This is a genomic window from Mycobacterium intermedium, assembly GCF_002086275.1.
GTDB lineage: Bacteria > Actinomycetota > Actinomycetes > Mycobacteriales > Mycobacteriaceae > Mycobacterium > Mycobacterium intermedium.
The window spans coordinates 1-56,078 of the sequence record NZ_MVHT01000017.1 but is presented as its reverse complement, the minus strand read 5'-3'; the positions used below and the strand labels follow the sequence as shown (position 1 = coordinate 56,078).

The window sequence follows — 56,078 nt, the reverse complement described above, 5'->3', positions numbered from 1 at the left end:
AGTTCTACCTCGCCATGTACTGGGCCCAGGAGCTGGCCGCCCAGACCGATGACAAGGAACTGAGCGAACACTTCGCCAAGCTCGCCGACACGTTGGCCAAGAACGAAGAGAAGATCGTCGCCGAGCTCAACGAGGTCCAAGGCAAAGAGGTCAACATCGGCGGCTACTACTACCCGGACGAGGACAAGGCCGCCGCGGTCATGCGCCCGAGCGAGACTTTCAACGAGGCCTTGGCGAAATCGCGTGAATGAACCCGGGTCGGCGGCAGGGTTGATGGGGTGACATGGCGGCTGACGTCGACATCGAGGCGTCGGGCCTGCTTGACGGCCTTGAGGGCGACGCACGCCGCGACCGGGCCGAACTGATCGCCTGGTTGCTGGACCGGGGATTCAGCCTCGAGCACATTCGCTCGTCGACCGCACCCGTGATGCTGCCCGCCTACCGGGTTCTTGGTGACGACGGGACCCTCGTCTCGGCGCGTGAGATCTGCGAGTCCACCGGGATCGACCTGACTTTGTTGCAGCGCATGCATCGTGCGATCGGCCTGCCCAGGATCGACGATCCGGACGCGGCCGTGTTGCCGCGCGCCGACGCCGAGGCGGTCAAGCACGCGAAAGCCATACTCGACCTCGGCTACGACCCCGAAGAAACGGTGGCCGTCATGCGGGTGCTGGTCCTGAGCCTGGGTCAGGCCGCGGCGATGATGCGCGAGGCGGCGCTCAAAAACCTGCTGCGGCCGGGATATTCGGAGATCGACCTGGCCCGGGCCTCCGAGCAACTCTCGGAAGTGGCGGCGCCGTTGTTGGCACCGATGATGGACGACCTGGTGCGAATGGAGCTGCGGCACACGGTCGAGATGGAGGCCGTCAACGCGGCCGAACGCGCGGCCGGAACCTTGCCGGGGGCGCGGCCAGTCAGCGTGGCGTTCGCCGACATGGCCGGATTCACCGGACTGGGCGAGGCGCTGCCGGCGGAAGACCTCGAACGTGTGGCCAGTCGGTTCGCCGAGTTGGCCCACGACGCGGCGGCCCCACCGGTGAAGTTCGTGAAGTCGATTGGCGACGCGGTGATGTTTGTGTCTTCGGACGCTGCGCTGCTGGTGCAGACCGTCCTGGAGTTGGCGGATGCAGCGGCAAACGACCTGCCGCCCTTGCGGATTGGCGTTGCTTCTGGTCTAGCCGTGACGCGGGCGGGTGACTGGTACGGCAGCGCGGTCAACTTGGCCAGTCGGGTCACCGCGAGCGCACGCCCGGGCACGGTGCTGCTCACCGCGACCACGCGCGACGAAATAGGCAGCGCCGGGGACTTCGAATGGTTCCCCATGGGAGCACGACGGCTCAAAGGTATGAGCGCCGAGGTCAAACTCTATCGGGTCGAGCGGGCGACGCGGATAGATAGCGACTCGGAAGGATAGCCGAGCCAACATCAATGAATGATGACGCCGCGAATGGTCTTGCCGTCCCGCAGGTCTTGGTAGCCCCGGTTGATGTCTTCGAGGCGGTACCTCGTGGTGACGAGTTCGTCGAGCTTCAACTGTCCCGAGTCGTAGAGCCGCAACAGCCGCACGATGTCGTATTGCGGGTTGGCGGAGCCGAATAGCGAACCCCGAATTGTCTTTTCGGTGAGGGTCAGCATGGCACCGGAAATGTGCACGGTCGCCTTCTCCGGGTTGGCGAGACCGACGACCACAACCGAGCCGCCCTTTCCGACGATGTCGAACGCCGCCGAGATCACTTCTTCCGTGACGGTGCCGACGGTGACGATGGCCTGATCCGCCATTTGACCCCAGGACAGCTCGACAACCTTCTCGGCAGCTGCGGCGGCGTCCGCAAAGGCATGTGTCGCACCGAATTTGAGCGCGGCGTCGCGCTTGAATGCGACGGGGTCTACGACGATGACGTACTTGGCGCCCGCGTGCAACGCGCCTTGGACGGCATTGATCCCGACGCCTCCGATGCCATAGATGACGGTGATGTCCCCGGCGCGGACGTTCCCGGCATAGATGGCGCTGCCCCACCCGGTCGGCACTCCGCAACCGACCAGGACCGCGCTTTCCAACGGCAGCCACTCGTCGACTTTGACTACCGAGTGCTGAGAGATGGTGGCCTTCTGGGCGAACGTGCCGAGCATGCACATGGCGCCGTAATCCGTTCCGTCGCGGTGGAACTTGTAGGAGCCGTCCGGCATGCAGCCCTCCAGGATGGTCGCGCCCATGTCGCAAAGGCTCTGCCTGCCGGTCGAGCAGTAGCGACAGTGGCCGCAGCTGGGAATGAAGGCGCACACGACGTGGTCTCCCGGCTTCACCTTCGTCACCCCGGGACCCACGTCCTCGATGACGCCGGCGCCCTCGTGGCCGCCGACGATCGGAAATCGACAGGGCAGGTCGCCGTCGGTGAGATGCAGGTCCGAGTGGCACAGTCCAGCCGCGGTGTAGTTGATCAGGACTTCCCCCGGGCCGGGACCATCGAGGTCGAGTTCCATGATCTCGAATGGTTTGCCGACCTCGAACAGGACCGCGGCTGTCGTCTTCATGCTTCTTTTCATACGCCGACAGGATGTGCTTCGGAAGCCGCAAATGGGTCGGTGTAGGAAAGGAGCTAGGCCGTCTCAACGTCGTCGGCCGCCCTCACGAGATTCAGAGGTTCCGATGTCCTTGTTCGATGTGTCCGAGCGCGCTGCACAATACCGGTCAGATCTCCTGGCGTTCATGGATTCGCATGTCTACCCGGCCGAACCCGTCTACGACGAGCAGATGCGGGAGGCCGGTGACCCGCACTTCCATCCGCCGATCTTGGAGGAGCTCAAGACCGAAGCGCGAAAGCGGGGGCTGTGGAACCTCTTTCACCCGCATCCCGAATGGGGTCCGGGACTGACGAACCTCGAATACGCGCCATTGGCCGAGATCATGGGCCGCAGCCATCTGGCGTCTGAAGCGTGCAATTGCAGCGCCCCGGATACCGGGAACATGGAGGTGCTCACCCTGTTCGGCACCGACGAGCACAAAGAGAAATACCTCAAGCCATTGCTCAACGGCGAGATCAGGTCGGCCTTCGCGATGACCGAACCCCGAGTGGCCAGTTCCGACGCAACCAATGTCGAGATGTCGATGGTCCGGGACGGTGACGACTACATCCTCAATGGGCGGAAGTGGTTCGCCTCCAACGCGATGCACCGCAACTGCAAAGTGTTGATCGTGATGGGCAAGACGGATCCGACGGCTGCCCCGCATCGCCAGCAATCGATGATGGTGGTGCCGATCGACGCACCCGGCGTCACCGTCATGCGCAATTTGTCGGTCTTTGGCTATCAGGACCGCGAAGGCCATGCCGAAATCGACTTCCACGATGTGCGGGTGCCGGCCAAGGATGTGCTGAAGGGCGAGGGTGAGGGCTTCGCGATCAGCCAGGCCCGACTGGGACCCGGTCGCATCCATCACTGCATGCGCGCCATCGGCATGGCCGAACGGGCCCTGGAACTCATGTGTAAGCGAGCGCAAGCGCGGGTCACCTTCGGCAAGCCGATCAGCGAAAACGCCAACATCCGGGACTGGATCGCCGAAGCCCGCATCGAAATCGAGATGATCCGGCTGCTGACCCTCAAGGCCGCCTATCTGATGGACACGGTCGGCAACAAGGAAGCGCGGACGGAGATCGCGGCGATCAAAGTGGCCGCGCCCAACATCGCGCTCAAAATCGTCGACCGCGCCATCCAGGTCCACGGCGGCGGCGGGGTGACCGACGACTTCCCCCTGGCGATGGCGTGGGCCCACCTGCGCACCTTGCGACTGGCCGACGGGCCCGACGAGGTGCACAAACGCACCATCGCCAGCCAGGAGCTACGCAAGTACCGGGACGGCGCGGCCCATGGCTCCCATGCCTGACGCGAAGCACATCCCGGGCGTCGACGTCGAGGCGGTGTCGCGCTGGCTGGCCGCGCTGGAAATCGACGTCAAGCCACCGCTGCAGTTCCTGCGGGTGGGGCTCGGCCAATCCAACCTGACCTATCGCGTGACGGACGCGGACGGGCGCGCTTGGGTGCTGCGGCGACCACCCTTGGGCCACCTGCTGGCATCGGCACATGACGTGGTCCGTGAGGCCAGGATCATTGCCGCCTTGGCCGACACCGACGTACCGGTCCCGCAAATCCTCGGTGTCACAACGGATCCGGAGTTCTCCGACGTGCCGCTGGTGCTGATGGAGTTCGTCGATGGTCTGGTGATCGACACCATGGAGATCGCCGAATCGTTGACCCCGCAACGGCGTCGGCAGACCGCCTTGTCAATGCCGCACACCCTGGCCAAGATTCACGCCGTCGACCTCGCGGAGGTGGGTCTCGAAGACCTGTCCAGTCACAAGCCCTATGTGCAACGCCAACTCAAACGGTGGGCGGGCCAGTGGGAGCTGTCCAAGACCCGCGAGCTGCCGGAACTTGACGCCCTGACGCGTCGGCTCGTCGCCGCCGCTCCCGAGCAACGCGAACTCGCCTTGGTGCATGGGGATTTTCATCTCCGCAACCTGATCACCTCACGGGAGAACGGTGAAATCGTCGCGACCTTGGACTGGGAGTTGTCCACCCTTGGCGATCCACTGGCGGACATGGGCACCCTGCTCACCTTCTGGGTGGAACCGGGCGAGACGACCGGCGGTGACTTTGCGCCGTCGACGTTGGAGGGCTTTCCGAATCGCGCCGAGATGGCGCGGCTCTATCTGGAGGAGACCGGCCGAGATGCGGCCGCCCTGCAGTACTACCACGTGCTCGGGCTGTGGCGGCTGGCGATCATCGCCGAGGGCGTCATGCGCCGCGCGATGGACGAGCCGCTCAACAAGGCGGCGTCCGGGACGCCCACTGCCGAGCGGATCGATGCCCTGGTGCACAAGGGCATCGAAATCGCCGACGCCGCAGGGATTTAGTCGACCAACCCGCGGAGTTCCTCGATCAACTTCACCCGTTCAGCCAGTGAGCCCGCGATGGGCGCAACGGTCAACGTGGTAACGCCGGCCTCGCGGAACGCAGCCACCCGTTCTTTGACGAATCCCGGCGAACCGATCAAGTTGATGTCGCGGACGAGCTCGTCGGGCACCACCTTGGCGGCGCCTTCCTTGTCGCCCGACAGGTACAGCTCCTGGATGCGGTCGGCCTGCGGCCCGTATCCGTACTTGGTGGCCAAGGCGTGGTAGAAGTTCTTGCCTTTGGCGCCCATTCCGCCGATGTACAGTGCCAGGTGCGGCTTGACGAATTCGCGTAGTGGCTCGACGTTTTCGCCGATGGCCAGCGAGGGCCCGGCATACACCTCGAGGTCGCCGAGCGCGGGGTCGCGCTTGGCCCGCCCGGCGGCCAGTGCTTCGCCCCATACGTCCCCGGCCTTCTCGGGCAGGTAGAAAATCGGCTGCCAGCCCTCGGCGATCTCGGCGGCCAACTCCACGTTCTTCGGCCCGAGCGCCGCGATCAGTATCGGAATCCGTTCCCGCACAGGCTTGTTGATGAGCTTCAACGGCTTGCCCAAGCCGGTTCCCCGCTCGGGTGGCAGCGGGACGGTGTAGTACTTGCCCTGGTACTGGACACGCTCACGGCGCCACACCTGACGGCAGATCTCGATGGCTTCGCGGGTGCGGCCGATCGGCGCGTCGTAGGGCACCCCGTGGAAGCCCTCGATGACCTGCGGACCCGAAGCGCCCAGGCCCAAGATGAACCGGCCGTCGGAGACGTAGTCCAGACCGGCCGCCGTCATTGCGGTCAGCGTCGGCGTCCGCGTGTACAGCTGCAGGATGCCCGACGCCAGTTCGACCCGTTCGGTGCTGGCGGCCAGGTAGCCGAGCGCGCTCACAGCGTCGAACGAATACGCCTCCGGGACGAACACCACATCCAGGCCGGCGCGCTCCAGGTCGGCCACGTCGGCGGCGACGTCCTTGAAGCCGCCGGCGTAGTTGATCGAAAGGCCGATTCGCATGGTCAGACCCCCTGCGCGCCGGCGAACTCGACAGCCTCCTGCTGGATCCGGTCGAACTGCGCGCCCATCAACTCGGCCAGCGCCTTGGCGCCCGACAGGGGGCGCACCATGACCATCAACTGGTCGATCAAGCCGTCATCGTTGAAGTGCAGGAAGTCGCAGCCGGTGATCTTCATCCCCGGCACGCCGACGAGTCCGGTCTCGAACACCAGAGCGTGGTCGCGGCCCTTGTCGTCGCCGATTTCCCGGACGTAGCGGAAGTCCTCGAAGACCCGCAGCACGCCGCGCAGAATCGCGGCGGTGATCGGTTTGCCGGCGTAGGGCTTGAACGCAACCGGGCTGGTGAACACCACGTCATCGGCCAGCAAAGCAAGCATGGCGGACTCGTCGCGCTCCTCGACCGCCTTGCGGAACGGATTTTGAGAGCTCACGAAACCTCGCATAGTCAACTTGTTGAGTAGGTCTGCTTGACGTTAGAGCCTGTTGGCGCAGGTGTCTATGCGTTGTTAGTCACTTTGTTGACTATTGCTTGTTGTACGATCGCCCGATGTCGCTCCGCGATGCAGTGATGGCCGCGCTCCTGGAGGGCGAAGCGTCCGGATACGACCTGGCCAAGCGATTCAATGCCTCCGTTGCCGACTTCTGGACGGCTACCCCGCAGCAGTTGTACCGCGAGCTGGATCAACTCGCCCAGCGCGGCTTGATCCAGGCGCGTGTTGTTCATCAGGAGCGCCGGCCCAACAAACGGATGTACTCACTCACCGAGGCCGGCCGGCAAGCCATTCACGACTTCACCGCCCGGGCACCGAAACCTTCCGTGTTCCGCGATGAGCTGCTGGTCAAGGTCGCGGCCGTCGACGCCGGTAATGCCGTGGCCGTCCGAGACTTCGTCCTCGAGCGATTGCAGTGGGATAGAGCGAAATTGGATCGCTACGAACGATTCCGCACACGCTTGTTGGACGGCCGCACCGAACAGGAGTACTTCGCGCAGGCGGAACGAATCGGGCCCTACCTCACGCTGTTGCGTGGAATCGCGTTCGAACAAGAGAACATTCGTTGGGCCGAGCAGGCGCTGACCGTTATCGAAAGCCGGCTGCGCGTGCAAGCATGATCTCCTAGGGTCGATCAAAGGAGATATCTGTGGCGCAAAACTCAGACCACAATTGGGACCCGAATTGGGAGAAAGCCTTCACCGTGGTGCAGGAAGTCAAACCGCCATTTATCTCCCAGGACGCCCACGCCATGACGGTTGTTGTCGAATACGGGCCTGGCAGCCGCGGCGCTCCCCCGCATCGGCACCCGAGCGGTCCGGCCTTCGGCTACGTGCTCGAGGGCGAAATGCTGTTCGAGCTCGAGGGTGAGCCGCCGCGGGCGATCCGCGCCGGAGAGGCGTTCTGGGAACCGGGTGGTGACGTCATCCACTACCAGGACGGCAACAACCGAGACGACGTCAAGGTTCGTTTCGTCGTCACGATGCTTTGCGTACCGGGCCAACCCATGCTTGTTCTCGTCGACGATGACGAACTCGCGGCACGCCAGCACCTGCGGGCGTCTAATCCCTGACGCATGAGTCCGCGGATCGTCGTCATCGGCGCCGGATTGGCCGGCATCACCGCGCTCTACGTCTTTACCCGACGCGGATTCAGGGACGTGACCGTGCTCGAGAAAGGCTCCGACGTGGGCGGGGTGTGGCACTGGAATCGCTATCCTGGCCTCACCTGTGACGTGCCCTCTCAGCTCTACCAATTCGGATTTGCGCCCAAGGCCGATTGGTCGCACCTATTCGCCGAGGGTGCCGACATCCAGCGCTACCACCGCGATGTCGTGGAATCCCTGGGGTTGCGCGATCACATCCGGTTGAACACCGAAGTCGTTGCGGCACAATGGTTTGAAGAAACGGCGAGTTGGACGCTGTCCACCGCCACGGGCGAGGAACTAGAGGCCGACGTCGTCGTGTGTGCGACGGGAGTGCTCCATCATCCGGCCATTCCCGACATCCCCGGCCTGGACGAATTCAACGGCCCGGTTGTGCACACCGCACGCTGGGACGACGAACTCGACCTGACCGCAAAGGATGTCGCCGTCATCGGCACCGGATCCACCGGCGTGCAGGTCGTGTCCGCGCTGCAACCGCAAGCCGCGTCGATTGCGCACTATGTCCGTTCACCCCAATGGATCCTTTGGGCGCCAATGTCGTTGCGCCAGGGTGCGCGCGTCACCTCGCTGCTCAGGCGCTTTCCGGCCGCTCACGGTCAGTTGTATCGAACCCTGCTGCGAGTGTCCGGAATCCTGGCCGACGTCGCCACCCGGCCCTCGTGGCGACGGCGCGCGGTCCAGGACTACGCCCGGCTGTGTCTGCGTCTGCAGGTGCGCGATGACGCACTACGAAGGCGGCTGACACCCGACTACCAGCCGCTGTGCAAACGGCAGGTCGTCTCCGGAAACTATTACCGGGCAATTCAATCCGACAACGCCGAGTTGGTCACCGACCCTATCGTAGAAGTGACGCCCGCCGGGATTCGGACGGCAGACGGCAGGCACCGGCCAACCGACGTCATCGTCTTGGCCACCGGGTTCCAGTCACACAACTACATGCGGCCCATGGAGATCACCGGGCGTGACGGACTCAGCATCGACAAGGCCTGGGCCAGCGGGCCGCGGGCCTATCGAATGACCGCAATTCCCGGATTTCCCAACCTGTTTACCGTGCTGGGGCCCAACTCCCCGACCGGATCCATCTCGCTGCAATACTCGGCCGAACGAACGGCGAACTACATCGTCCACTTCCTGAACATGCTCCGCGACGGCAAAGCGTCCTCCATCGAGGTGACCGAGGAGGCGACCGACGAGTTCAACGCTGAAGTGGCCGAGGCCATGGGACCCACGGTGTGGAACACCGGATGCAATTCCTGGTACCTCACCGAGAACAACACCGTCGATCTATGGCCATATGACCGTGCGACGTTGACCTCGATGCTGGCCGCCCCAGACCTGAGTCACTTCGACATTCGCTTGGCGAGTTGGGGCGCGGGTCCTACCAGGTAGCGAGCCAGCACCGGTCGCAGCCATTCGATGAGCTCGGTGTCATCCATCTGCGCGAGCGCCGGGATGCACAGGATGTAGCGCGCCGTTGCGAGACCGAGCACCTGAGATCCCACCAAGGCGGCGCGCTCAGCGGCACGGTCGGGGACAACCGCGGCGAGGGCGGGTGCGACCCGTTCGACGAACACCCCAAGCAGTGCATCCGTAGCCGCCCGGTTGGTGGCGGCCGCACGCAGCAACGGCAGAAACGGCCCGTCCGGACCCCAGACCGCCACGAACAACGGCAGCAACACGTCGGCGATCCGGTCCGGTGGCACGGCAGACAGATCGGGGAAAGTGATATCCAACCGAGAAGCCGCGGCGAACAAATCCGCCTTGCTGCCGAAGTAGTGCATGACGAGCGCCGGATCGACACCCGCCGCCGATGCGACCGATCGGATGGTCGTCCGTTCAAAGCCTTGGTTGCCGAACTGCGACCGCGCGGCCGCCAGAATCGTCGCGCGGGTGGCTTCGCCGTCACGCACTTTCGCGGGCATACCCGGCAGTGTATTCAACAACTGTTGACACTATCAATGTCGGGGTCTAGCGTTGATTTCAACAGTTGTTGAACTCAACTTCTGCGGAGGCCGCAACCATGACCGTTACCGCCATCCAAATCGGGCTCGACCCCGACGTGATCGATTGCTCATCGCCCGACTTCGCTCAGTTCCCCGGCCTGACCAAGGAGAAGCTTCGCGCCGCCAATGACGACAACGTCGCGGCGTTGCGCGCGGCCGGCTATCTCGTCGACAACTGCCTCGTCGACTTCGGCAATGCGGGCGCCGACAAAGCCAGGCGATGGCTGGAGGCCAAGCGCTACGACGCGGTGCTCATCGGCGCGGGGTGCGCCTCGTCGCGAACAACACGTTGCTGTTCGAGTCGATCGTCAACGCCGCCCACGTCACTTCGCCCGAGTGCCGCTTCGTCTTCAACCGTGCGGCCGTCGCAACACCCGAGGACATCCGTCGTTGGTACCCACAACCGGAGGAGACGGCACGATGACCACTCACACTGTGGACGTTCTCGTCGTCGGCGCCGGGCCTACCGGACTGACCGCCGCGGGCGACCTTGCTCGCGCCGGCCGTTCGGTCACCGTCTTGGAGCGCCGGCCCGCCCCCCACCCCGCAAGTCGCGCCTTCGCCACCATGGCCCGCACGCTTGAGGTGCTCGATGCCCGCGGGCTCGCCGAGGATCTGTTGGCGCACTCGCACAGGGCACCGAAAGTCACGGTATTTTCCGGCGGCCGTATCGATCTCAGCCACCTCGACTCGCCGTACCAATTCGTGATGGTCACCCCGCAGTCCAATGTGGACCGAGCACTGGCGAATTACGCCGTCGAGCAAGGCGCCGACATCCAGCGCGGCGTCGAGGTCATCGGGCTCAGCCAAGACGCGGACGGCGTGACCGTGACGACACGGCACGACCGCTGGCGGGCCAAGTACGTCATCGGCGCCGACGGCGCGCACAGCACCGTGCGCGAGTTGGTCGGTGCTGATTTTCCCGGCAAGACGATCCTGTCGTCCATCGTGCTGGCCGACGTGAAGCTCGCCCATGGGCCCGCCGACGGCGGCCTGCGGGTCGGCAGCACGCGTGACGTGTTCGCGTTGCTGGCTCCGTACCACCGCCACGACGCGGACGGCTCGTGGTACCGGACGATGGTCTGGGACCGCCACCACCAAGTACCCGACAGCGAGCCGGTGGATCGGGACGAGGTCGTAGGAATCCTCGCCCGGGCCATGGGAACCGACCTGGGCGTGCTCGAGGTGGAGTGGAAGTCCCGATTCCATTGCGATGAAAGACAAGTCACGCGGTACCGGCATGATCGAGTATTTCTGGCCGGTGATGCCGCACACGTGCACTCGCCCATGGGCGGGCAGGGCATGAACACCGGTATCCAGGACGCGGCCAACCTCGCCTGGAAGATCGACGCGGTTCTCAGCGGCGCCGACGATGCCGTGCTCGACACCTACCACGACGAACGTCATCCGATCGGTGAGCGGGTCCTGTTGCAATCCGGCATGTTGGCGCGCGGCATCACCCTTCATCCGCGGTTGGCGCGTGGCGTTCGAAACCTGCTGGTGCCTCGGCTGCTTCGGATACCCCGGGCCCGCGACATGATCGCGGGCAGCCTGGCCGGGACGACGTTGCGGTATGGACGCCGCCGCGGCGATCATCGGTTGGTCGGTACCCGTGGAACGCAGATTCCACTGACCCACAACCGAATCAGCGTGCTGCAGCGGGTGGATCCTGGCTTTGTATTCGTGCGTGAGCACAGCGCCGACGAGATCGATGTCGCCGGGCTGCTGCAGGCGGAGCGCGCCGATGATGGCCCGGCGGTGCTGATTCGACCCGACGGCTACATCGCCTGGGCCGGCCACTCGGCCGACCGCTGCGGATGGCTGACGGCCCTTGCCCGATGGACGGGTCAGGCAGTGAGGCACCCGCGAACACAGTTCATGACGGCACCCGATGGACATCCGCCTCGGCCCGTCCGGGCGCGCCGCTGACGCGCCGGTATACCACGGCACGACCACCTTTGGCGGGCGCCGTCGCGACGCCACGCAGATGGGTACGCTCGCCGGGAGCATCGGTGGGGGCGAATTCGAACTCGCGCAACAAAGTTCGCAACGTCACGTTCATTTCCATGTTGGCGAACGCGGCTCCGATGCAGCGCCGGACACCACCGCCGAAAGGAATCCATGTGTTGTTGTCCGGTGGGCGGTCCAGGAAGCGATCGGGGTCGAATCTCGTCGCGTCGGTGAAGTTCGTCTCCGAGTCATGCACCAGCGTTGCGCTGGCGACAATCGCGTACCCCGGCGGAATCACCCACGGGCCCAGTCGTATCCGGGAATTTGTCATGCGGGAGGTGGCCTCGATCACCGGACGGGTGCGCTGGACCTCCCAGATGGTGGCCTGACGCAAACGCGAACCGCCGGCGTCGGCCTCCTCAGCCAACCGGGCCAGCAGCCGCGGGTGACGCCGAATGCGTTCCACCGTCCACGCCAGGGTCGTCGCCGTCGTCTCGTGGCCGGCGGCCAGCAGGGTCAACAGCTCGTCGCCGACATGCTCGTCGGCGATGGGCGAGCCGTCCTCGTAGCGGGCGGCAAGCAGCAGCGCCAGCACGTCACCGCGTTTTTCGGCGCCCTTTCGTGCTTGACGGATCAGCGACGCAACGATGTCGTCGTACCGTCGCCGGTATCGGACCGCCCGACCCCAGGGACTTCTGGGCCCGAAGTCTCGTCGTAGCGCGGGCGGCAGCGCGGCCATCCGCGAAGTCAACGTCACCCACCGCGGCAGGATTTCCCGGAGTTCATCGAACTCTGCTCCCTGCGCCCCAAACACGGTGCGCAAGATGGTATTCAGCGTGATGCGCATCATCGGCTGCAGAGTTTCAAACTCCTGGCCTTCGGGCCAGTTGGCCGTCTCGCGCAGCACTTCTTCCTCGACGATGGACTCGTAGCCGGTCATCCTGCGGCCATGAAAGGGCGGGACCAGAAGTTTGCGTCGCCGCAGGTGTTCCGCGCCGTCGAGGCTGAAGGTCGACCCCGGCCCCAGGATTTTGCCCAGGTTGCCGGGCCGCCTGAGTAGCTCACTGCCGCCGGTGAACAGGTCCTTGATCAACGCCGGATCGCTGATGACCACCGCCGGACCGATGATCGGCAGATGCAGGGTGAAGGCGTCGCCCCAACGCCGTTGCAGGGTTACGAGCCCTCGCTGCCGCGAAGCCACGAATCCGATTGCCTGCACGAATCTGGGCAGGGCCGGACCGGGCGGCAACCGGACCGGGTCCGTCGTTTGTTCAGGCATCGTCACCTCCGTCTCGAACGAGCCTGGTCGTGCCGATCCCGGAACTACTGGGGCGCGGGCTTACCCATCAGGTCGCGTTCCAGAAACTCCCGGAAGACTCGCGCAAGGTTTCTGGCGATGGCGTCGTGGCAATCACCGAGCCGATGGCCGAGTTGGAACGCCTCGTTGACGACCGCCCGCCGCGGCACCTCGGCACGGACCTCGTCGCCGAACTCCCGGTACACCTGCTCCCGGATCGACTGCTCGATGCCGATGCGGGTGTCAAAGGCAGACAATACGACCCCACACCATTTGAGCGGATGTGTCTGTTGGATGCGCTCCACCCTGTTGCGTGCCTCGATGGCTTTGCGGACCGCGTCACGAGTGGGGGTGATCGGCGCGTACGCCACGTCACCCAGATGCATTGCCAGAGCTTCCAGCGAACCGGTGCGCCCGCCGGTGTCGATCAGGACAAGTTCATAGCGATCGTAAATACCGCCGACGGTGAAGATCGCGCGCAACAGCCCGGTGTCAGACACCCCGATGTTGGCGACGCGGCCCAGCGAAGCGCCGGCCGGCAGCAAATCGACATTGGGCCACTTGGTGTCGATGATTTCCTCGTCGATTCGCTTTGCACCCTGTTCGGGTTTCCCCCAGAAGCTGATGCCGGCTTCCTCCAGCACCGAACCCAGGCCGGTCGAGTGCTGTGACACCCCGAAGTGGTTGGATAGATTCCGCTCCGGATCCGCGTCGACCAGGAGGGTGGAGATGCCGGCCCGCGAGGCCTCCCCTGCCAGCATCATCTGCCAGAGCGTTTTTGCTGTCCCGCCCTTACCCGAGAGCACCAGCACCGACACGGCTACCACTGCGTGTCTCCACCTGATGCCGGTCTCACTTGGGCAGCGTCCCTCCGTCACGTTCGCGGCGTGCCAGACACCGCAGCGGTGACAGCCTATAAGTTGCTCGGTGACCGTGTAAGAACCTGGCAAGCCCGCGTCGGGAATGAAGCCGGCGGGCTCAGGGTTCGTCTAGTTCGACAATTCCGTTTAGCCACCCGATTTGGCCCCCTATGAAGTTTCTGCTGATAACGCTGATCACCCATCTTCCGGACCCGGTCACGGGTTCGAAGAAGAGTCCGGCCGATCGGCTGCGCGACGTGCTCGAAAAGGCGGTCCTCGCCGAGGAATTGAATTTCGACGGCTTCGCCGTCGGCGAGCGTCACGAAGATCCTTTCATCTCGTCATCCCCGCCGGTGGTGCTGAGCAACATTGCGGCGCGCACCTCGCGGATCGGACTGTTCACCGCGGTAACCACGCTGAGCCTGCTCGACCCGGTCCGCGCCTTCGAGGACTACTCGACGCTGGACAACCTTTCCGGTGGACGGCTGGAGCTGATCATCGGCAAAGGCAACGGGACGGCGCAGGCCGAGCTGTTTCACGTGACCGCGGCAGACCAGTGGGACCGCAACCGCGAAGGTTACGAGCTGTTTCGCTTGCTCTGGGAAAACGAGGACGTGACGTGGTCCGGCCGATTCCGCCCGCCACTGGTCCACGCCAAGACACTGCCCCGGCCTTTACAGGACCGAATTCGCATCTGGCACGGCAGTGCGACCAGCAAGGATTCCGTCGACCTTGCCGCCCGCCACGGCGACCCGATCTTCTCCGCCAATGTCAGCTACCCCGTCGAGCCCTATGCCGAACTTGTTCGTCACTACCGGGACCGGTGGGAGTTCTACGGTCGACGGCCCGAGGACGCACTGGTCGGCGCCGGGACGGCGGGCTTCTACATCACCAAGAAGTCGCAAGACGCCGTGGCCGCGTACCGGCCCGCGTTCGAGGCTCGGTTGGCGGCGCAGCGCCGCGGCGGACTCCCCGCGGTCTTCCATACGATCGAGGACTTCATCGAACGCAGCTCTGCTTTGGTCGGGAGCCCCGAGCAGGTGATCGACAAAGTGGGTCGCTATCACGAGCAACTAGGTCACGAGGTGATGCACCTCAGCGCCGACAACGACGGGGTGACGCCCCAGCAACACCGTCGTAGCCTCGAACTGTTCCAATCCGACGTGGCACCCGTTCTGCGTCAGCGCATCAAAAGCCGTCCTCTCGTCGCACAGAAAGGTGTCGTCGACAATGACAACCACAGCAGACACGGCAACCGAGACGTTCGAAACAGCTTGGAACCGCTGGCACGCGGATCGTGAACGCTACTTCGCCGACCCGCTCGGTTGGGTGAGCCTGACCGGGTTGTATTGGCTCAGAGATGAATTCGAGGTGGTCGCGGATCTTCCCGGCCAATGGCGCGCGGATGCCGACGCTGTCTACGTGCGGGGGCTCGACGGAACCGAAAAGCTCGAACCCGTCGAGGGTGCACCCGGATTGCTCGTCGACATCGGTGAACGCAGGATCGAGGTGATCCGGCGAACCGGCTCGGCCGCGTTGCGGGTGCATGACCCGAACTCTCCCCATCTCCGGACGTACCAAGGCATCCCCAGCTACCCACCGAGCGAAAAATGGCGTGTCGCGGGCAAGTTCACCCGGTACGACGAACCGAGAACGGTCACGACCGGAGCCGTCGTGGAAGGACTCGAGCATCACCTCAACGCGGTCGGCGTCATCGATTTCGAACTAGCCGGTGCGGCGCAGCAGCTCATCGCGTTCGGCGGAGCCGACGGGCCGCTGCAGGTGCTGTTCACCGACGCCACCAGTGACGTGACGACCTATCCCGGTGCCCGCTCACTGTCGATCGGCGAGCCCGGCGACGACGGGTCCGTGATACTTGATTTCAACCGTGCGTCGAACTTGCCGTGCTCGTTCACCGACTATGCAACATGCCCGGTGGCGCCGGCCGAGAACAGGCTGTCGGTGGCGGTGGAAGCGGGTGAAAAGAACCCCCGTTGAATGATGGTCCCATGACCACGCAGATCCGGGTTCTCGACAGCACCGAAGACCTCGTCGCCGCGCTCAAGGTGTTTCGCACCGCGATGGTTGGATTGCCACCACTGACCAACCTGTCGCCCGACGTCATCACTTCGCTGCTCGAACCGGGCCGCACCATCGGGGCTTTCGTCGACGGGAAACTCGTGGGCACCGCCGATGCCCAGACCAGCCGATTGACACTTCCCGGCGGGGAGCTCGTGAACCATGCGGCCGTGACGCACATCGGGGTGTTGCCGTCCTTCACCCGGCGCGGTATCGCCACCGAACTGGTCCGTCATCAGCTGCGCGACATGAGCGCGCGGGGAGAGGTCGTCGCGACGCTGCGGGCATCGGAGGCGACGATCTATGGCCGCTACGGCTACGGGGTGGCCAGTTCGGCGCAGACCGTCGAGGTTCGGACGGCGCGCGCGGCGCTGCGCCCCGGCGTGGGGACCGGCGGGCCGGTGCGGCTCATCGAGCCCGACGAGGCATGGGAGCTGCTGCCTCGAATCTATGCCGAGCATCGGTCAGCGCGGCCGGGAACCATCGACCGCCCACGGGTTTGGTGGCAGAGCCTGCGGTTACGCACCGAATCTTCGCCTGGCCCTTCATATATCGCGGTACACGGTGAGCCGGGAGCCGAGTCGGGCTTCGCGCGTTACCGACCCGTCGACACCGAAACCTGGTTCGTGAGCGATCAGCGTACGATCGCGGTCGAGGACTTCTTCGCACCCACTACCAAGGCTTATCTCGGTCTGCTGCGCTTCCTGCTCGATCTCGACCTCATCGATCGCGTGACGTTCTGGATGCTGCCGGTCGACGATCCGCTGCCTTATCTGCTGGCCGACCGCCGAGCCGCGAAACTCGTAGCGGTGCATGACGAAACGTGGCTGCGGGTGATCGACGCCCCGGCGGCTCTGGCCGTCCGCAGCTACGCCGATGGCGGGTCCGTCACCATCGCGGTGAATGACCCTCTCCTGCCTCATAATTCGGCTACCTTCGCGGTCAGCGGTGGCGGAGCCGAGCCGACGGACCGGCCGGCGCAACTCGAGGTCGACATCGAAGGACTCGGCGCCGTGCTGCTCGGTGGCGCGACCTGGCGGAGTTTGGCCCTTTCCGGATTGGCCCGCGCCGCCGACCCCGGCGCGGTCGCCGTGGCCGATCGCCTGTTCACGGTCCCCGACGCGCCGTTCGCCGGCTTCTTCTTCTAGGGCTGCCGCGAGCCGGCGATTTGGTCGCCAACCTAGTGAGTGAGTACTCTCTCACCATGCAGACGTCGGGACGCGACCGGCTCCTGGCCGAAGCCTTGAAGCTGTTTGCCGCCAAGGGGTACGCAGCGACGTCGGTCGCCGACATCCAGCGGGCTTCCGGTCTGGCACCGGGTTCCGGCGCGCTGTACAAGCACTTCGCCTCCAAGCGAGAGCTGCTGGAAGCGGCGGTTGCCTACCGGATCGACAGCATCGTGTCCGCACGGGAGCAATTCGACGCGGGCCGACCCGGCAATGTGGAACAGGCGGTCCGCACCGCGGGTCAGCTGATCTGGAGCAACCTCAAGGAGAGCGAAGACCTGCTCAAGGTCATGCTGCGCGAGCCCGACGAACTCGGCGACCTCGACCAGAAGACCTGGCAGGTCATCACGGACAACGCCTATCAACGGTTCGCCGACGAGCTGAAAGCGTCGAACCAGCGGGGCCGCACCAACATCCCGGACCCCGAAGCCGCCGCGGCCGTCGCGATCGGGGCACTGTCCTATGCCGCCACGCTCCAAGCACTGACCGGCCGGCTGCCGGGAAACATCGACGAAAACCGCTATCTCGAAGCATGGGTGCACCAGACGGTCAGCCTGCTGACCAACCAATCAAATTCAGGAGAAGAGCAATGACGTTCTCGTTGCAGCTGAGCGACGACGTAATCGAGGTCCGGGACTGGGTTCACAAGTTCGCGGCCGAGGTGATCCGCCCTGCGGCGGCCGAATGGGATGAGCGCGAAGAAACGCCCTGGCCGATCATCCAGGAGGCGGCGAAGGTGGGCCTGTATTCGCCCGACTTCTTCGTGCAGCAGGCGGCCGAGGAGTCGGGGCTGGGCATGCTCGCGGCGTTCGAGGAGATGTTCTGGGGCGACGCCGGCATCGCGCTGTCCATCATGGGTACCGGTCTGGCCGCGGCGGCATTGGCCGGCAACGGGACACCCGAACAGCTCGGGCGCTGGCTGCCCGAGATGTTCGGCACCCCGGACGATCCCAAGCTCGGTGCCTTCTGCTCCTCCGAGCCCGACGCGGGTTCCGACGTCGGTGCCATCCGCACTCGCGCCCGCTACGACGAGGCCACGAAAGAGTGGGTTCTCAACGGCACCAAGACGTGGGCGACCAACGGCGGGATCGCCAACGTGCACATCGTGGTGGCATCGGTTTATCCCGAGCTCGGCACCCGCGGCCAGGCCACCTTCGTCATCCCCTCGGACGTGGAGGGTTTGTCCCAGGGGCAGAAGTTCAAAAAGCACGGCATTCGCGCTTCGCACACCGCCGAGGTGGTGCTCGACAACGTGCGGCTGTCGGAAGACATGATTCTGGGCGGGCGCGACAAGTTCGAGGCCCGCATCGCGCGGGTCAAGTCCGGCGCCTCGGCGCGTGGGCAGGCAGCGCTGAAGACCTTCGAACGCACCCGGCCCACCGTCGGCGCGATGGCCGTTGGGGTGGCGCGCGCCGCCTACGAGTACGCCCTCGAATATGCCTGCCAGCGTGAGCAATTCGGCCGCAAGATCGGCGAATTCCAGGCGGTGGCATTCAAGCTGGCCGACATGAAGTGCCGCATCGACGCGGCCCGGCTGCTGGTGTGGCGGGCCGGCTGGATGGCGCGCAACAACCAGAGCTTCGACGCGGCCGAAGGTTCGATGGCCAAGCTGGTGGCGAGTGAGACCGCGGTGTACGTCACCGACGAAGCGATCCAGATCTTGGGCGGCAACGGCTACACCCGCGACTACCCGGTGGAGCGGATGCACCGCGACGCGAAGATCTTCACGATCTTCGAAGGAACCAGCGAAATCCAACGTCTGGTGATCTCGCGAGCGCTGACCGGACTGCCAATTCGATAGCGGCCATGCCACGATGAGGCATGGCCGGTTCGGAGGGTGACGCGTCGAGTGCGAACAAGCTGACGCGACCGACGAATGCCGATGTGGCCCGCCTTGTGGGCGTGTCGACAGCCACGGTCAGTTACGTCCTGAACGAGGCAGAGGGCAAGAAGATCTCGCGGCGGACCCGGGAGGCGGTTTACCGCGCCGCCGAACAACTCGGCTACCGACCCAATCTCGCCGCCCGCAACCTGGCTCGGGGTAAGAGCGGGGTGGTGCTCTACATCGTTCCACGGGTGGCGGTGGGCGAAATGCCGATGCAGGCCGGAAGCCGGATGACGACCGAATTGGCGGGCCGTGGGTTGCTGCAGGTGCAGATCTTCGAGACCGAGGACGATCAGCACGTCATCGACGCGATCAAGAACATTGACCCCGTCGCGATCGCCAGCCTTTTTCCGCTCAGCGCCAAGGTTCTCGACATGGTGCGGTCGGCCGCCATACCGCACATCGAGATCGGGGCCTTGCCGGCACTCGGCGATCCGCATCTGTCGGTCGGCGAACTGCGGGTCGAGCACCTCGCGTCTCGTGGTCACCAGCGAATTGCATTCGCCTACACAGGAATTAAACGATGGCGCCCCTTGGGTGACTACTGGCTGCAAGGTGTCACCAGAGCGGCCGAGGCTCGCGGTCTCCCGCCGGTCCAGGTAGCCGACGTCACCCAAGACAACGCAGCTCAGGTGGTGACCGACTGGGTGCGCGACGGTGTCACCGCCGTGTGTGCGCAGAGCGACGAGATTGCTTGCCTGGTCCTGTACGGCATCCGCGAAGCGGGTTTGCGCTGTCCCGACGACCTTGCCGTGATGGGCGTCGACGCCACCCCGATGGCAGCCCTGAGCTCACCCCCGTTGACGACGGTGGAGTTCAACCCCGTCGCCGTGGCCGACGCGGCGATCGCTGCGTTGGTCAGCGAGCTGGGCTATCCCGCGCCACCGGCGCCGGAACCGGCGGACATCGCCCGACTGATCGTCCGCGCCTCGACCTGAGGGCAAGCCTGACGCAGGCGCAGCTACACCCAGTTGCGTTAAGCTGCAACATCTTTGCGCTTCGCATCGCCGACGACGCTCAAACCGGCGAGGCGGCGCCACGATCGGATGGCATTGCGGGTGACATCCACGATCTGGGCGGCGCCGCCCTCCAAGTGGGCCAGCCGGTGCGCGCGCAGCGCATTGCCGGTGACGGCGTCGAGGGTGCCCCAATCATCGGTGTGAATGAGCGAGGTCGACTGGTAGGCCGCCCGGACCGCATACCGCTGGGCGCACGGCTCCATCGCGGCGCTGATCTCTCGTGCGGCGCGAGCTGTGCTGTCCCATAAGGCGATCGGCGGCGTGGCGCCGGGGACGAACTTGCGGTGCAGCTCGGCGATGTCGGAAATGACCTGCGCGGCGGCGTTTTCAGCGTAGCGGATCACACCCCAAGGCGGACTGATGAGCAGCTTCGACACCCAGGCGTGAATCACGGTGTCGGCAACATCGGCAGTCGGTGAGGCGGTACCTATCGTCAGCCAAGCCAGGTCAAGCACGAGCAGGCTGTCTTCGGGCGATAGGTAACCGTCCGGTCCGGCCAACTGGTCGTTGCACAGCTGCACGAAGGAGGCCAACGGACGCGCCGTCGTCGCCGGGAAGTCGGTGATCTGCTCGTCGCCGTTGATGTAGGAGATGACGTTCATCGCGCACCCCTTGCCCGACCCTGGCTGATGAGATCCCCGGGCCAGTCGCAGCGGGTGGGTGATGCGGTCAAGGTCCATTGTCGTGGACACTACGCCTTGCGGCGGTGGGATGCTGAGAAGGACATTTCGTGTTGTCGCTTCCAGCGTATAACGGCGACCGGGGCTTGCGGCAAGGCCGGGGTCATACCGCACAATCGCTGGCCTAGGCGGAAACCGCGCCGCGAGGGGGACCAAGAGGGAGACGTGTCAACTCATAACTACGAGGACGAATTACGGTCCGAACAAAACTACGTGGCCGACCTTTACGCGCGCCTCGACGCCGAGCGCACACGGCTGAAGAACAGCTATCAGGAGGCATTGGGGAGCCCCATCGACAAGATGGATGGCGGGACCTTGGTGCAACGAGACAGCGAGGTCCGCGCCCTTGCCAGGTCCGTACGACGGCTTGATGTGGCAGACAACGGATTGTGCTTCGGCCGGCTGGACACTCAAACGTGTGAGCGGTTGTACATCGGCCGCATCGGCATTCTCGACGAGGACAACGACTACCAACCGTTGCTGCTGGATTGGCGGGCACCGGCGGCGCAAGCGTTCTACATCGCCACCGCCGCAAGCCCGGAAAACATGCGGCGGCGCCGCCAGTTCCACACGCGGGGGCGGCGCATACTCGACTTCACCGACGAGGTGTTCGGCCGCCCCGGGGACGGTGAACGAGGCGACGCGGCGCTCCTCGCCGCGGTCAATGCGCCACGTGGTGACGGCATGCGCGACATCGTGGCGACGATTCAGGCCGAACAGGACCGGATCATCCGGCTCGATCACGCTGGGGTGCTGGTCATCGAGGGTGGACCGGGCACCGGCAAGACGGTGGTGGCGCTGCACCGCGTCGCGTACCTGCTGTACACGCAGCGGGACCGGTTCGAGCGGCAAGGGGTGCTGGTGGTTGGCCCCAACCAGGCGTTCCTGAACTACATCGACCGGGTACTGCCGTCATTGGGCGAGTCCGAGGTGGTGTTCATGACCATTGGTGACCTGGTGCCCGGACTGCACATCACCGCCGAGGACAGCCCGGAAGTGGCGCGACTCAAGGGCTCGCTACAGATGTTGGACGTGCTCGCGGCGGCGATCGCCGACCGGCAGCGGCTACCCGAGGAACCGCTGCCGATCGAACTGTCGGACGTCACGGTGCACATCGATGCCGAGACCGCGGAGTGGGCTAGGCAGGAGGCGCGGGACAGCGGCCTGCCGCACAACGATGCGCGCTCGGTGTTTCGGGAGATCGTCACCTACGTGCTGACGGAACGGGCCATCGCCCGGATCGGACGTGGTTGGTTGAGCCGCAAGGACAAACAGGCTTGGGAACAATTGCGCGAGGACCTGATTGAGGAGCTCGCCGGCAACCGCCAGTTCAAAGCCGCGCTTGCCGAACTCTGGCCGATTCTGACGCCGGAGAACCTGCTGTCGACGTTGTACGAATCGCCCGAGCGACTGCGGGCGGCCGGCGCCGACCCCGCCCTCGAACGTGCCGATGGCCTGGCCTGGACGGTGTCGGACGTACCGCTACTCGACGAACTCGTCGATCTGTTGGGCGGCGATCGGGCGGCAGACGAAGCGGCCGAACAGGAGCGGCAGGCCCAAGCCGAGTACGCCGCCGGCGTGCTGGACCTCATGCTCAGCCGCGAGGACCTGATGGACGACGAAGACCGCCTGCTCGCCACCGACCTGATCTACGGTGCGGACCTGGCGGAACGCTTCGCCGAGCGGGATACCCGCGATCTTGTCGAACGTGCTGCGGCAGACCGGAATTGGACGTACGGGCACGTGGTGGTCGACGAGGCACAGGAATTGTCGGAGATGGACTGGCGGGTGTTGATGCGACGCTGCCCGGCTCGATCCTTCACTGTGGTAGGCGATCTTGCGCAACGCCGGTCGGAGGCCGGAGCGAGGTCCTGGGACGCCGTGCTGCAACCGTATGCGGCGGATCGGTGGGTCTACCGGTCGCTGTCGGTCAACTATCGCACCCCTGCGGAGATCATGGCCGTCGCCGCCGCGCTGCTCGCCGAGTTCGCGCCGGGAGTCCAGCCGCCCGAATCCGTACGCGCGGGTGGCGTCGCACCATGGTCCAAGCGGGTCACCGAGCGCGAACTACCCACTGCCATCGAGAAATTCGTCCGCGACGAAGCCGGCCGGGAAGGCACCAGCGTGGTGATCGGTCCGGCCGGGGTGCCCGGTGCGATACTCCCGTCGGAAACAAAGGGGCTGGAGTTCGACGCCGTCCTGGTGGTGGAACCGGAACGGATCCTGGCCGAAGGCCCGCGGGGTGCCGCCGAGCTCTATGTCGCGCTGACGCGCGCGACGCAACGCCTCGGCGTGCTGCATGTTGGGCCATTGCCCTCGGCCCTGTCGGGACTCGTCGACGTCACGCCTGCCGTGAGTCACTGAGCCGTCGGCGCCGACGACGCGAACGCCTCGACGGTAGCGAGGTCGTAGCGTCCGGCACCCGTGCCGATGCCCTGCGCGACGTGGGCCGCGACGGCGCAGCCGAGTTGCGCCGCGGCGCGCAGGTCGCGGCCCAGCGATCGACCCATGAGAAACCCGGCGGAGAAGGCGTCGCCGCAACCGGTGGTGTCGACGACGTGGATTGCGTATGCGGGGACTTCGACGACCTCGTCGGCGGTGACGACGATTGCCCCCTCGCCGCCGCAGGTGAGGGCGACGCAGCCGGCGCCCCGGTCGATGAGGGCGCGTGCGCCGTCGACGAGTGACTCGGCGCCGGTGAACCCGCGCACCTGCTCGTCATTGGGCAGCAGATAGTCCGTGTGGGGCAAGGCTTCCGCGATCCACTCGAGGGTGCCGGGGTCGCCGGCCGCCAGGATGTCGACCGACGTGGTGAGGCCATTTGAGCGTGCCGACGCGAGCAGTTTGCCGGCCGCCGCACCACCCAGGAACTCGGGTCCGCCGAGATGGAGGTGGGTGAATTGGTCCAGGGCGTCCGGCTTGAAGTCGTCCACGCTGTACTGGCCATTTGCGCCGACGCAGTGCCACGCGGGTCGGTCACCGTTGGGCCGCACGGGTATCACCGATGACGACGTTTGGGTGCCCGGCTTGACGACCAGACCACGGGTGTCGACATCCTCGGCGGCGAGCAGGTTTACCAGGCTCTGGCCGATGGCGTCGCCGCCAATGGCGCCGAAGGTGTGCACCTCGGCACCCAGCCGGCTCAGGACGACGGCGGTGCCACCGGCGGTGCCCGCCGCCGAGAAGGCGATGGTTTCCACCAGGGCACCCGTGGACCCGTCCGGTATGGACTCGATGCCGATCACGTGAACGTCGAGAACGTGGACGCCGACGGTCGCGATCTTCACCGCCAGATTGTCGCACCGCGGCCCGACAATGCGGCGGACCTTCTGGTAGTTATGACGATTTCGTCAGAAACTATTGACCCCTCAAGCCGAGTATGTGACGATTTCGTCAGAAACTTTCGCGTACCCGAGTTGGGAGTCCATATGGGCAGGGCCGCCCTCGACGGTATTGCGACCTATCGCCCGAACATCTACACCACCGATGCCCTGCTCGACCCCTATCCGCACTACCGGCGGCTACGCGAGCTCGGTCCGGTGGTGTGGCTGACCAGACACCGGGTATACGCACTGCCTCGCTATGCGGAATGCAAGGCCACGTTGCGCAACGACGACGTGTTCATCTCCGGCAGGGGCGTCGCCCTCAACCCTCTCAGCAACCGGCTCTCACGCGGCACCACCCTCAATAGTGATGGCGCAGAACATGATCGACGACGCAAACTTCTCGCGCACCGATTGTTACCCAGGGCGCTACGTGCGGTCGACGAAGCCATCGACCGGCAGGCCGGCGCCGTTGTGGATGCCGCCCTGCGACGCGGCACCGTCGACGGCGTCGCCGACCTGGCCACGGCGCTGCCACTGGCCATCGTTCCCGATCTCGTCGGTTGGCCGCGGGATGAACGTACAAATCTCATCGCCTGGGGCGGCGCCACTTTCGACATCCTTGGCCCAGCCAATTGGCAAGCTGTCAAGGCGATTCCACGCAGCCTGCAGATGCTGCGGTTCTCCCATCGCGTCGTGCGTAAACGCAATGTTCTGCACGGGAGTGTGGCGCACGAACTGCTCTGCGCCGCCGACGAGGGCAGGCTCGCCCACGCCGAGTGTTCCGCCTTGATGATCGACTACATCGCGCCCTCCCTGGACACGACGATCAGCGCGATCTCCAATGCGCTCTATCTGCTGGCCACACATCCCGATCAGTGGCTGTTGCTCAAGGCCGAGCCCGCGCTGATTCCGAACGCAATCAACGAAGTGATCCGCTACGAGTCGCCGATCCGCGCCTTCGCTCGTCAGGCTCGCGTCGACACCGAAATCACCGGCGCCACAATACCTGCCGGGTCGCGCCTGTTGGTCATCTACGCCTCGGCCAACCGCGACGAAGACGAATGGGACGCCCCCGATACCTTCGACATCCGCCGAGACGCCGGCCGTCAGATCGGATTCGGCAATGGGACCCACGCCTGCGCCGGCCAGGGGCTGGCACGCATGGAAACCGCCGCCATCCTGCGCGCCTTGATCGAGCGTGTGGACCGAATCGAAGTGACCGGTGAGCCGGTGTGGGCACTCAACAACATCATCCGCCGGCACGAATCCCTGCCGCTCAAGCTGATAGCGGCGTAGCGACCCTACTTCCAGGCGAAGGTTGGTTGCTCGAGGTGGTCGACGGGGTCATGACGACCTTCCAGGCCTAACCACCGCAGCTGCAGCAGCACGGCTCCCGTCGGCGCGTGAATCAGGTCGTTTCCCAACGGAATCTGTACCACCGGACGAGGGCTTTCCGGGATGCTGATGTACCTCGGCGAATCGTCGCGTTGCAGTTGATGCAACCCGACTCGATACACCGCTACGACCTCGTCGGGCGCGGGGTACAGATCGAGCCGACCGCCGCCCCAAATCACCACCGGGGTGATCACGTACCCAGAGCGGGTCGGGTAGTCGTCAAGGAGGCCGAGCACGGTCGAGTCGGGCAGCCTGACGCCGACCTCTTCGTCGAGTTCGCGCAGCGCGGCGTCGATCACCGTTTCCCCGGGATCGAGGCGGCCACCCGGCAGCGCCCACTGTGCCGGATGCGAGTTGAGGCGAGATGTTCTGCGACACAATAGGAATGCGGCGCCGCCTGACACGTCGACCATCCGACCGTCCAAGCCCCATGCCGGCAAGGGCCGTCCACCATTCCAGTCGTCCACGTTCGCCGGATCCACTCTGTCCTCGCCGAGTTCGGAATCGACGAGCACCACCGCGACCGCGGCATGCCGCTTGGTCGGGTCGCTCACTGCGCGCCGCTGGTGGCCTGCCAAATGGACCCGGATCCGTTCGCGCAGTGCCTCGTCATAGGCGATCGTCACCATTCGACTGTAAGTGCCCCCATTAGTTGCGCGCGCAAGGTGTGACGAGGCTGACATAGTTAGTGCACTAACTAATTGGATACGATGTAAGCATGGCTGCGGATCGCCCCAACCTCTGGCAATACATCGCTTACTCGTATGGAAAGTGCTTGCCCCCCTCGATGCGCGAGTGGGTGGCCAATGACCTCGCGGGTCACGGCGCCGTCCGCCGTCACATGATCCGGTGGGCAATACCTCCGCTCTTCATCCTCGCGCCGTTCTGGTTGTTGCCCGCGTCACTTTATGTACACACGGAGATGACAGCGCCGCTCTACATCTGGGCATTGTTGATGGCCATGGCCTTGAACAAGATCTGGCGGCGCCACCGGCTCCTGCAACACGGTCTGGACCCGAACCTCGTCGACGTGATCAAGCGGCAGAAAGAAGCCCACATTCACGAGGACTACGCCCGCCGCTACGGGCCGCGCCCCGAATCGGCCGAGTGGCAAGCGAACAGCAGTCCATTCTGATACCGGTACCCGACATGTCGAATTCTTCGACTAGTACCGACCTTGACCCGCTGTCGTTGGAGCGTCAGGTCTGCTTCGCGTTGGCCGTCACGAATCGCGCGGTGCTCGCGGTCTACCGGCCATTGCTGGAACCGTTGGGGTTGACCCATGCGCAGTACCTGGTGATGCTGGCGCTTTGGGACAACGCCAAGTCAGATGGAAATCCGTTGTCGGTCAAGGATATTGCAAAGGCGCTGCAGCTGGATTCGGCGACCTTGTCACCGATGCTGAAGCGCCTGCAGGCGCAAGGGTTGATCAAGCGCACGCGTAGCGCGGCCGACGAACGCACCACTCACGTGGAGCTGACATCGAAGGGTCGCGCTCTGCGTCGGCAGGCGGTCAAGGTTCCACCCGCGGTGGTCGAACGGCTCGGGGTGGACCTTGCCGAGCTGGACCACCTGCGCGAGGTGCTGACGAAGATCAACGCGGCCGCGCTGGCGGCCGGAGCGCTCGACTGACAGCGCCTGCACAGTTATAGGCTCGTCAGCGCTGCCGCAGCCCAACTCGGGCCGACCCCGACGGCGACCTCAAGCTCGCCCAGGTGCTCGCGAACCAGCGACTCCAATTCGTCGGGCTCGCCGTTGGCCACCTCAAAGAGCAACTCGTTTCCCGCCAACAGAACCAGGCGTGACGTCAATCCAGCCTCTGTGATCGATTGGTCGAGGTTGATGATCGCCATCTTGACGGCATCGACCGCAGCTTCGCCATAACGGGCCGTCATCAGTCCCGCAAAGCCGTCACCCGCCACGAACGCCTCACGGATCGGCCCGCTGGACAAATCGAATTGCGATGCGGCGTGGATGCGCCCGTCCGCGGCGATGGCATCGAGCAATTCGTCGACGTGGGCCCGTCCGCGCGCTGCAACCAACGCGGCGCGATTCACCGCAACACCCGTGATCTCCAAATCGGCGTGTACACGCTGCAGCGGCAACTCGACCCTGCTCAGCAGCGCGAACGCGCCGTTGCGCGCCAATTCCTCGTCCAATACGTCGGCCAGGTCGAGCACGGCACACGCCCGCAAAATGAGCGCCTGCACCGGGTTGTCTTGCGATGCCGGCAATGCGCAACGCATGTGACGTATCAGCAAGTCGTTCAAACCCGCACCCGGTTTCGTGGGTTGCAGCAGGTGAGCCGCCAACGCGGTATCAGAGGTGACACCACGCAGGGTCCAGCCACGGCCCGCGAGAGCGTGCATCGCGGGCTTTGCCTCGTGGATCGCTTTGGGCGGGCCCGGGTCGGCAAACCACGACGCCAATGCTGCCTCGTCGTCGGGTGTCAGACCATCGACGTCGATGTATCGGCCCTCTCCGTCGGCGGCAACGATCGCCAGGGCAACGGCTTTGGCGCCGTAGGTTGTGCCGGTTCCGACGACCGCCAGGCCGAACCGGTTACCCAAGCTGTGCTCGGCCAGCCAGGCCGCCAACTCCCCGTCCTGTATGGCTCGTCCGCGTACGTCGAGACCGTTCGTCATGTCCATAGGCGATGGCGGGTTCAGAACGTCCAGTTGCCGCCGGGCTGCAGGACGAATCCATGTACGCCGTACCGCGGCTCCGCGCCCGCGGCCTGGGACGGCACGACGACGGTCAAGGCCAGCGCCGCCATAGCCGGCCAGACTCGCGCGACACCCGCAGGACTCATACTTCGCAGTATTGCACTGCCGATCAGGGCTGTCCGGCAGCACCTTTGGCCGCATTGTGTCGCACCTGGTTGAACGGCACACCGCGGTCCGCGGCGTACTCCCGCGGCAAACCGAGGACACGTTCGCCGATCACGTTGCGCGCCATCTCGTCACTGCCGCCGCCGAGCGCGACCGTCTGCCGGGAAAGGTACCGTTGGCCGGCCTTCCGCAGCTGATCGACGTCGTCGACGACGCCGAGCGGGCCCGCGATCTCCATGGCGGTATCGACCTGCAGGAACGTCACATCGGAGTGGAACAGCCGGATGATCGAACCCGCGGCCGGCGGCAAGTTACCCGCACGCATCGCCTCGGAGACGTATTCGACCAGGGAGTCGCGCACCATCCGCCGGGCCAGGACCCGGCCTACTTTGTCCTGCGTCAACGGGTCGTCGGCCAGCCCGGCGGCGTCCGCCAGGGCGAAGAAGTCGGCGTAGGAATCCTCGGCGCGTTCGCGCCCGCGGCCACTGGCGAACTCCGAGCCCTGCCCTACGGCGCGGCGCTCGTGGAACAACAGTCGCCCGGCGACGTCCCAACCCTTGTTGACCTCGCCCACCACCGCTGCGTCATCGACGCGAAGACCGTCGAAGAACTCCTCGCAGAATTCGTTGGAACCGTCGACCTGCTCGATCCGCCGTAGCGTCACACCGGGTGCGTGCACGGGCACCAGAAACATGGTCAGCCCATCGTGTTTTGGCACGGTGGGGTCGGTACGCGCCAGTAGCAGTCCGTAATCGGCGGCGAAGGCGCTGGTGCTCCAGGTCTTGGCGCCGTTGATGACCCAATGCTGGCCGTCACGCTCGGCGCGGGTGATCAGTCCGGCGAGATCCGATCCGCCGCCGGGTTCGGAGAGCAACTGCACGAGCACTTCCTCGCCCCGCAGTGCCGCCGAAATGTGTTGGCGCTTCTGCGCTTCGGTGCCGGCGTCGAGCAGGGTCGCACAGCAGATGGTGAACGTGGGGACGTTGAGGATGAGGGGCATCTCGTAGTCGACGGCTTCGGCGTCGAACGCCTTCTGGTAGGCGACGTCCAGGCCCAGGCCCCCGTACTCACGCGGGAAACAGATTCCGGCGAATCCCCCGGCGTACAGGCGCTGCTGCAGTTCGCGGGCGCGCTGCCAGGCGCCTTCGTCGTCGCGGCCGGCTCTGGGCACGACATTTGGCTCGAGGCGAGGCATGTTGTCGTCCAGCCAGGCTCGTGCGCGGGCGGCGAATTCCTCTACCGATTCGGTCATGCGGCCGGACCGCCCGGTCTGGCCTGCCGATAGATCGCTTGATGGTGCTCGGATGGGGTACCGAACATGTTGCGATACAGGGTGATCCGTCTCAAGAACAGGTGCAGATCATGTTCCCAGGTGACGCCGATGCCGCCGTGCAACTGCACGCAGTCCTGGACGAGCGGACCGGCATGCTCCCCGAGGTAGGACTTCGCGGCGCTGACCCACACCCCGGCATCACTGGCTCGGGCGGCCACCCGGTCGACCGCGCCGGCGGTTACGGCCCTGCACGCGTGCAACCACATGGTCTTGTCGGCCAGGCGGTGCTTGATCGCCTGGTAGGACGCCAGCGGACGGCCGAAGCTGTAGCGATCACGCGCCCAGTCCAGGGTCATCGAGAGCACGGTGTCCAGGATGCCGACGGTCTCGGCGCACTGCAGAAGCATCGCCACATGGCTTTGCCGTTCGATCAGCGCGGGCGTCTGTGCGACGGAGCCTACGGCCGCGCTGTTGTCGACCGTGACGGCGTCGAATTCAACTCGGGCGTAACGCTTTACCAAGTCGATGTTGCCTCGCGGGTGCCGGGACAGACCGTACGCGTCGGCGGGAATCAGGAACTGGCGCAGGCCGTCGTCGGCTTGGGCCGTGACCAGCAGGAGATCGGCCTGCGCGCCGGCTTCCACTCGGTCTTTCACGCCGTCGAGGCGGTAACCGGTGGCGGTCGGTGTCGCGGTCAAGCTGGGCCGCTGCGGACTGAATTGCCGACCGGGTTCGTCGACCGCCCACGTCGCCACCGCCTGACCGGAAGTGAGTGCGTGGATGGTGTCGGCGTGCTCGCTGCGGTTGTCGGCGTCGACCAGCCCCGCCAGCACCGTGCTCACCGGGTGGAGTGGTCCGGGCGCCACGGTGTGACCGAGTTGTTCGGCCACTGCCGCCAGATCATGCAAGCCGCTGCCCGAGACGTTGCCGCCGCCGAGTTCCTCGGGCACCAGCAGTCCCGCCCAGCCGAGCTCGGCGGCTTGCCGCCACCACTGCGCGTCGACGCAGCGGTCTTCGGCATGCAACGCCCGTTGGTGTCCTATCGTCGCGTGGCGGTCGAGAAAGGCGCGCGTTGTCGAGATGAACAGCGCTACTTCGTCAGTCGGCTTCACGTCGGACTATTGGATCGGTTCGTCGCCGAGCACGGTGGTGCGCAACATTTCGCGCGGCGAGTCGGGGTCGTACGGTGCCGCCCGATGCAGCACCCCGCGGTTGTCCCAGATCACCGTGTCGCCGACCGACCAGGAATGGCTGTACACCTTGTCCCGCACCGTGGCTCGTTGCAGCAGCTCGTCGAGTAGGGCACGACCTTCGTCGAGGTCCATGCCGACGATGTAGTCGGCGGACGCGCCCAGCACCAGGGACTTGCGGCCGCTGCGATGTGTCCATACCAAGGGGTGTTCGTGGGTACGACGAGAGCGCCACCGTGCCAACAGTTCCGGGCTGGGATTCGGCGTGACTCGCCGTTGAGATGCTTCCAGGGAGTGGACGACGCGCAGCGTGGCGAATCGTTCCTTCTCTTCGTCGGTCAGTGCGTCGTAGGCGGCGTAGGAGTTGGCGAATTCGGTTTCGCCGCCCCTTTCGGCGACGTGAATCGCTGAAAGGACGGTGGCCTTTTGCGGGTAGTCGTCCCCAATGGGCGTACACCCATCGATGTGCCAGTCGAACGTCGCCTTCAGGTAGTCCGCCGAGGCGTTCTTCGACTTGTCCAGCGTGATCGGATAGATGCCGGCGACGGGGTGGTGGCCATCGGAGCTGTGATCGATTTCGCCGAGCCGACGGCAGAACACGACCTGGTCTTCGGGCGAGAGATTGAGCCCGCGAAAGACCAGGACTCCGTTGTCCTCCAACGCTTCCAGGATTGCGTCGCCGATCGCGTCGTTGTCGGCCAGGTGGGTGGCGTCCAGGCCGGTGACCTCAGCGCCGACGGACTCGCTGAGCTTGGTGATGGTCAGCAGACTCATCGTCTGTCCTTTCTGAGCGAATATCAGGGCACCGGCTCGTCGGTGCGGATCATGACCGCGTCCGCGGCGTCGGTGGGGAGCGGCTGGTGCATGATCTCCACCGCCATGGCGACCATGATCAGCGAATAGATCAGGTGCAGCAGGTTGAGCGCGTCGTCGGGCAGGTCGTCGAGGGGGAACTTGTCGCAGTACTCGATGGCTTCCTCGAGTCGCGGGAAGAACGCGTCGTAGAACTCACGCATGTCGGCCATGCTGCTGTTCACTCGCTTGTTCCACCGCTCGGTCTCGGTGGCCAGGCACCAGATTCGGGCGTAAGGCTCCAGCTCGGTAAAAGCACTGGGCAACAAGGTTTCTGACATGCTCAGACTCCTGCCGGGGCCGCGGCGGTTTCGCGCTGGTAGGCCTCGACCCAGTCGACGACGACCTTGTGCAGGTGCCGCACCAGGATCTCCTGGTCGTTGAGGGGGAAGTCCTCGACGATGCCGTACTCCAGCGCGGCTTGCGTGCCGCCGAGCATGCCGGCGTCCTGTAGTGCGAACTCCTTGAGCACCACCGACGCCACTTCGTGTTCGATTCGCTCGCGCACCGTGCGAGCGGGGTGGAAGTAGGTGTAGGCCTCGAACCGATGGGTGTTGTACGAGGTTGGCCAGTACCGGTAGAGCAGGTACCAACCGCCGTAGATGAGGATTTCGGTGTTGGGGAAGATCTGAAAGTTGCTGATACCCCATGGTTCTATGCCGCCCGGATTGAGCCCGGCCGGTAGCTCGCCGATGTCGGGGGTGCGCCACGGCCCGACCAGGCCGCTGCGGGTGGCCCGTTCGATGGGATACATGTATTCGGGCGGTAGCAACCAGCGTCGTCGCCCGGCAGTCGACACCAGCCGGTGCGGACCGTCGAGTTGGAAGTGGCCGCAGGTGAATCCGGCGTTCGGGACACGCACCTCCGGCGGCACCTGCTGTGGGTGCAGCGAGGGGACATGGTAGTACTCCTGGAACGCGTCGGCGAAAATCTTCCAGTTGCTGTTGTTATGAGCGACCCAGCCGTAGCGCTCGGTCAGCTTGTCGAATGGGTAGTCGTCCAGGCCCGTGATCATCGGACCGAGGAACTCGCGTAGGGTCTGCCGCGGCTTGGGGTCAAAGTTGATGAAAACAAAGCCATTCCACACATCGCAGTGCACCGGACTCAGGCCGTAGTCGGCGGGGTCGAGGTCGAAGAACTCCGACTGCTGTTGCAGGAAGGTGAGCGCACCGTCCAGGCTGTAGCGCCACCCGTGGTACTTGCAAGTGAACCGGCGGCACGTTCCGCGTGTCTCGCGATCGGGAAAGTCGTTCCACACCAGTTTGTTTCCGCGGTGGCGGCAGACGTTGTAGAACGCGCGGATGTTCTCGTCGCGGCCCTTGACGAGTAGGACCGAGACGCGGGCGACCTCGATTTCCTTGGTCACATAACTTCCGACGCGCGGAAGTTCCTCCACCCGGGCCACATTGAGCCAGGCTCGTTTGAACACGGCTTCGCGTTCCAGTCCGAAGAACTCCGGTGAGGTGGAGTCCTTGAATGAGACGGGACCGGTTCCCAGTTCGGGGTAATGCTCGGTCCAAGATCCCTCGGCGGGTCTACCCTCTCTGGCCACGCTGCACCTCCTGCCTCACATCACCGCGCCGCCGTTAACGCCGAGCACCTGACCGGTGATGAAGCCGGCCTCCTCCGAGCACAGAAACCCGACCGCGGCGGCAATGTCGGCGCCGGTGCCCAGGTGGCCCATCGGAATGTTGGCGGCGATCTCCTCATTGGATTTCAGGTATCCCGCCGCTTGCGCCGCGTGCTGCATCGGCGTCTCGATGCCCGAGGGCGGGATGTTGTTGACGGTGATTCCACGCGATGCGTATTCGCGGGCCAGCGACTTGGTCAGGGTGATGACGGCTCCTTTGGACGCCGCGTAGTGGGCGGCGAACGGTGATCCGCGCTGCGCGCTGGACGACGAGATCATCACGATGCGACCCCATTTCGCGGCCACCATGTCCGGCAATGCCACCTGGCAACAATGGAACGTCCCCGTCAGGTTGACGTCGATGATCCTGGCCCAGGATTCGGTGGTGATGTCGGCAAACGGGGAGTATCCGAATATCCCCGCGCTGGTCACCAGGATCGACACCGGGCCGAATTCGCTGCGCACCTTGTCGAAGGCCTGCTCGACGCCGGGGCGGTCGGTGACGTCGGCGCCGATGCCGACGGCTTGGACGCCGTCTGCCCGCAGGTCTTCGGCAACACGTTGTGCGGCTTGCTCATTGACGTCGAGCACCGCGACCTTGTGCCCGCGCCGGCCGAGCTCGTGGCAGGTGTCCTCACCCATGCCCGAGGCGCCCCCGGTCACGACGGCCACCCGGCTCACACTCTGCCTACTCATAGATCACCCGGACCGTGCGACTGGTCGGCAACGACTGGCAGGTCAGGATCCAGCCCTGAGCCACCTCGTCGTCCTCGAGCGCGTCGTTGTTCAGCATCTGGACGGAGCCATCGGTCAAGCGGGCCATACATGTTCCGCAGGAACCGATTTCGCATGACGAAGGCGGTTGCAGGCCGGCCATGCGGGCCGTCTGCAGCACGGTTTCGCCGTCGTTGTGAGCGACCGTGATCGAGCGTCGGTTCAACTCGATGGTTACCGCTTCTGTGACGGCACTGTCGGCAACTGCCGGCGCGGGATCATGCATCGTCATCCACAGTATCAAGTACTTGTGATTGGTATCAAGCCGCATCAACTCACGCACGGGCGCACCCAGGCACGCAGTTAGAGCGTTATTCGGACCGCTGCGCCAACTCAGCCTCGAGTTGGTCTTCGTAGGCACCCTCGTCGCGGGCGAGCGCAATTGTCGCGGCGGCCATCGCGAGGACCACGATCGGCAGCACCAGCATCCGGACGCCGGATAGCGTCAAATGTTCCCCGAAAACCAGCGAACTCAGCAGCACAGCGATCACGGGTTCCAGCACGAGCATGGTCGGGACCGATACCTTCAGCGCACCGGCGTGAAAGGCGGACTGCTGTAGCAACGTGGCCAGCAGACCCACCGCGACGAGCACGTAGAACCCCGGAAGGAGTGCGAGCGCGACCGGCCCGTTGGTATCCACCACGTGCATGACCATTTTGGTCAGCGTCGCCACCACCCCGAACAACACTCCGACCGCCACCGAGAGCAGCACTGCACGCCGCGGGCCGGCTGATCGGGCTCCTACGAGCACGCATCCGAAGATCAGCGGGGTCAGCACGGCCGCCACTACCCCCCACGCCACCCAGTTGCCGACGTAATCACCGTGCTTCGGCCGCGCCAACGCCACGAAAGCCGCCAATGCCGTCGTGAGCAGCAGCGCCCATAACCATTCGGCCCGCGTTACCCGTCGGCCCGCCAACCGGGCACTCAACGGCAACGCGAACAGCAAGGACGACACCATCAGCGGTTGCACCAGCAAGATGGAACCCTTGGTCAAGGCGAGAGCTTGAAAGCCGTAACCCGCCACCGCCACCCCGCTGCCCAACCACCAGAGTCGCTTGCGCAGCAGGGTCGTCAGCATATGAGCGCTGACACCGTACTCGTGCGGAACGTCGATGGTGGCGCGCTGTCGGACCACGATGCCGATCGCCATGCACACCGCGGCGAGCAACGCCAGCAACACCACCAGACCCTGGGTCATCGATTCCTCTCGCTCGTTGCGTGCGCGCAATCGCGTAACCGAGTAGCCGGGTTCCTACAGCACGCAAACATAACCCAAGTCGGCTCGGGCTCGGGCTGCGCCGCTGCTGGTCGATCCCCACAGTGATGGCGTCGTGGGATTTTGAGGAGTTGGCCGTAGACACCGATGACTCGCATGACCAGTGCCGGCGAGCTATCGGCACCCTCGACGACATGGCTTCACTCGTCCGTGCCCGCGCCGAGGTAGTTTCAGCAAACGTTGACACAACGATCTCACTGGCTGTTAGGCTGCTGGTCTGACGTTCGGTCTATGCCACAGATGCCTTGCCGAAGGACCAAGCAAGTGTCGATGCTGAATCTCGTCCCGGCCACCGTTTTGGCAGCGGTTGAGGATTTGCGAAACCTGGGCGCCGGACTGCGCGCTGCCACTGCGGCGGCAGCGGACCAAACGACAGCGATCGCAGCGCCCGGCGTCGACGAGGTGTCCCAGGCAATCAATGCACTTTTCGGCACGCAGGCGCAGGAGTTTCAAGCGGTTAGCGCCAAAGCCACGCTCTTCCATGATCAATTCGTCAAGCTCTTGCATGGGGGAGTTACGCAGTACGCCGTTACTGAAGTGGCGAACAGCAAGCAGGTACTAACCAATGCTGCGAATGCGGCAGCGCAAGGTCTACAGAGCCATCCTCTAATCGGAACAGGTCAAGCGTCGACTGGTGCCGCCGCGACTCCCTTGGAAACCGTCAGTTATCACCTTGGCCCACTTGAGGCATATAGCCAGAACAATGTTTTCGGCACTGAAATAGGCCTGAGGCTCAACACACCATTAGGATCCGCAACGTTGTTTGCAGCAGGTTTTCAGGCGACGGCTACTACGTCGATACCTGTTTCTTTCTTTATTCCCTCTTACCACGTAGATTCATTAAGTTACTTTGGGAACCCTCTTTTGTACTTTACCTCGTATCTTGCGGTCAATTATGGGTATAACATTTACCCGACCGGGTATGGCCTCAGCCTCAACGGTTTAACGTTCACCTGGCCAGGACCCGCGTCGTCGCTCGGCGGCGTTCTTCCTAGTGTTAGCTACACGCCGTGGCCGGGACCGCCTCTGTTTTTATGACGCAATTCGAACGACGTATCGTCAAGCAGCCTTCCGGACCGGGCATTTCTTCTCAAGAATTCCTGCGGTTGCTTTTGCAGCCCGAGGCGTGGCCGAAGTTCTCGACGCTCTGGCCCTGATGCATGGAGCACCGGCCTATGTGCGGTTCGACAAAAGGGGCCCGAGTTCATTGCTCATGCTGTGACGACTGCGCGACGAGCTACAAACGGGTCCCCTCAAAGGCCGGCTCTGGCACGTCGTCCGGCCGTCGCAATCCTCCGCGCGAACCCGATGAACGGTTCCACGGCGACGCGTGAACTTTTCGAACTCCGCCACCCTCGCGTCACTCGCCTACACGTGGTCCTTGAAGAGCTCATGCCCAGTACCCTTTTCGACCACTCTCCCCAACAAGTCACGCAGGGTCTGCTGTTCCTCGGCACTCAGCACGCCGAACACCTTCTCGTGTGCGGCCACGGCGTCACTGATCACCGTGGTGACCACGCTTCGGCCTTCGTCGGTCAGGTAGGTCCGCAGAATGCGCTTGTGCTGCGGGTCTTGCCTGCGTTCGACCAGACCGCGCCGCTCCAGCGCCGTAATGGCCAGTTGTACGCCTTGCGGCGAGATCAACAATCGACGCGCGAGTTCGGCGCCGGACAGCCCGGGATAATTCAAAAGCTGCCGCAGCACACCGATTTGGGCGGTGCTTACACCGTGCCCGCTGACAGCGTCGTTAACGGTGGTCAGTGAGAAATAGAACGCCTGCTTGAGCAACCACAGAAGGTTCTCGGTGAGTTCCATTGCCGGATCTAGTTCTTGGTCGCTCATGCCGGCACCTTGTAGATCTGTCCGTCCTTCATGACGAACGTGACGTTCTGGGTTGCGGTGATGTCCTGGGACGGATCACCGGGAACGGCAATGACATCGGCGAGGTACCCGGGCGCGAGGCGGCCCAACTCGTGGTCGGCTTCGACGAGCTCGGCGGCCACCACCGTGGCGGCACGGATCGCTTGCATGGGCGTCATGCCGCGGGCTACCAAGGCCTCGAGTTCCTTGGCGTTCTGGCCATGCGGAATCGCCGGCGCGTCGGAACCACACGCGATACGCACACCGGCGGCAATAGCCTTGGGCAGCATCGCCTTTGCCTTCGGGAAGACATCCTCGGCCTTCTTGCGGAGCTCGGGCGCGATGCGATCTATCGCCATCGCCTCAGTCAGGTAGGTGGTGGAGACCAAAAAGGTGCCGTGGTCGACCATCATCTGGATCGTCTCGTCGCTGGCCAGGAAACCGTGTTCGATGCAGTCGATTCCGGCCCTGATGCACGCCTGGATGGCGGCGTCGCCGACGGCGTGGGCGGCGACTCGCACCCCGGCCCGATGTGCCTCGTCGGCGATCGCGGCGAATTCGGCGTCGGAGTACTGCTGAGCACCCGGTGACGTGCTGTGCGACATCACCCCGCCCGACGCCGACACCTTGATCAGTTTGGCGCCGTGGCGGATTTGGTAACGAACACAGGCGATTACGTCCGGCACCCCGTTGGCGATGCCTTCGGCGACCGACAACGGCATGATCCCCGGCGCCAACCGCTGGAAGACCGTCGGATCCAGGTGCCCCCCATACGGGGTGACGGCGTGGCCCGCGGGATAGATGCGAGGACCGACGTGCCAGCCTTGGTCGATGGCGCGCTGCAGCGCGACGTCGAGCAGGTAACCGCCCGTTTTCACCATCAGTCCGAGGTTGCGCACGGTGGTGAACCCGGCTTCCAGCGTGGTGCGGGCATTGACCGCGCCACGCAGGGTGCGATACGCCGGATCGTCCTGAACGCCATGCATCGGCGCCGGTAGGCCTTCGGGACCGCCTGGGCCACCGATGAGCAGGTTGAGTTCCATGTCCATCAGGCCCGGCAACAATGTGGCATCGCCGAGATCAACAACCGCCGCCGAATCCGGCAGGGGCCCTTCCGGATTGATTGCGGCGATGCGCCGTCCCTCGACCAGGACGACCGCCGGGGACAGAACTTGTCCGGTGTCGACGTCGGCCCAGCGGGCGGCCCGCAGGACGGTCACATCCGTCATGGATACGGCTCTAAGACACAGTCGAGCGTCGAAGCCCCTGAATCGGGGACGCGCGGCTGCTTCCAGCACTCGACAGGAAAAGACACCATGATCATCGAGTACAGCAGGTGCATGAGGTTGAGGACGTCCTCTGGCAGGTCGTCCAGCGGAAACTTGTCGCAGTAGGACAGCGCTTCCTCGGCGCGTGGCGTGATGGCGTCGTAGAACGCCTTCATCTCCGTCATCGAGCTTGCGAGCCGCTTCGCGTAGCGCTGCGGTTCGGTCGGCAGACACCAGTCGGCGAAAGGTTCTAGGTCAGCGAATTCGGTTGGTAGCATGGGTGATTTCTGCGTCATCGTGTCCTCACACCCCAGCCGCCAGCTGCCGCTGGTACTCGTCGATCCATGCCGCGGTTTCCTTGTGCAGGTGGCGCAACAGGATCTCCTGGTCGTTGAGTAGGAACTTGTCGACCACGCGCGACTCAATCATGCTCTGAGTCGCCTCCAGGGTGTTGGCGTCTTGCAAGCCGTATTCCTTGAAGGTCACCGCGGCCAGTTCCTGGGCGACGCGCTCACGCGGAGTGCGCGGCTGAGGGAAGTACAAGTTGCCCTCGAAGATGTGCGAGTTGTACGAGATCGGCCAGTAGTGGTAGGTCAGATACCACCCCTGCCCCCAGAAAAGCATGACGAAATTGGGGAACAGCTGGAACGAATCCAGGCCCCACGGGTCACATTTCGCCGGATTCAGACCTTTGGGCATCTCGCCCAGGTCGGGCTTATCCCAGGGGCCGAACAGCCCGCTACGGCAGATGTCATCCACCGGCTTGCGCATCTCGTCCGGCATCTCCCACGCGCGCACACCCGACGTGCTGACCAGACGATGGGGACCGTCCAGCCGGTAGTGCGGAGCCTCAAAACCCGCTTCCGCCGCGGCTTTTGAATAGCTCGTCGGCGACTGGTTCGCGTGCAGTACCGGTGCGTGATAGAACTCCTGGAAGGCGTCCATGTACAGCTTCCAGTTCGCCTTCACCTCGGAGCGGTAGTACCAGCGAGAAGTCAACTTGCCGAACGGGTAACCCTCCAGGTCCGTCACCATCGGCCCCAGGAATTCGCGCAACGTCTGTTCGGGCTTCTTGGCGAAGTTGACGAAAATAAAGCCCTCCCAAACGTCGCAGTGCACGGGCACCAATCCGTAGCGACTCTTGTCGAGGTCGAAGAACTCCTCTTCCTGCTGCACGAACGTCAGGTTGCCGTCCAGGTCGTAACGCCACGCGTGGTACTTGCAGGTGAATTGGCGGCAGACACCGCTGGTCTCCTCCAGCGGCATGTCGTTCCATACCAGCTTGTTGCCGCGGTGGCGGCAGATGTTGTGGTAGGCCTTGATTTCGCCAGATGTGTTTCGCACCAAGATGATCGAGGTGTTGACGACCTTGAGCTCTTTGGTGAAGTAGCTGCCCTTGCGGGGAAGTTGTTCGACGCGGCCAATATTCAGCCAGGCGCGCTTGAAGATTGCGGCGCGTTCCAGTTCGTAGATCTCGGGGCTGATCGAGTCCTCGTACGACACCGGGCCGGTGCCCAGTTCGGGATAGTGCTGGGTCCAGCTACCTTCCGCCGGCTTGGGGAACCGAGCCATCGCCGCTCCTGTCCGTTTCGTTGCTCATACGGAGCTGATGCGGACCCGTCCAGCGGTCCGCAGGACTCCCTGCGGCCGACGGTATCGGTTCAAAAGTGCAATCGCAAGTAGTTGATACTTCTAACGGCCGAGGACGCTACGCAGCGCAAACGGAGACGCCTCGCGAATTGCTCGAGAGGCGTAACAAAACCGTAATGATGAACGACGGACCCGAAGCGCTGCGAATGCGGGTTGTGGTCAGCTGACGCCGCGGCGCTTGCGGTTCTCGAAGTATTCCGACCAGGAGGCCACGTCGGGGTGCTGCTTGTGCAGTGCCCGGCGCTGACGTTCGGTCAAACCGCCCCATACGCCGTACTCGACCTTGTTGTCCAATGCGTCGGCCGCGCACTCCTGCAGGACGGGGCATTGCCGGCAGATGGCGGTCGCCTTGCGCTGCGCCGCTCCGCGCACGAAAAGCAGGTCAGGATCGACATCCTTGCAAAGACCCTGCTGAACCCAGGCACGATCCTCCGCCGTGGCGACACTGGGCGCGGTGGTCAGCGAGACAAGCCGCACTCGCCGTCCGGCCGGTCGTGATTCTGACACGAACTGTTTCCCTTCATCCCGGTCGCGTATGCGACCGCCCTCCCGGTTATGAAGACGAACCGTGCCAAACCATGCCCACCGGTGTGACTCAGATCTCCCCTCGGAACAAAGTAGCGGTTCGGTCACGATCGCGCAATGGTTTTCTGGCACGCGCGTACCTTTTATCTTTCGCAGGTGACTACCACTGCCCGGACCGTACACCTGTGAGCTGCTGAAATCAGCTGATGACCCGGTCCAACGGGCGGGCGGGGAATGGCGCCTCCTGGCTCGGCCCGGCGAACGGGTTGTTGAGCCTGATGGTCCTTTCGGCGTTCGGGTACCAGCCCTGTGCGGCGTACTGGCTGGTATGCAGATAGCACTGGATGCGCACGTCGGGACTGCCCGGAGTGAACGTCAGCAGTCTGCTGACTGGGAGCGTCGTTATCGGCATGTGGTAGCGGCTCAGCGACGCGGCATTGAGAAACCACGTTCCCCAGCGTTGCTCGATATGCGTCTTGCCCCCGTAGCTGTCGTCGGGGTTTGTGTGGGTGTGGCCGGCGATCCATAGCGCCACCCGGCCGGGGTGTTCGGCCAGGAACCGTTCGAACGCGCCGGAATCGGGTTGGCTGTCGACCCAATAGAGATACGAGGCCCCTTGCGGTGTGCCGAGGTCGAAGGGGCGGTGATAGTGCTCCTGCCATCGCCCGTCCGGGCCCTTACGGACTCCTTCCCATTCGCCGGAGGCCACCGTCGTGTTCTTCAGGACGTAGTGGTGGACGGTGACGATGATGGCGTCGGGATTGCTCAAGACCATGTGTTTCCACCAGCGGAAGGTCTCGCCGGTGACAACGCCGCCCGGGTTGCCCCCGAGGGTCCCGCGTCCGACGGTTTGGGTTGGTTCGTTGCGGTCGCTGAGCATGAGGAACAGCAGGTTCCCCACCCGGAACGAGTAGTGCTGCCAAACGCCGCTGACCGGGTAGCGCCGTGCGGCGCTGTCGACACCGGAGAAGGCGGTGTGCTGCCCGAGCGGATCGACCCACTTCTGCCACCACCACGCCTCGGGTTCGTCGAGTCCGCTGCGGTCGTGATTGCCGCACACGCTGTAGATGTCCTCGCGGCGGTGGTCGCGCAAGCTGTCGAACTGACGCCGCAACTCTCGGCCCTCGTCGTCGTCGGGCAAGCCGTGGTGCGCCCCGGACATGTCGCCTACGTCAATCGCGATGTCCCATTCGAACGGCGGTCCGCCTTCGCTGCCGCCGCGTTCCGACTGCGCGATCGCTTCGGCGAGGCTTTCTCTGCCGTGCGCCTTGTCCGTACCTACGTGCGCGTCTCCAAACGCCCAGATGCGGAACGGGTCACTCACCGTCGACCTCGAGCAGGCCCCAGCGGCGGCGGACCTGCCGGTCGGCGGCGGCGAACGCGCCGTCCATGGCGATGCCGATCAACAAGATGACGATCATGATCGAGATGGCCGCGGGCATGTCACTCATGTTCTGCGCGTTTTCGAGCAGCACTCCGATCGATGCGGTGTTGCTGACAAGCACCACCAATTCGCCGGCCATGAGGCTGCGCCACGCGAAGGCCCAGCCTTGTCGCAGTCCGCTGACGAACATCGGCAGCGACGCGGGCAGAATCACGTGCCGGTACAACGCGACGCCTTGCAGGTTCATGGTCTTGGCCGCCCGCAACAGCAGGGGTGGGATGTGGTCGGCCCCCGCAATGACCCCGATCGCTACCGACGGCGCGGCGCCTATGACGACGACGAACAGGATCGCGGAGGTGTGCAAGCCGAAGAAGATGATGGCGAACGGGAACCATGCGATCGCGGGCATGGTCTGCAGACCGGTGATGATCGGCCCGAATGCTTTGCGCAGTAGGTTATTCCGCGAGATCACTGCGCCGGCAACGGTTCCGAGAAGCAGAGCGAGCCCGAACCCGACAAGGGCCCGGTTCATCGTTGTCCAGACGGCGTCCCAGAGCAAAGGTTCCCGCACCTGCTGCCATAGGTTCGCCGCCACGGTGCCGGGACTGGGCAGCACGTAGGACGGCTTCCAACCGCTGGCGTACACGGCCTGCCACACCGCGAGGATCACGGCGACGGCCAGGAATTTCGCCTGCAGCGAGGCCAGTCCATCCCGAATCCAGTTGCTACGCCGGGACGCTGCGGTCAACCGGTAGTTCTGCGTGGCGATACCGCCCCTATCTCCCATCACCGATCCCCTCGTCGTGCAGTCGCGCGGTGATGCGGGCGGCCAGCTCGGCCACCTCGGCGGTGTTGGCGTCGCGGGGTCGCGGCATCGGGACGTCGAACTCCTCGACGACGCGGGCGGGACGCGGGCTGAGCACTAGGATCCGGTCGGCCAGCCGCGCCGCCTCGCGCACGTTATGCGTCACGAACACGACCGTCAAACCCTGTTCCGCAACAATGCGTTCCAGTTCGGCATGCAGGCGATCGCGGGTCAACGCGTCCAGCGCGCCGAATGGTTCGTCCATCAACAACACGTCGGCGTCCTGAGCGAGCGCGCGCGCCAGCGCCACGCGTTGCCGCATGCCGCCGGACAGTTGGTGAGGGCGTTTTGCGGCGAAGTCACCTAGCCCCACCGTCGACAGCAATCGGGCCACCCGCTCCTTCCGTTGCGGACGCGGCGTACCGCGCGCACGCAGTGCCAGGTCGACATTGGCGGCTGCCGTGAGCCACGGAAACAGTGCCGGCTCCTGGAACATCAGCGCCACGCGCCGCCCCCGGGTATCGATCGCGCCGCTCGATGGCGTTTCCAAACCGGCGATCAACGACAACAGGGTGCTCTTGCCGCAGCCGGATGCGCCTACGACACAAACGAACTCACCGGTTGCGACGTGCAGGGAGACATTGTCGACGGCGCTGATCGCCGACGGGCCGTTCCCGAAGTGTTTGGAGACAGCGTCCAGTCGCACAGCGGACGGCACTTCCGCCTGAGGCACGAGGTCGGGGCAGGCGAAGCGAGTCACGTTGCGACCTGAGGTTTGCCTGACGCCGCGAGCACGGCGTTGAGCGGACCTTTGTCGACCAACCCGTTGACGTCGAGAGGCTTGAGCAGCCCAATTGCCACCGCCTTGTTCACCTCGTCACGCAGCGAGTCGATCCCCGGATCGTTGGTGAAGGTCGTCTCTTCGAACGACGCGGTCAGCACGTCGGGATCAAGGCTTTTACCGAGGGTCTTGGCCAATGCCGCGTTGGCAGACTGCGCGGCATGGGCCCGGTCGTGCGCGATGATGTCGTTCGCTTCGACCTGAGCGCGCAGCAACCCCGCGACCGCGTCCGGGTGCGCGGCAAGAAAGTCCTGCCGGACCACCAGCACGGTGATCGTGTTGGGATCCGACCACAACCGCACGCCTCCGGCCTTGATCATCTGCACATCGAAGGGCACCGAATTGACGGCACCGGCGATCTGGTTGGAGATGAACTGCTGCACGATGGCCGACTCGGGAGTGGTCGGCTTGATCGAAACATCGCCCCCACCTTGGGTATTGGTGTGCAAGCCATTCCTCGCCAACCAGTCGCGGAGGCTGACGTCGTGAGTGCCACCCAAGGCCGGGTCGGCTACTGTCTTGCCGCGCAGGTCCTGAGCGGACGTGATGCCGGGCTTGACCACCAAAGACGTTCCGCCACTGGCCGCCCCGGAGATGATCCTGATGGCCGTCCCGTTCGATTTCTGCCAGGCATTGAATGCCGGGTTGGGGCCAACGTAAGCGGCGTCCAGTTGGCCGGAAAGCAGCGCGGTCACTTCCTCGGTGCCCTGACTGAACGGCTGAGTCGTGAGATTGACGTTGGGCCCGAGCTGTTTGGTGAACAGGCCATCGGTGATTCCGACGAGGGCCGACGCGTGGGTGATGCGCGTCAGATAGCCCAGCCGCAGTGACACGGGCGCGGACGCGGTGGAGTTGGTCGAGTGCGAGCAGCCCACCAGGGCTGCCGCGGCCACGGCGGCAAGCGCCGCGGCGATAAATCGGTGACGCGACATGCGTTTCCTTAACGGGTGAGTCGAACAGGGATTCAGGCGGAAATGATCGACGCCGTACAGGACGCGCGCGTGACGCGGTGCAGATCGATGTGCAGTCGCCGAGTCAGGCTGCTGCGACGGCCGCACATCACCGCTGCCTCGTGTCGCGGCGCACGAACAACGGGCTGGTCCACACCTGGTGACCATCGAATTGCCTGGCGCGCAGGTACATTGCGCTGTCAGCAGGCGGCAGGTGCAATTTCAGGTCTCCCTTGACGGTGCTGGGTAGCGCCGCGGGTTCGGCGATACGTTCCAGGCGAATCCTCAAATTCAGGCCGCCGACTTCGACGTCGCGGTGACCGTCAGCGATCAGGTCCGCCCCGTTCACGGTGAAGCCGGTGGTCAAGTCGTCCTCCAGCACCCTAGCCTCGATTTCAAAACGGGTTCGGCCAAGGTCGGCGAGCCTGGCGACCAAACCGATGTCGGAACCGTAGGTGGTCGTTCGCCATTCGGCCTCAGCACCGTGCAGTTCCAGGCGCTGTTCGGGATGCGTTGCCGCCCAGGGTGTCATGTCTTCCACCGCGGTGCCGTCGATACTCATCCGCCCCACCCAGGTAGCCCAGCGGTAACGGTCGCGATGCCGTGCGCCACCCCAGCGAATCCGGACCAGCTGCCGTGAGAGCCCCGCCTCGGCGTGCAGGTCACGCCGCCACACCGGTCCCGTTGTGTCGTAGGCGAGGACCTCTTCCCAGCCCGCAGTGCCGTAGAGGGCGTAGCTTGCCGCCAAATCTGTTGTTTCACTGAAAATCTCGTCGCCCATCCAGTGGTCACCACTGCGCAACAGAGCGACCGCGCGCGCCCCGGTGGTGGCCCAGGTGCGGCGCGCGCGTAACCCGCGGCCAACCTCAGCGGATGTGAGCGCCGGTGCCAGGATCCCGGTGAGTCCGCCGTATCCGCCGAAGATGTTGGCCCCGGGGGACCCGCCGCCGGGTCTGCCGCGGTGCTCGTCGCTGGCCGCACTGGCACCGAACCGAAGGCCCCGCGCCAGCGCGTCCTCGAGAAACCACGGGCTACTACCCCACGCGGAATGCACCTCGATGAGCCGTTCCAAATCAGGGTGATGCCAATCCAGGATCGCGCGTCGGCCGCCGACATGTGGGATCAACAGATAGGACTCCGGATCCTTCTCGTAAGCGGCGTACAACTGAGTGATCGGCCAGTTTTGCGGCGTCGGCGACGTGCTCGCCATGCCTTGGCGCCATTCCAGCGAGCGAGCCAGGGTGGTGTCCTCACCGAGGAACACGACATTGTGGTCGCCGCCGACACCGGCGTTTCCGCACCATTCGACGCCGGGGAAGCATACGAAGGTCCCGTCTTGCGATATCTCCCGGCATGCCGTGACGACGTCGACCCACGCTTCGTCGGTGATCTGAAAGTCGTTGGCGGTGTAACCCAGAACGTCCAGTGCCCCGATGTCGCGGCCATAGCGCAGGTTCCAGTCGGTGTTCTGGGTGCCTACGGTGTCATTGGAATGCACATGCAGATCACCGAAATAAGCACGGGGACTCGGGAATTCGTCTAGAACATCGATAAGGGCCGACCCTCGGCCGAGGACCGTGGTGCCGGTCTTGGCGATCACGTCGACGCGACCCGAGGTAGCCGGCACCGTCAGTTCCCCCTGGGCCCAGCCGGCTGCCGGCATGGTCGTGCTGGCCACCGGTACGCCGTCAACGTGCGCGCTCACGGTGGCGGCAGTGCCGGTGCAGACGTTGCCCCACCGGTCTTGGAGGTGGGTCCGCAACCGAACGGTCGACACGTCACCGCGCACGACACGCGGGCCGTGGACGACGACATGTTCTGGTTGACCCGGAACGATCGCAATCTTGTTGACGGCCGCGTGCGCCATCCGCGAGGTTCCCAGCGGGTCGACGAACAGGTGGGCTTCAAACTCGTCTTCGACGAACGTCTGCACACGGGTGCCTGGACCGCCGAACCTGCGGTCGCCGAGCCGGATTTCGAGCACATCGCCGGGTCGCAGGTAACCGTCCACCACGTGAACCAGCAACGACTTCTGAAACGGCCGCTCACCGCCTTTGACGTCGTAACGGACGGCCAGTTTCTGTACGGTCGCGGCCGCGTCCGTCGAGGCGCCGCCCACGAGCGAACGCTGAAGCACCCGGGCCGTCGCGTAGTCGCGCCCGCCGGGTTCCGAGGTCTGCAAGTCCCAGTCGGAGTAGTAGCGGAAGCACAGCTTCAGCCAGCCGCTATCGGCGATGCCGGAGCTGCCGACGGTGTAGGTGAACACCACCTCGACGAGTGACCCGGCCACCAATTCCGCATGCGAGCATGCCAGGCTGCCGAGAAACGGCAGCGCGTCTAACTCCGCGGTGATTTTGTCACGCACTTCAGCCACCGAGCAGTCATTGCTGGCCGGGGGACGCGGCAAGCTCAGCGGGCGCAGCGTGACCTCAGCGGACATGGCCCCATCCTGGTGGCATAGCCACCTAGGAGTCCAACGAATAGATCTGATCAGATTCATCAGCAATAGTGATCAGTGTGAATTTGCAGCAACTCCGCTACGCGGTGGCTCTCGCGGAGACCAAGAGCTTTACCAAGGCAGCCGAGGGACAGTTCGTCGTCCAGTCGGCGCTGAGTCAGCAGGTGCGCCGCCTGGAAGAGGAACTCGGTGTGCGGCTGTTCGAACGAACCACCCGGACGGTGACACTGACCCCCGCCGGGGAGTCGCTGATGCCGTTGCTGCACCAGGTGGTGGCCGGGGTCGAGCGCATCAAGTTCGATGCGCAGGCCCTGAGCGGCAGCGTTACCGGCCGGCTCACGGTCGGGATGATGGAGATCCCATCGGAAAGCCTCGACGTCGCAGCGTTGATGGCGAACTTTCACCTCCGGTATCCCGATGTCAGCGTGACATTGCGCAGCGGCGGAAGCGATGTCCTGGTGAAGGCCGCGGCTGAGCGCAAACTCGACGCGGCGATCGTGGGTTCCAATGTGTCCCGAAGCCACAACAATCTGATCTTCACCCACTTGTTCAGCGAGCCGCTTGTCGCTGTCATGCCCGCCGAACACCCGCTGACCAGACATTCGTCGGTGTCAGTGACCGAATTGGCGGAGCTGTCGTTCATCGATTTCCCTCCTGGATACGGGTTGCGCCACGAGACGGACCGCGGGTTCGCGGACGTGCCCCGCCGGGTGGCGTTCGAAGTCACCCGCGTCGACGAGGTCGTCCACTTTGTCCGGAAAGACCTCGGCGTTGCCTTGCTGCCGGAATCTGTGGCACGCACCCGCGCGGATGCCGACCCGACCCTCGCGTTACGGCCGGTCCGCGGCGCTGACATGCACCGCCGGGTTCATCTCGTCACACCCCGGCCGGATCTGCGCTCGGCAGCGTGCCAGGCGTTCATCGGGTGCGTCGACGAGCACCTGGGAAGGGCACCGGCCTGACCTGACATCCTCGCTGTCGATGGACGAAACGGATTCGATACGCGAACTTTGGCGGTCACTGGGTCTGCCGGGCATCGTCGACGTGCACACGCATTTCATGCCCAAGCGGGTGATGGACAAGGTCTGGCGTTACTTCGACGACGCCGGCCCGCTGGTGGGACGTCCGTGGCCGGTCGCCTACCGCACCGACGAGCAGCATCGACTGGAGACGCTGCGCGGGTTCGGGGTCCGAGCCTTCACGTCGCTGGTCTACCCGCACAAACCGCAGATGGCGGCATGGCTGAACGAGTGGGCCGCCGCGTTCGCCGCGGCGACCCCCGATTGCCTGCACACGGCGACGCTCTACCCCGAACCCGGCGCCGAAGCCTACGTCCGGAAGGCCGTCGAGGCCGGTGCGCGCGTGGTCAAGGCCCACGTTCAGGTCGGCCGGTATGACCCCACCGACCCGTTGCTCGACGGCGCGTGGGGGGTGATCGAAGACGCGGCCGTCCCGGTGGTCATCCACTGCGGATCCGGCCCCGCACCCGGTGAACACACCGGACCCGACCCCGTCGCGGCGCTGCTGCGGCGCCACCCGCGACTGCGCCTCGTCATCGCGCACATGGGCATGCCCGAATACTCCGAGTTCCTCGACCTGGCCGACCGATACGACGAGGTACGACTCGACACGACGATGGCTTTCACTCCGTTCGTGGAGGAACTCATGCCTTTCCCACGCTCGCAATACCCTCGGCTGCGCGACCACGCCGACCGCATCTTGTTCGGCAGCGACTTTCCGAACATCCCGTACGGATTCCTCGACGCGTTGCGCGTCCTGACCCGGCTACCCGGCATCGATGACGACTGGCTGCGAAATGTGTTCCATCACAACGCCGCTCGTCTATTCAGCTTGCCGGACGGCTGAACAAGGCCGCGATCTCGGCGACCCGTGGGTCGTTACGTAACTCCTCCAACGTCTCCGGCAGCGGCAGTCGCCAATTCGGGTACTCGTCGATCGTGCCGGGCAGGTTCGGTTGCCGAGGCTCGGCGATCACGTCGTAGGGTGCGATCAACTTCAACCGGCTCGGGGTCGACGCCAAGAACCGGTGCATCGCAACGATGATCGACGCCTCGTCGGGCTCGGATCCGTCCTCAGGCAGCAGCCCTTCCGAGCGAAGCAGCGTCAGCCACTCGGCGCGCTCCTTGTCGGCCGTGGCCCACTCGGCCGGCACGTCATCGAGCAGGTCGAGATCGGCGCGTACCCGCACGTGTTCACCACGCAGAAAGCCCGCGGCAGTGGGCAGATCGTGCGTGGACAGGCTGGCGGCCGCCCGCGACGGCCATTTCGCCGACGGCAGTAGCGGCTCGTCCGGGACGGACTGGTCGCGAGTGAACCAGGAGACCGCGCAGCCCAGCATCCCGCGGTCGGCCAGCCCGTCGGTCACTTCCGGTTCGACCGTTCCAAGGTCCTCGCCCACGACCGTGGCCTTGGCGCGGTGTGCTTCCAGGGCCAGGACCGCGAGCAGGACCTCGGTGTCGTAGTAGACGTAGGTGCCGCGATCCGGACCCTCGCCGGGGGGAATCCACCACAGCCGCCACAGGCCCGCGACGTGGTCGATGCGCAGCCCGTCGGCGTGGGCGAGGACCGCGCGCAACATGTCCCGCAACGCGGCATACCCGGTGGCGGCAAGGCGGTCCGGCCGCCACGGCGGCAGTCCCCAATCCTGCCCGCGCGGGGTGAAGTTGTCCGGCGGCGCGCCCACGCTCACCCCGGTGGCGAGCACGTCGGCGAGTGCCCACGCGTCGGCTCCCTCTGGGTCGACTCCGACCGCGAGGTCGTGCACCACGCCGAGTGCCATCCCGGCCTCCCGGGCGGCGTCGCGTACCGCGGCCAACTGCTCGGCACACCGTTGCTGCACCCAGGCGTGGAAGGCCAACCGGGGTGCCAGTTCGCGGCGCACCGCGGCCACGGCGGGGCCGGCGACATCGCGCAGCGGTTCGGGCCATCGGGTCCAGCGACCGCCGTGCCGCTCGGCCAGCGCACAGTACGTCGCCCAGTCGCGCAGGCCGTCGGAGTGGTCCAACGGGGCGGGCCGGCCCTCGGCGCGCCAGAGCAGTTCCAACGCGGCTCGTTTGGCCGCCCACACCAGGTCGTGATCGATCCGCGGAGTGCAGGCCGACACGCGCAGGGCATCCACCTCCGCTCGGGTGACCGGGTCGGCTCGACGGTAGGCGCCGAGATCCTCGATACGCAGAGCGAGCGGGTTGGCGAAGCGCCGACTCGACGGGGTGTACGGCGACGGCTGCACCGGATGCGTCGGGCCGGGTGCATGCAACGGGTTGAGCAGCACGGCTCCGGCGCCGTGGTCCGCAGCCGTCCACTGCAAAAACTCCCGCAGGTCGCCCAAGTCGCCGATGCCCCACGAGCGCGCCGATCTCAGCGCATAGAGCTGCAGCATCCAGCCCCAGGTATCCGGTGGCGCCGGAACCTGCGGCGGAGCCGCCACCAGAGTGACCTCTTGGCCGTCGCGCGTGTACAAGCGGTACCAGCCGGGTGGCAGTCCTGCCGGGAACTCGTCAGGTACCTCGGTGCGGGCGCCTTCCTCGTGGACCAGCAGAGTCGCCCCTGGCAGCGGCTGCGGCCGTCCGTCGACTCGCACCGCTACGGTCGGCGGCAGCAGGCCGGCGCTGTCGCGTTCGGCCAGCCGGGCCAGCTCGCGGCGTCGATCCTGTTCGGTGCCCGCATCGACATCCAGCAGTCCGAGCACCCGGATCACCACATCGGCGTCGACCTCGACCGGCTCGCGTCGCTCGTTTCGGTAAGACGTTGCAACCCGGTGCGCCGCCGCCAGCCGGCGCAGGTCATCAGGTATCGGTTTGGGGTGCGCCATCTAGCTGGGCCGCTGCTCGGAAAACATCAGCCTCATATACCCGAGCGGCGAATTCTCACACCGAACGTTGAACGCCAAGCGAATTGGTCACGGCAGGCATACTGCAAGTCATGGCCACCGTAGTCGCGTTTCACGCTCACCCCGACGACGAGGCGATCCTCACCGGCGGCACGCTGGCGAAGGCGGCGGCCGCGGGGCATCGTGTGGTTTTGGTCACCGCGACCGACGGACGAATGCACAGTGCGCCCGACGACACGCGGTTGAATGAATTGCGCTCGAGTGCAACGATTCTCGGTGTACACCGACTTGAGTGCCTCGGTTATGCAGACAGTGGCCACGGGCCCGACTTCTACCCGGATCCGCCTGGGCGGGTCCGGTTCGCGCGGACCGATGTGGACGAGGCCGCCCAGCGGCTCGCCTCGATACTCCGCGAAGAAGATGCGCAGTTGCTGCTCAGCTATGAGCGCAACGGCGGGTACGGACACCGGGATCACATGCACGTGCATCGGGTCGGCAAACGCGCCGCCGAATTGGCTGGGACCCAACGGGTTCTGGAAGCCACGATGCCGCGCGAGACGCTCATCCGCGTCGGTGACGTCGCCCGCATGTTGCGGTTGCCACCACCGTACGACCCGGACGTGGCACGCACGGCATACGCACCGCGAGCGGCCATAACCCACCGCATCGACGTGCGTCAGTTCGTCCGCCAGAAGGGCCGCGCGCTTTCCGCCCATAAATCTCAAGTGGGAGATGGGCTGGGTGCTCGGACGCTGCGCCTGTCACTGCGCCTGCCACCTCGACTGCTCGGTGTGGTGTTCCGATACGAATGGTTCGTCGATCCTGCCGCGCCCTCCGGCACTGTGCGAAGCGACATCTTCGACTAGCGAGTGGCTATTGCCGTTGTCCTACCGGTTGGGGCGCCGTCGAATAGTCCAGACGCACGGTGGTGCCATCGGGACGAGCCTGGATGGCGCAATGATCGGCAAGGGCGCGCATCAACAGGATGCCGCGCGAAGCGTGCGGGTCTTCCGGCGGCCGCGGAGAAGGCCAGTGCCAGGTTCCGCGGTCGCTGACGCAGACGGTGAGCGACTCCGCCTCGGCGTCGTAGCGTGCCTGGAGCCGCATGGTGCCCACGCATTGCTGGCCGCGGTAGGCGTGTTCGACGCAGTTGGCCAGGGCTTCGTTGACGCCCAGGATGATGTCGTCGCGAAGTTCACCAACCCCCCGCACCTTTGCCTGCAGCCAGCGGTCCAGCGCGCGGCGGCATTCGGCCGCCGTGACGGCGTCGGCGGCACCGGCGCACGTCAGCTGCATCGGCTGATCGGAAAGTGCTGAACTCACAATAAAACGCATACCCAGGTCTGGCCCGGACCCTAACCTTGTCTTCGTTTCGATTCGGCCACAGGCCGGTTGATGCTCAAAATCCGAAATCCATTGGCTGTGCGCCACCGTGCGCGAGGTGTCGCGCGGCCACGGCCGTCGCCGTCGCGGTGCCCCTCTGCATGGTTCCGACGATTGTCACCTCGTCATTGACCGTGAAATACGAAGCAGCGGTAGCCGGTTGGTTATCTCCGGCCGCAATCACGGTGGTGTCTGGCGTCAGCAGATAGGTTTGCGTGTATCCATCGGCGCTGCGTGCGGTGATTGAGTCCGCCGACACCGCTATCAGCGTGCCCTCTTGACTCACCGGCCGGGCATGCGACGGTGCGTCGACCGTCACCGCGGCAGCCTCCGTCGCCCGGTTAGCCTGTTGCGCATCGAGGATCAGCCCGGCCAAGCTCGCGGCGCACAGCAGCGACGCGGACCCGATTCCGAGCGCCCAGCCAGCGCGCTGCTGCCTCGGCTGTGTTCGCTGCATCGACGGGGTCATGCGGTGCTTGGCGGTCATGGCGATCCCTCTTGCTGCGGTTACACGCCAGAGGTCATCGACGCTCACCGGATCAGGTAGTTGCCGGCAGTGTTCCCGAACCACCGCGTCGATAAACGATGGGCTGTGGGCGGCGCCTGGTCAGCTGGGCATCGCGGCGGGGATGTCCGTGCTCCCGGCCAACCCCGCTCGTTCGTACAGCTCGATGAACGCGGCGACGAACGCGTCGGTCACCTCGTGGGTGTCGTTCAGCGTCGCGTCGTCGGAGAGCACCGAGATGCTCAGCTGGTCGACGTAGCTCCACACGGTGATGTTCAGCGCAGACCCCGCGGCCAGGGGTCCCACGGAGTAGAACTCGGTCACCACGGCTCCGGCGATATTGCCGCGTTGCCGCGGCCCGGGCACGTTGGAAATGATCACGTTGAACAGCTGGTTGGGCGCCTCTCGCCGCGACATCCAGCGGAACGTCGTGCGCGTGACGCCCGGCGGCACGAACTCCAACCACTGACTGACCAGGGTGGGGCCCAGGAGCTGGTGATCTTCCTTCGCTATCCGGGTTGAGGTGCGGATCAGGCCTAGCCGCTGCAGCGGATCGGCCGCCTGAACGGGCAGCGAAACCAGCATGGTTGACAGGGCGTTACCGCTGATCCGGTCCGGCGAGGTGTCGGTGGCGGTGGGGATCGAGGCGACCAAGGGCCGGTCGGCGGGTTCGCCGTGATTCTGCAGCACCTGCCTCAGCGCACCGGTGGCGATGGTCAGCACCAGGTCGTTGATGGTCACGCCGAACTTCTTGCTGATCGCCTTGATGTCGGCAAGGGGCACGGCAGCGCTGGCGAAGGTTCGCCCTGGCGTGAGTTTGTGGTTGAGGAAGGTCGGCGCCGGATCGAACGCGGCGGCCAGCTCCGGATGCCGGTAACGCTCCCGCGCTCGACGCTGCAGCCGGTAAGCCCCGACCACTCCGTCCCGCACCGCCGCCGGCAGGCTCCGGATCCGCGCGGCATGATCACGTGCCGCGAAGCGGAGCACTTCTCTGGTGTTGGGATGGGTGTCGGGGGTGCTCTCAGCGGGCGGCGAAGTCGACTGCGGCGACGCTTCGGCGGCGGGCCACGCCATGACCCTGGCCATCAGATTCGCCGAGGCCACCCCGTCGGCCAGGACGTGGTGCACCTTGCCGATCACTGCCACGCGCTGGTCGGCCAGTCCCTCGGCGTAATAGAACTGCCACAGCGGGTGGCGGCGGTCGAGTGGCGTGCTCGCGATCGCGCCGATCACCGCGTCGAGTTCGCGCCGGCCTCCGGGAGCGGGCACCCGCACGTGTTGCAGGTGGTAATCCAGGTCGAGTTCGGCGTCTTCGCGCCAGACCGGACGATGGATTCGCCAGGGGGTCTTCAGTAGTTGGAAGCGCATCGGTTCGAGGACCGGGAGGGTGGCCCGGAACACCTCGCGGAACGCCTCGAAAGTCGGCGCGCCGTCGAATCCGCTGGTGTCGACGATCGCGATCTTGAGGGTGTGCTGGTGGACGTTGGGCGTCTCGCTGGCGAGCATCAGCACATCCCAGCCGCTGAGTCGCTTCACCGCCGTTCCTCCCAGGGCACCGACACGTTTTGATTATCTGACAGCCTCGGTGGCGCCGTGCGACACCGGAAGCCGGCGGTGGACAGATTCGACGGCGCGGGCCAGTCCGGGTACGAACGCCGCGGGCTGCAGGGTGCAACCGGCGTGGCCGGCCTCGACCGGCACCGCCTCGGCCCCCGGGATGTGGTCGGCCAGCCACTGCTGACGCCGCACGCCGAATGCCCGGTCTTTCATGGTCACCACGAGCGACGTGGGCACGTCGATGTCGCCGACCCACGTCGTCGAGTCGAACCGGACAACTTCGGCGATCGCACGGGTGATGCCCCCTGGCGAGGTGGCGCGGGCCTGGTTCAGCACCCACTGATAGTCGGCCAAGAAGCTAGTGGTGACCGCTCCCGCGGGCGGGTACAGCCGCGGCGCAGGGGTCAACGATTCGACAAGCGCCGCAAACAGCCCCGTGGCGACGCGCTCGTAGCGGGCACGGCTCACCGCCGCGGTGGCCGCGCACAGCACAAGCCCGTCGACCCGGTCTCGGTGGCGTCGCCACACCAGCTGGGCAATGAGCGACCCCATGGAATAGCCGACCGGAACGAAGCTGGGGATATCGAGAACGTCGGCCAGTGCGGCGACGTCGTCGGCGCAGTCCTCGAACAGCAACCGCGGCGGCGAGATACCTTGCCCGTGGCAGCGCTGATCGAAGACCACCACGCGACCGAAACGCCGCACCACGTCCAGCGCCGGGTACCACGTCATCAGTCCGGTGCAGGCCAGGGAGTGCAACAGGATGTAGGTCGGCCCGTCGCACGGTCCCGAGTCGTAAACATAGGTGCTGCCACGACCGGGCAGGTCGACGATGTGCCCGGTCGGCATCTGCGCGACCGAAGCCAACGCGGGCACCTTCAGGAACCGCGGCAAACTGATCCCTCGTGCAGTCGAGACAGTGTCGGTCTGGCTGATCTGGCCATTAGAACACGGCTGGGACGTTGCGGATGCTCTGGACCACCGCTAAGCGGGTGTGAGCCCGGCAACTGCCATCAACGGTTGTGGGCGCGAAGTTGATACAGCCCTCGGGTGGTGGCGACCACCGTGCCGTTAGCGTCGGAGACGACGGCCTCCAGCGTGTAGTTGGCTTTGCCGCGTTCTGCCGCCTCGGCCGCGACGCGGGCAATCGTCTCGTCGTCCATCGATGCCTCGGCGCGCAATGGAGTCGTGGCCATACTGACGAAGGTGATGTCCACGTTCTTCACCAATGGAAAGAACTTGCTCGTATCGAACGTGGCGAGCGCGATGATGCCGCCCAGAATCTCGGCGACGGTGAACTGCACACCGGCGTAGATGACGCCGAAATGGTTTCCGTTGCCCTCGACCGGGACAGTGGCGGCGGCAAAGCCGGGCCGTGCCTCGACGATCTTCAGCCCCATCTTGTCGGCAACCGGAATGGTCGATGCCAGATTGGCATTCATCATCTCGACGATCTGGTCAGTCACGCCACGATGTTCGCACAGCTCCCAGTGCCCGGCTCACCCGCCTGGTGTACTTGCCGTGAGCGCTTGGATCCGACCTCGCCGCCCCCTAGGCGCACGAGAGCACACGAGGGCACACTCTCTCAGGCGAGATTGCCGTGAAGGTCGTGGTGGAGGCCCAAACCACAACCACCACCGCAAGCTCGCCGCCCCCTGAGCGCGCGAAGGCAAACCTTCGCAGCGAGATTGCCATGAAGGTCGTGATGCAGGCCCAAACCACAACCACCACCGCAATCTCGCCGCCCCCAGAGCCCGCGAAGGCAAACCCTCGCAGCGAGATTGCCATGAAGGTCGTGATGGCGGCCCAAACCACAACCACCACCGCAATCTCGCCGCCCCCAGAGCCCGCGAAGGCAAACCCTCGCAGCGAGATTGCCATGAAGGTCG

Annotated in this window: 57 protein-coding genes and 2 pseudogenes (1 of these 59 running past the window's edge); 24 read left to right on the top strand and 35 right to left on the bottom strand. The window is 65.1% G+C overall.

Annotation, left to right across the window (positions count from 1 at the left end; genetic code table 11):
* Positions 1-251, top strand: partial view of an NADP-dependent isocitrate dehydrogenase gene (locus BST27_RS08850; RefSeq protein WP_069420512.1) — the end only. It extends 1,987 nt beyond the left edge of the window; 251 of the gene's 2,238 nt are visible here — the last part of the coding sequence; the start codon falls outside the window, past its left edge; it ends in the stop codon at positions 249-251.
* Between the two features lie 32 nt (positions 252-283).
* Positions 284-1,414 carry an adenylate/guanylate cyclase domain-containing protein gene (locus BST27_RS08845; protein WP_069420511.1) on the top strand — a complete coding sequence of 377 codons (1,131 nt, stop codon included), beginning with the start codon at positions 284-286 and terminating at the stop codon, positions 1,412-1,414.
* A gap of 11 nt (positions 1,415-1,425) precedes the next feature.
* Here BST27_RS08845 and BST27_RS08840 read toward each other — a convergent pair whose 3' ends face one another.
* Positions 1,426-2,532: an NDMA-dependent alcohol dehydrogenase gene (locus BST27_RS08840; RefSeq protein ID WP_069420510.1), complete on the bottom strand. Its 1,107-nt coding sequence runs from the start codon at positions 2,530-2,532 to the stop codon at positions 1,426-1,428.
* Between the two features lie 115 nt (positions 2,533-2,647).
* Here BST27_RS08840 and BST27_RS08835 point away from each other — a divergent pair, with 115 nt between their 5' ends.
* Positions 2,648-3,880, top strand: coding sequence for an acyl-CoA dehydrogenase family protein (locus BST27_RS08835; protein ID WP_069420509.1), 1,233 nt, complete (start codon positions 2,648-2,650; stop codon positions 3,878-3,880).
* The gene (locus tag BST27_RS08830) at positions 3,873-4,910 is read left to right on the top strand and encodes a phosphotransferase family protein (protein WP_069420508.1); all 1,038 of its coding nucleotides are present in this window, start codon (positions 3,873-3,875) and stop codon (positions 4,908-4,910) included. Before BST27_RS08835 ends, BST27_RS08830 begins: the two co-directional genes overlap by 8 nt.
* Here the strand turns inward: BST27_RS08830 and BST27_RS08825 are convergent.
* Both BST27_RS08825 and BST27_RS08820 read right to left on the bottom strand, forming a co-directional pair.
* Complete coding sequence (locus BST27_RS08825) at positions 4,907-5,947, bottom strand: LLM class F420-dependent oxidoreductase (RefSeq protein WP_069420507.1); 1,041 nt, start codon at positions 5,945-5,947, stop codon at positions 4,907-4,909. The two genes, BST27_RS08830 and BST27_RS08825, sit on opposite strands and share 4 nt — an antisense overlap.
* A 2-nt stretch (positions 5,948-5,949) precedes the next feature.
* On the bottom strand, positions 5,950-6,390 hold the full coding sequence (locus BST27_RS08820; RefSeq protein ID WP_069420506.1) for a nuclear transport factor 2 family protein: 441 nt from the start codon (positions 6,388-6,390) through the stop codon (positions 5,950-5,952).
* A 104-nt stretch (positions 6,391-6,494) separates the two neighbouring features.
* Between BST27_RS08820 and BST27_RS08815 the strand changes: the two genes are divergently transcribed.
* The 3 genes from BST27_RS08815 to BST27_RS08805 are packed head-to-tail and all read left to right on the top strand — an operon-like array spanning position 6,495 to position 8,992.
* Positions 6,495-7,058 (top strand): PadR family transcriptional regulator, encoded by a 564-nt coding sequence (locus BST27_RS08815; protein ID WP_069420505.1) that lies wholly within the window; start codon positions 6,495-6,497, stop codon positions 7,056-7,058.
* 29 nt (positions 7,059-7,087) lie between these two features.
* Positions 7,088-7,510 carry a cupin domain-containing protein gene (locus BST27_RS08810; protein ID WP_069420504.1) on the top strand — a complete coding sequence of 141 codons (423 nt, stop codon included), beginning with the start codon at positions 7,088-7,090 and terminating at the stop codon, positions 7,508-7,510.
* A 3-nt stretch (positions 7,511-7,513) separates the two neighbouring features.
* Complete coding sequence (locus BST27_RS08805; protein WP_069420503.1) at positions 7,514-8,992, top strand: flavin-containing monooxygenase; 1,479 nt, start codon at positions 7,514-7,516, stop codon at positions 8,990-8,992.
* On the opposite strand, the gene BST27_RS08800 is transcribed toward BST27_RS08805, so the two are convergent.
* Positions 8,944-9,525 (bottom strand): TetR/AcrR family transcriptional regulator, encoded by a 582-nt coding sequence (locus BST27_RS08800; RefSeq protein ID WP_069420502.1) that lies wholly within the window; start codon positions 9,523-9,525, stop codon positions 8,944-8,946. The genes BST27_RS08805 and BST27_RS08800 overlap by 49 nt on opposite strands.
* A 301-nt stretch (positions 9,526-9,826) precedes the next feature.
* Between BST27_RS08800 and BST27_RS33570 the strand changes: the two genes are divergently transcribed.
* Together BST27_RS33570 and BST27_RS08790 are read left to right on the top strand one after the other, a co-directional pair.
* The gene (locus tag BST27_RS33570; RefSeq protein WP_232007342.1) at positions 9,827-10,030 is read left to right on the top strand and encodes a hypothetical protein; all 204 of its coding nucleotides are present in this window, start codon (positions 9,827-9,829) and stop codon (positions 10,028-10,030) included.
* Entirely contained in the window at positions 10,027-11,535 is a 1,509-nt protein-coding gene (locus tag BST27_RS08790; RefSeq protein WP_069420501.1) for an FAD-dependent oxidoreductase, read from the top strand. Before BST27_RS33570 ends, BST27_RS08790 begins: the two co-directional genes overlap by 4 nt.
* Here the strand turns inward: BST27_RS08790 and BST27_RS08785 are convergent.
* Together BST27_RS08785 and BST27_RS08780 are read right to left on the bottom strand one after the other, a co-directional pair.
* A complete protein-coding gene (locus tag BST27_RS08785; RefSeq protein ID WP_069420535.1) occupies positions 11,483-12,835 on the bottom strand; it encodes a cytochrome P450 in 1,353 nt (450 codons plus the stop codon). The genes BST27_RS08790 and BST27_RS08785 overlap by 53 nt on opposite strands.
* Before the next feature lie 44 nt (positions 12,836-12,879).
* Positions 12,880-13,680: a ParA family protein gene (locus BST27_RS08780; RefSeq protein ID WP_069420500.1), complete on the bottom strand. Its 801-nt coding sequence runs from the start codon at positions 13,678-13,680 to the stop codon at positions 12,880-12,882.
* Between the two features lie 203 nt (positions 13,681-13,883).
* On the opposite strand from BST27_RS08780, the gene BST27_RS08775 reads away from it, so the two are divergent.
* Genes BST27_RS08775 through BST27_RS08750 form a run of 6 tightly spaced genes read left to right on the top strand, consistent with a single transcriptional unit; the run spans position 13,884 to position 19,841 of the window.
* Positions 13,884-15,014, top strand: a complete 1,131-nt coding sequence (locus tag BST27_RS08775) for an LLM class flavin-dependent oxidoreductase (RefSeq protein WP_079219791.1) — start codon at positions 13,884-13,886, stop codon at positions 15,012-15,014.
* Positions 14,944-15,711 (top strand): DUF1684 domain-containing protein, encoded by a 768-nt coding sequence (locus BST27_RS08770; RefSeq protein WP_069420499.1) that lies wholly within the window; start codon positions 14,944-14,946, stop codon positions 15,709-15,711. Before BST27_RS08775 ends, BST27_RS08770 begins: the two co-directional genes overlap by 71 nt.
* 11 nt (positions 15,712-15,722) lie before the next feature.
* Positions 15,723-16,940 (top strand): GNAT family N-acetyltransferase, encoded by a 1,218-nt coding sequence (locus BST27_RS08765; protein ID WP_069420498.1) that lies wholly within the window; start codon positions 15,723-15,725, stop codon positions 16,938-16,940.
* Positions 16,941-16,996: 56 nt separating this feature from the next.
* Positions 16,997-17,611 carry a TetR/AcrR family transcriptional regulator gene (locus BST27_RS08760; RefSeq protein ID WP_069420497.1) on the top strand — a complete coding sequence of 205 codons (615 nt, stop codon included), beginning with the start codon at positions 16,997-16,999 and terminating at the stop codon, positions 17,609-17,611.
* Complete coding sequence (locus tag BST27_RS08755; protein ID WP_069420496.1) at positions 17,608-18,819, top strand: acyl-CoA dehydrogenase family protein; 1,212 nt, start codon at positions 17,608-17,610, stop codon at positions 18,817-18,819. Before BST27_RS08760 ends, BST27_RS08755 begins: the two co-directional genes overlap by 4 nt.
* Positions 18,820-18,839: 20 nt before the next feature.
* On the top strand, positions 18,840-19,841 hold the full coding sequence (locus tag BST27_RS08750; RefSeq protein WP_069420495.1) for a LacI family DNA-binding transcriptional regulator: 1,002 nt from the start codon (positions 18,840-18,842) through the stop codon (positions 19,839-19,841).
* Between the two features lie 38 nt (positions 19,842-19,879).
* Here the strand turns inward: BST27_RS08750 and BST27_RS08745 are convergent, their stop codons facing one another.
* Entirely contained in the window at positions 19,880-20,602 is a 723-nt protein-coding gene (locus BST27_RS08745; RefSeq protein WP_069420494.1) for a hypothetical protein, read from the bottom strand.
* A 165-nt stretch (positions 20,603-20,767) separates the two neighbouring features.
* Here BST27_RS08745 and helR point away from each other — a divergent pair, with 165 nt between their 5' ends.
* Positions 20,768-22,966, top strand: coding sequence for an RNA polymerase recycling motor ATPase HelR (gene helR / locus BST27_RS08740; protein ID WP_069420493.1), 2,199 nt, complete (start codon positions 20,768-20,770; stop codon positions 22,964-22,966).
* On the opposite strand, the gene BST27_RS08735 is transcribed toward helR, so the two are convergent.
* The gene (locus tag BST27_RS08735) at positions 22,960-23,889 is read right to left on the bottom strand and encodes a carbohydrate kinase family protein (RefSeq protein WP_069420492.1); all 930 of its coding nucleotides are present in this window, start codon (positions 23,887-23,889) and stop codon (positions 22,960-22,962) included. The genes helR and BST27_RS08735 overlap by 7 nt on opposite strands.
* A 141-nt stretch (positions 23,890-24,030) precedes the next feature.
* Between BST27_RS08735 and BST27_RS08730 the strand changes: the two genes are divergently transcribed.
* Positions 24,031-25,224: a cytochrome P450 gene (locus BST27_RS08730; protein WP_069420491.1), complete on the top strand. Its 1,194-nt coding sequence runs from the start codon at positions 24,031-24,033 to the stop codon at positions 25,222-25,224.
* Positions 25,225-25,229: 5 nt separating this feature from the next.
* Here BST27_RS08730 and BST27_RS08725 read toward each other — a convergent pair whose 3' ends face one another.
* Positions 25,230-25,949: an NUDIX hydrolase gene (locus BST27_RS08725; RefSeq protein WP_069420534.1), complete on the bottom strand. Its 720-nt coding sequence runs from the start codon at positions 25,947-25,949 to the stop codon at positions 25,230-25,232.
* 92 nt (positions 25,950-26,041) lie between these two features.
* Here BST27_RS08725 and BST27_RS08720 point away from each other — a divergent pair, with 92 nt between their 5' ends.
* A complete protein-coding gene (locus BST27_RS08720; RefSeq protein ID WP_069420490.1) occupies positions 26,042-26,458 on the top strand; it encodes a DUF5313 domain-containing protein in 417 nt (138 codons plus the stop codon).
* 14 nt (positions 26,459-26,472) lie between these two features.
* Positions 26,473-26,955 carry a MarR family winged helix-turn-helix transcriptional regulator gene (locus BST27_RS08715; protein WP_069420533.1) on the top strand — a complete coding sequence of 161 codons (483 nt, stop codon included), beginning with the start codon at positions 26,473-26,475 and terminating at the stop codon, positions 26,953-26,955.
* A 419-nt stretch (positions 26,956-27,374) separates the two neighbouring features.
* On the opposite strand, the pseudogene BST27_RS34985 reads toward BST27_RS08715, so the two are convergent.
* The 10 genes and pseudogenes from BST27_RS34985 to BST27_RS08670 form a co-directional block, all read right to left on the bottom strand.
* Positions 27,375-27,971: pseudogene (locus BST27_RS34985) on the bottom strand (DNA polymerase I); the annotation flags it as partial.
* A 17-nt stretch (positions 27,972-27,988) separates the two neighbouring features.
* Positions 27,989-28,135, bottom strand: coding sequence for a hypothetical protein (locus BST27_RS32330; RefSeq protein ID WP_156789282.1), 147 nt, complete (start codon positions 28,133-28,135; stop codon positions 27,989-27,991).
* A gap of 23 nt (positions 28,136-28,158) precedes the next feature.
* Entirely contained in the window at positions 28,159-29,406 is a 1,248-nt protein-coding gene (locus BST27_RS08705; RefSeq protein ID WP_069420488.1) for an acyl-CoA dehydrogenase family protein, read from the bottom strand.
* A complete protein-coding gene (locus BST27_RS08700; RefSeq protein ID WP_069420487.1) occupies positions 29,403-30,539 on the bottom strand; it encodes an acyl-CoA dehydrogenase family protein in 1,137 nt (378 codons plus the stop codon). The genes BST27_RS08705 and BST27_RS08700 overlap by 4 nt, the downstream gene beginning before the upstream one ends.
* A 6-nt stretch (positions 30,540-30,545) precedes the next feature.
* Positions 30,546-31,391 (bottom strand): TauD/TfdA dioxygenase family protein, encoded by an 846-nt coding sequence (locus BST27_RS08695; protein ID WP_069420486.1) that lies wholly within the window; start codon positions 31,389-31,391, stop codon positions 30,546-30,548.
* Between the two features lie 23 nt (positions 31,392-31,414).
* Positions 31,415-31,750, bottom strand: coding sequence for a hypothetical protein (locus BST27_RS08690; protein ID WP_069420485.1), 336 nt, complete (start codon positions 31,748-31,750; stop codon positions 31,415-31,417).
* A 2-nt stretch (positions 31,751-31,752) separates the two neighbouring features.
* Positions 31,753-33,021, bottom strand: a complete 1,269-nt coding sequence (locus BST27_RS08685; protein ID WP_069420484.1) for an aromatic ring-hydroxylating oxygenase subunit alpha — start codon at positions 33,019-33,021, stop codon at positions 31,753-31,755.
* A gap of 15 nt (positions 33,022-33,036) precedes the next feature.
* Positions 33,037-33,795, bottom strand: coding sequence for an SDR family NAD(P)-dependent oxidoreductase (locus BST27_RS08680; protein WP_197518143.1), 759 nt, complete (start codon positions 33,793-33,795; stop codon positions 33,037-33,039).
* Positions 33,788-34,099 (bottom strand): 2Fe-2S iron-sulfur cluster-binding protein, encoded by a 312-nt coding sequence (locus BST27_RS08675; RefSeq protein ID WP_232007341.1) that lies wholly within the window; start codon positions 34,097-34,099, stop codon positions 33,788-33,790. The genes BST27_RS08680 and BST27_RS08675 overlap by 8 nt, the downstream gene beginning before the upstream one ends.
* Positions 34,100-34,184: 85 nt before the next feature.
* Positions 34,185-35,075, bottom strand: a complete 891-nt coding sequence (locus tag BST27_RS08670; protein WP_069420531.1) for a DMT family transporter — start codon at positions 35,073-35,075, stop codon at positions 34,185-34,187.
* Positions 35,076-35,423: 348 nt separating this feature from the next.
* On the opposite strand from BST27_RS08670, the gene BST27_RS08665 reads away from it, so the two are divergent.
* Complete coding sequence (locus tag BST27_RS08665; protein WP_232007346.1) at positions 35,424-36,191, top strand: PE family protein; 768 nt, start codon at positions 35,424-35,426, stop codon at positions 36,189-36,191.
* Positions 36,192-36,521: 330 nt separating this feature from the next.
* Here BST27_RS08665 and BST27_RS08660 read toward each other — a convergent pair whose 3' ends face one another.
* From BST27_RS08660 to BST27_RS08615, 10 genes are all read right to left on the bottom strand, one after another.
* Positions 36,522-36,968 (bottom strand): MarR family winged helix-turn-helix transcriptional regulator, encoded by a 447-nt coding sequence (locus BST27_RS08660; protein ID WP_069420530.1) that lies wholly within the window; start codon positions 36,966-36,968, stop codon positions 36,522-36,524.
* A 23-nt stretch (positions 36,969-36,991) separates the two neighbouring features.
* A complete protein-coding gene (locus BST27_RS08655; protein WP_069420482.1) occupies positions 36,992-38,242 on the bottom strand; it encodes a metal-dependent hydrolase family protein in 1,251 nt (416 codons plus the stop codon).
* Positions 38,239-38,559 carry a hypothetical protein gene (locus BST27_RS08650; protein ID WP_372515550.1) on the bottom strand — a complete coding sequence of 107 codons (321 nt, stop codon included), beginning with the start codon at positions 38,557-38,559 and terminating at the stop codon, positions 38,239-38,241. Before BST27_RS08650 ends, BST27_RS08655 begins: the two co-directional genes overlap by 4 nt.
* A gap of 25 nt (positions 38,560-38,584) precedes the next feature.
* Complete coding sequence (locus tag BST27_RS08645; protein ID WP_069420480.1) at positions 38,585-39,853, bottom strand: aromatic ring-hydroxylating oxygenase subunit alpha; 1,269 nt, start codon at positions 39,851-39,853, stop codon at positions 38,585-38,587.
* Between the two features lie 237 nt (positions 39,854-40,090).
* Positions 40,091-40,438 carry a WhiB family transcriptional regulator gene (locus tag BST27_RS08640; protein WP_079219897.1) on the bottom strand — a complete coding sequence of 116 codons (348 nt, stop codon included), beginning with the start codon at positions 40,436-40,438 and terminating at the stop codon, positions 40,091-40,093.
* A gap of 217 nt (positions 40,439-40,655) precedes the next feature.
* Positions 40,656-41,780, bottom strand: coding sequence for a metallophosphoesterase (locus BST27_RS08635; protein WP_069420478.1), 1,125 nt, complete (start codon positions 41,778-41,780; stop codon positions 40,656-40,658).
* Positions 41,773-42,627 (bottom strand): ABC transporter permease, encoded by an 855-nt coding sequence (locus BST27_RS08630; RefSeq protein WP_079219898.1) that lies wholly within the window; start codon positions 42,625-42,627, stop codon positions 41,773-41,775. The genes BST27_RS08635 and BST27_RS08630 overlap by 8 nt, the downstream gene beginning before the upstream one ends.
* Positions 42,617-43,405 carry an ABC transporter ATP-binding protein gene (locus BST27_RS08625; protein ID WP_232007340.1) on the bottom strand — a complete coding sequence of 263 codons (789 nt, stop codon included), beginning with the start codon at positions 43,403-43,405 and terminating at the stop codon, positions 42,617-42,619. Before BST27_RS08625 ends, BST27_RS08630 begins: the two co-directional genes overlap by 11 nt.
* Positions 43,402-44,418, bottom strand: a complete 1,017-nt coding sequence (locus BST27_RS08620; protein ID WP_069420477.1) for an ABC transporter substrate-binding protein — start codon at positions 44,416-44,418, stop codon at positions 43,402-43,404. Before BST27_RS08620 ends, BST27_RS08625 begins: the two co-directional genes overlap by 4 nt.
* A 127-nt stretch (positions 44,419-44,545) precedes the next feature.
* Positions 44,546-46,876, bottom strand: coding sequence for a CehA/McbA family metallohydrolase domain-containing protein (locus BST27_RS08615; RefSeq protein WP_069420476.1), 2,331 nt, complete (start codon positions 46,874-46,876; stop codon positions 44,546-44,548).
* Between the two features lie 77 nt (positions 46,877-46,953).
* On the opposite strand from BST27_RS08615, the gene BST27_RS08610 reads away from it, so the two are divergent.
* Both BST27_RS08610 and BST27_RS08605 read left to right on the top strand, forming a co-directional pair.
* Positions 46,954-47,856, top strand: a complete 903-nt coding sequence (locus BST27_RS08610) for a LysR family transcriptional regulator (protein ID WP_069420527.1) — start codon at positions 46,954-46,956, stop codon at positions 47,854-47,856.
* A gap of 19 nt (positions 47,857-47,875) precedes the next feature.
* Positions 47,876-48,760 carry an amidohydrolase family protein gene (locus tag BST27_RS08605; protein WP_069420475.1) on the top strand — a complete coding sequence of 295 codons (885 nt, stop codon included), beginning with the start codon at positions 47,876-47,878 and terminating at the stop codon, positions 48,758-48,760.
* Here the strand turns inward: BST27_RS08605 and malQ are convergent.
* On the bottom strand, positions 48,741-50,726 hold the full coding sequence (gene malQ, locus BST27_RS08600) for a 4-alpha-glucanotransferase (RefSeq protein WP_069420474.1): 1,986 nt from the start codon (positions 50,724-50,726) through the stop codon (positions 48,741-48,743). The two genes, BST27_RS08605 and malQ, sit on opposite strands and share 20 nt — an antisense overlap.
* A 110-nt stretch (positions 50,727-50,836) precedes the next feature.
* On the opposite strand from malQ, the gene BST27_RS08595 reads away from it, so the two are divergent.
* The gene (locus tag BST27_RS08595) at positions 50,837-51,610 is read left to right on the top strand and encodes a PIG-L deacetylase family protein (protein ID WP_069420473.1); all 774 of its coding nucleotides are present in this window, start codon (positions 50,837-50,839) and stop codon (positions 51,608-51,610) included.
* Between the two features lie 7 nt (positions 51,611-51,617).
* On the opposite strand, the gene BST27_RS08590 is transcribed toward BST27_RS08595, so the two are convergent.
* From BST27_RS08590 to BST27_RS08570, 5 genes are all read right to left on the bottom strand, one after another.
* A complete protein-coding gene (locus BST27_RS08590) occupies positions 51,618-52,040 on the bottom strand; it encodes an ATP-binding protein (protein ID WP_069420472.1) in 423 nt (140 codons plus the stop codon).
* A gap of 103 nt (positions 52,041-52,143) precedes the next feature.
* Complete coding sequence (locus tag BST27_RS08585; protein ID WP_069420471.1) at positions 52,144-52,614, bottom strand: hypothetical protein; 471 nt, start codon at positions 52,612-52,614, stop codon at positions 52,144-52,146.
* 120 nt (positions 52,615-52,734) lie between these two features.
* The gene (locus BST27_RS08580; RefSeq protein ID WP_069420470.1) at positions 52,735-54,168 is read right to left on the bottom strand and encodes a WS/DGAT/MGAT family O-acyltransferase; all 1,434 of its coding nucleotides are present in this window, start codon (positions 54,166-54,168) and stop codon (positions 52,735-52,737) included.
* Between the two features lie 33 nt (positions 54,169-54,201).
* The gene (locus tag BST27_RS08575) at positions 54,202-55,065 is read right to left on the bottom strand and encodes an alpha/beta fold hydrolase (protein WP_232007344.1); all 864 of its coding nucleotides are present in this window, start codon (positions 55,063-55,065) and stop codon (positions 54,202-54,204) included.
* 137 nt (positions 55,066-55,202) lie between these two features.
* On the bottom strand, positions 55,203-55,655 hold the full coding sequence (locus BST27_RS08570; RefSeq protein WP_232007339.1) for a PaaI family thioesterase: 453 nt from the start codon (positions 55,653-55,655) through the stop codon (positions 55,203-55,205).
* A gap of 134 nt (positions 55,656-55,789) precedes the next feature.
* Here BST27_RS08570 and BST27_RS31265 point away from each other — a divergent pair.
* A pseudogene (locus BST27_RS31265) lies at positions 55,790-56,078 on the top strand (hypothetical protein); the annotation flags it as partial.

Coding starts and splice junctions, on each gene's coding strand:
- BST27_RS08830 (WP_069420508.1), top strand. CDS start 3,873: ATGCCTGACGCGAAGCACATCCCGGGCGTCGACGTCGAGGCGGTGTCG.
- BST27_RS08785 (WP_069420535.1), bottom strand. CDS start 12,835: ATGCCTGAACAAACGACGGACCCGGTCCGGTTGCCGCCCGGTCCGGCC.
- BST27_RS08650 (WP_372515550.1), bottom strand. CDS start 38,559: ATGCTACCAACCGAATTCGCTGACCTAGAACCTTTCGCCGACTGGTGT.
- BST27_RS32330 (WP_156789282.1), bottom strand. CDS start 28,135: ATGAGTCCTGCGGGTGTCGCGCGAGTCTGGCCGGCTATGGCGGCGCTG.
- BST27_RS08655 (WP_069420482.1), bottom strand. CDS start 38,242: ATGACGGATGTGACCGTCCTGCGGGCCGCCCGCTGGGCCGACGTCGAC.
- BST27_RS08660 (WP_069420530.1), bottom strand. CDS start 36,968: ATGGAACTCACCGAGAACCTTCTGTGGTTGCTCAAGCAGGCGTTCTAT.
- BST27_RS08765 (WP_069420498.1), top strand. CDS start 15,723: ATGACCACGCAGATCCGGGTTCTCGACAGCACCGAAGACCTCGTCGCC.
- BST27_RS08670 (WP_069420531.1), bottom strand. CDS start 35,075: ATGACCCAGGGTCTGGTGGTGTTGCTGGCGTTGCTCGCCGCGGTGTGC.
- BST27_RS08790 (WP_069420501.1), top strand. CDS start 10,027: ATGACCACTCACACTGTGGACGTTCTCGTCGTCGGCGCCGGGCCTACC.
- BST27_RS08805 (WP_069420503.1), top strand. CDS start 7,514: ATGAGTCCGCGGATCGTCGTCATCGGCGCCGGATTGGCCGGCATCACC.
- BST27_RS08770 (WP_069420499.1), top strand. CDS start 14,944: ATGACAACCACAGCAGACACGGCAACCGAGACGTTCGAAACAGCTTGG.
- BST27_RS08800 (WP_069420502.1), bottom strand. CDS start 9,525: ATGCCCGCGAAAGTGCGTGACGGCGAAGCCACCCGCGCGACGATTCTG.
- malQ (WP_069420474.1), bottom strand. CDS start 50,726: ATGGCGCACCCCAAACCGATACCTGATGACCTGCGCCGGCTGGCGGCG.
- BST27_RS08760 (WP_069420497.1), top strand. CDS start 16,997: ATGCAGACGTCGGGACGCGACCGGCTCCTGGCCGAAGCCTTGAAGCTG.
- BST27_RS08840 (WP_069420510.1), bottom strand. CDS start 2,532: ATGAAGACGACAGCCGCGGTCCTGTTCGAGGTCGGCAAACCATTCGAG.
- BST27_RS08820 (WP_069420506.1), bottom strand. CDS start 6,390: ATGCGAGGTTTCGTGAGCTCTCAAAATCCGTTCCGCAAGGCGGTCGAG.
- BST27_RS08680 (WP_197518143.1), bottom strand. CDS start 33,795: ATGAGTAGGCAGAGTGTGAGCCGGGTGGCCGTCGTGACCGGGGGCGCC.
- BST27_RS08775 (WP_079219791.1), top strand. CDS start 13,884: ATGAAGTTTCTGCTGATAACGCTGATCACCCATCTTCCGGACCCGGTC.
- BST27_RS08645 (WP_069420480.1), bottom strand. CDS start 39,853: ATGGCTCGGTTCCCCAAGCCGGCGGAAGGTAGCTGGACCCAGCACTAT.
- BST27_RS08845 (WP_069420511.1), top strand. CDS start 284: ATGGCGGCTGACGTCGACATCGAGGCGTCGGGCCTGCTTGACGGCCTT.
- BST27_RS08615 (WP_069420476.1), bottom strand. CDS start 46,876: ATGTCCGCTGAGGTCACGCTGCGCCCGCTGAGCTTGCCGCGTCCCCCG.
- BST27_RS08755 (WP_069420496.1), top strand. CDS start 17,608: ATGACGTTCTCGTTGCAGCTGAGCGACGACGTAATCGAGGTCCGGGAC.
- BST27_RS08675 (WP_232007341.1), bottom strand. CDS start 34,099: ATGCATGATCCCGCGCCGGCAGTTGCCGACAGTGCCGTCACAGAAGCG.
- BST27_RS08715 (WP_069420533.1), top strand. CDS start 26,473: ATGTCGAATTCTTCGACTAGTACCGACCTTGACCCGCTGTCGTTGGAG.
- BST27_RS08695 (WP_069420486.1), bottom strand. CDS start 31,391: ATGAGTCTGCTGACCATCACCAAGCTCAGCGAGTCCGTCGGCGCTGAG.
- BST27_RS08835 (WP_069420509.1), top strand. CDS start 2,648: ATGTCCTTGTTCGATGTGTCCGAGCGCGCTGCACAATACCGGTCAGAT.
- BST27_RS08705 (WP_069420488.1), bottom strand. CDS start 29,406: ATGACCGAATCGGTAGAGGAATTCGCCGCCCGCGCACGAGCCTGGCTG.
- BST27_RS08825 (WP_069420507.1), bottom strand. CDS start 5,947: ATGCGAATCGGCCTTTCGATCAACTACGCCGGCGGCTTCAAGGACGTC.
- BST27_RS08585 (WP_069420471.1), bottom strand. CDS start 52,614: ATGACCGCCAAGCACCGCATGACCCCGTCGATGCAGCGAACACAGCCG.
- BST27_RS08745 (WP_069420494.1), bottom strand. CDS start 20,602: ATGGACCTTGACCGCATCACCCACCCGCTGCGACTGGCCCGGGGATCT.
- BST27_RS08605 (WP_069420475.1), top strand. CDS start 47,876: ATGGACGAAACGGATTCGATACGCGAACTTTGGCGGTCACTGGGTCTG.
- BST27_RS08590 (WP_069420472.1), bottom strand. CDS start 52,040: ATGCAGCTGACGTGCGCCGGTGCCGCCGACGCCGTCACGGCGGCCGAA.
- BST27_RS08730 (WP_069420491.1), top strand. CDS start 24,031: ATGGGCAGGGCCGCCCTCGACGGTATTGCGACCTATCGCCCGAACATC.
- BST27_RS08750 (WP_069420495.1), top strand. CDS start 18,840: ATGGCCGGTTCGGAGGGTGACGCGTCGAGTGCGAACAAGCTGACGCGA.
- BST27_RS33570 (WP_232007342.1), top strand. CDS start 9,827: ATGGCTGGAGGCCAAGCGCTACGACGCGGTGCTCATCGGCGCGGGGTG.
- BST27_RS08595 (WP_069420473.1), top strand. CDS start 50,837: ATGGCCACCGTAGTCGCGTTTCACGCTCACCCCGACGACGAGGCGATC.
- BST27_RS08665 (WP_232007346.1), top strand. CDS start 35,424: ATGCTGAATCTCGTCCCGGCCACCGTTTTGGCAGCGGTTGAGGATTTG.
- BST27_RS08815 (WP_069420505.1), top strand. CDS start 6,495: ATGTCGCTCCGCGATGCAGTGATGGCCGCGCTCCTGGAGGGCGAAGCG.
- BST27_RS08620 (WP_069420477.1), bottom strand. CDS start 44,418: ATGTCGCGTCACCGATTTATCGCCGCGGCGCTTGCCGCCGTGGCCGCG.
- BST27_RS08690 (WP_069420485.1), bottom strand. CDS start 31,750: ATGTCAGAAACCTTGTTGCCCAGTGCTTTTACCGAGCTGGAGCCTTAC.
- BST27_RS08630 (WP_079219898.1), bottom strand. CDS start 42,627: ATGGGAGATAGGGGCGGTATCGCCACGCAGAACTACCGGTTGACCGCA.
- BST27_RS08720 (WP_069420490.1), top strand. CDS start 26,042: ATGGCTGCGGATCGCCCCAACCTCTGGCAATACATCGCTTACTCGTAT.